At 63.8% G+C, this 55543-nt stretch carries 61 protein-coding genes (2 of these 61 only partly in view); 13 read left to right on the top strand and 48 right to left on the bottom strand.

Annotation, left to right across the window (positions count from 1 at the left end; translation table 11 throughout):
* Positions 1 to 984: the 3' portion of an amidase family protein gene (locus tag I6F31_RS14940; protein WP_225185650.1), read on the top strand. Its footprint begins 510 nt before the window's first position; 984 of the gene's 1494 nt are visible here — the last part of the coding sequence; the start codon falls outside the window, past its left edge; it ends in the stop codon at positions 982 to 984.
* Between the two features lie 26 nt (positions 985 to 1010).
* Positions 1011 to 1988, top strand: coding sequence for a tripartite tricarboxylate transporter substrate binding protein (locus tag I6F31_RS14935; RefSeq protein WP_225185619.1), 978 nt, complete (start codon positions 1011 to 1013; stop codon positions 1986 to 1988).
* A gap of 8 nt (positions 1989 to 1996) precedes the next feature.
* Here the strand turns inward: I6F31_RS14935 and I6F31_RS14930 are convergent, their stop codons facing one another.
* The 34 genes from I6F31_RS14930 to rpsL form a co-directional block, all read right to left on the bottom strand.
* Positions 1997 to 2293, bottom strand: coding sequence for a DUF1330 domain-containing protein (locus tag I6F31_RS14930; RefSeq protein WP_225185618.1), 297 nt, complete (start codon positions 2291 to 2293; stop codon positions 1997 to 1999).
* 10 nt (positions 2294 to 2303) lie between these two features.
* Positions 2304 to 3092 carry an SDR family oxidoreductase gene (locus tag I6F31_RS14925; protein ID WP_225185617.1) on the bottom strand — a complete coding sequence of 263 codons (789 nt, stop codon included), beginning with the start codon at positions 3090 to 3092 and terminating at the stop codon, positions 2304 to 2306.
* Between the two features lie 187 nt (positions 3093 to 3279).
* Positions 3280 to 3696 carry a 50S ribosomal protein L17 gene (rplQ, locus tag I6F31_RS14920; RefSeq protein WP_025036979.1) on the bottom strand — a complete coding sequence of 139 codons (417 nt, stop codon included), beginning with the start codon at positions 3694 to 3696 and terminating at the stop codon, positions 3280 to 3282.
* Positions 3697 to 3844: 148 nt separating this feature from the next.
* Positions 3845 to 4876: a DNA-directed RNA polymerase subunit alpha gene (locus I6F31_RS14915; RefSeq protein WP_036011050.1), complete on the bottom strand. Its 1032-nt coding sequence runs from the start codon at positions 4874 to 4876 to the stop codon at positions 3845 to 3847.
* A 114-nt stretch (positions 4877 to 4990) separates the two neighbouring features.
* Positions 4991 to 5380 carry a 30S ribosomal protein S11 gene (rpsK, locus tag I6F31_RS14910; RefSeq protein ID WP_007603045.1) on the bottom strand — a complete coding sequence of 130 codons (390 nt, stop codon included), beginning with the start codon at positions 5378 to 5380 and terminating at the stop codon, positions 4991 to 4993.
* 131 nt (positions 5381 to 5511) lie between these two features.
* The gene (rpsM, locus tag I6F31_RS14905) at positions 5512 to 5880 is read right to left on the bottom strand and encodes a 30S ribosomal protein S13 (RefSeq protein WP_008549231.1); all 369 of its coding nucleotides are present in this window, start codon (positions 5878 to 5880) and stop codon (positions 5512 to 5514) included.
* Positions 5881 to 6067: 187 nt separating this feature from the next.
* Positions 6068 to 6925 carry an adenylate kinase gene (locus I6F31_RS14900; protein ID WP_036011049.1) on the bottom strand — a complete coding sequence of 286 codons (858 nt, stop codon included), beginning with the start codon at positions 6923 to 6925 and terminating at the stop codon, positions 6068 to 6070.
* The gene (locus I6F31_RS14895) at positions 6922 to 8133 is read right to left on the bottom strand and encodes a preprotein translocase subunit SecY (RefSeq protein ID WP_225147669.1); all 1212 of its coding nucleotides are present in this window, start codon (positions 8131 to 8133) and stop codon (positions 6922 to 6924) included. The genes I6F31_RS14900 and I6F31_RS14895 overlap by 4 nt, the downstream gene beginning before the upstream one ends.
* Positions 8130 to 9461: a preprotein translocase subunit SecY gene (secY, locus tag I6F31_RS14890; protein WP_036011045.1), complete on the bottom strand. Its 1332-nt coding sequence runs from the start codon at positions 9459 to 9461 to the stop codon at positions 8130 to 8132. Before secY ends, I6F31_RS14895 begins: the two co-directional genes overlap by 4 nt.
* 149 nt (positions 9462 to 9610) lie before the next feature.
* The gene (gene rplO, locus I6F31_RS14885) at positions 9611 to 10096 is read right to left on the bottom strand and encodes a 50S ribosomal protein L15 (protein ID WP_225185616.1); all 486 of its coding nucleotides are present in this window, start codon (positions 10094 to 10096) and stop codon (positions 9611 to 9613) included.
* Between the two features lie 75 nt (positions 10097 to 10171).
* A complete protein-coding gene (gene rpmD / locus I6F31_RS14880) occupies positions 10172 to 10366 on the bottom strand; it encodes a 50S ribosomal protein L30 (protein WP_225147670.1) in 195 nt (64 codons plus the stop codon).
* A gap of 25 nt (positions 10367 to 10391) precedes the next feature.
* Complete coding sequence (gene rpsE, locus I6F31_RS14875) at positions 10392 to 10985, bottom strand: 30S ribosomal protein S5 (protein ID WP_025036985.1); 594 nt, start codon at positions 10983 to 10985, stop codon at positions 10392 to 10394.
* 44 nt (positions 10986 to 11029) lie between these two features.
* Positions 11030 to 11392, bottom strand: a complete 363-nt coding sequence (gene rplR / locus I6F31_RS14870; protein ID WP_024342458.1) for a 50S ribosomal protein L18 — start codon at positions 11390 to 11392, stop codon at positions 11030 to 11032.
* Positions 11393 to 11403: 11 nt separating this feature from the next.
* Positions 11404 to 11937: a 50S ribosomal protein L6 gene (rplF, locus tag I6F31_RS14865; protein WP_036011036.1), complete on the bottom strand. Its 534-nt coding sequence runs from the start codon at positions 11935 to 11937 to the stop codon at positions 11404 to 11406.
* Positions 11938 to 11953: 16 nt separating this feature from the next.
* Complete coding sequence (rpsH, locus tag I6F31_RS14860) at positions 11954 to 12352, bottom strand: 30S ribosomal protein S8 (RefSeq protein ID WP_024342456.1); 399 nt, start codon at positions 12350 to 12352, stop codon at positions 11954 to 11956.
* Between the two features lie 14 nt (positions 12353 to 12366).
* The gene (gene rpsN, locus I6F31_RS14855; protein WP_028137018.1) at positions 12367 to 12672 is read right to left on the bottom strand and encodes a 30S ribosomal protein S14; all 306 of its coding nucleotides are present in this window, start codon (positions 12670 to 12672) and stop codon (positions 12367 to 12369) included.
* 46 nt (positions 12673 to 12718) lie between these two features.
* The gene (gene rplE, locus I6F31_RS14850; RefSeq protein ID WP_025036988.1) at positions 12719 to 13276 is read right to left on the bottom strand and encodes a 50S ribosomal protein L5; all 558 of its coding nucleotides are present in this window, start codon (positions 13274 to 13276) and stop codon (positions 12719 to 12721) included.
* Positions 13269 to 13583 carry a 50S ribosomal protein L24 gene (gene rplX / locus I6F31_RS14845; protein ID WP_011088142.1) on the bottom strand — a complete coding sequence of 105 codons (315 nt, stop codon included), beginning with the start codon at positions 13581 to 13583 and terminating at the stop codon, positions 13269 to 13271. The genes rplE and rplX overlap by 8 nt, the downstream gene beginning before the upstream one ends.
* Entirely contained in the window at positions 13583 to 13951 is a 369-nt protein-coding gene (rplN, locus tag I6F31_RS14840) for a 50S ribosomal protein L14 (RefSeq protein ID WP_007603030.1), read from the bottom strand. Before rplN ends, rplX begins: the two co-directional genes overlap by 1 nt.
* An 84-nt stretch (positions 13952 to 14035) precedes the next feature.
* Positions 14036 to 14284 carry a 30S ribosomal protein S17 gene (rpsQ, locus tag I6F31_RS14835; protein ID WP_024342452.1) on the bottom strand — a complete coding sequence of 83 codons (249 nt, stop codon included), beginning with the start codon at positions 14282 to 14284 and terminating at the stop codon, positions 14036 to 14038.
* Positions 14285 to 14297: 13 nt separating this feature from the next.
* Entirely contained in the window at positions 14298 to 14504 is a 207-nt protein-coding gene (gene rpmC, locus I6F31_RS14830) for a 50S ribosomal protein L29 (RefSeq protein WP_025036989.1), read from the bottom strand.
* Between the two features lie 5 nt (positions 14505 to 14509).
* Positions 14510 to 14923, bottom strand: a complete 414-nt coding sequence (gene rplP / locus I6F31_RS14825) for a 50S ribosomal protein L16 (protein WP_008136349.1) — start codon at positions 14921 to 14923, stop codon at positions 14510 to 14512.
* A gap of 30 nt (positions 14924 to 14953) precedes the next feature.
* Positions 14954 to 15679, bottom strand: coding sequence for a 30S ribosomal protein S3 (gene rpsC / locus I6F31_RS14820; RefSeq protein ID WP_036011029.1), 726 nt, complete (start codon positions 15677 to 15679; stop codon positions 14954 to 14956).
* Positions 15680 to 15696: 17 nt separating this feature from the next.
* On the bottom strand, positions 15697 to 16083 hold the full coding sequence (gene rplV, locus I6F31_RS14815) for a 50S ribosomal protein L22 (RefSeq protein WP_008549264.1): 387 nt from the start codon (positions 16081 to 16083) through the stop codon (positions 15697 to 15699).
* A gap of 10 nt (positions 16084 to 16093) precedes the next feature.
* The gene (gene rpsS, locus I6F31_RS14810; RefSeq protein ID WP_008136357.1) at positions 16094 to 16372 is read right to left on the bottom strand and encodes a 30S ribosomal protein S19; all 279 of its coding nucleotides are present in this window, start codon (positions 16370 to 16372) and stop codon (positions 16094 to 16096) included.
* 12 nt (positions 16373 to 16384) lie between these two features.
* Positions 16385 to 17218 (bottom strand): 50S ribosomal protein L2, encoded by an 834-nt coding sequence (gene rplB, locus I6F31_RS14805; RefSeq protein ID WP_024342450.1) that lies wholly within the window; start codon positions 17216 to 17218, stop codon positions 16385 to 16387.
* Positions 17219 to 17230: 12 nt separating this feature from the next.
* Positions 17231 to 17533: a 50S ribosomal protein L23 gene (locus I6F31_RS14800; protein WP_025036992.1), complete on the bottom strand. Its 303-nt coding sequence runs from the start codon at positions 17531 to 17533 to the stop codon at positions 17231 to 17233.
* The gene (gene rplD, locus I6F31_RS14795; RefSeq protein WP_018647243.1) at positions 17530 to 18150 is read right to left on the bottom strand and encodes a 50S ribosomal protein L4; all 621 of its coding nucleotides are present in this window, start codon (positions 18148 to 18150) and stop codon (positions 17530 to 17532) included. The genes I6F31_RS14800 and rplD overlap by 4 nt, the downstream gene beginning before the upstream one ends.
* 1 nt (position 18151) lies before the next feature.
* Positions 18152 to 18865 (bottom strand): 50S ribosomal protein L3, encoded by a 714-nt coding sequence (rplC, locus tag I6F31_RS14790; protein WP_025036993.1) that lies wholly within the window; start codon positions 18863 to 18865, stop codon positions 18152 to 18154.
* A gap of 52 nt (positions 18866 to 18917) precedes the next feature.
* Complete coding sequence (gene rpsJ / locus I6F31_RS14785; protein WP_002712302.1) at positions 18918 to 19226, bottom strand: 30S ribosomal protein S10; 309 nt, start codon at positions 19224 to 19226, stop codon at positions 18918 to 18920.
* Between the two features lie 81 nt (positions 19227 to 19307).
* Complete coding sequence (tuf, locus tag I6F31_RS14780) at positions 19308 to 20498, bottom strand: elongation factor Tu (RefSeq protein ID WP_025036994.1); 1191 nt, start codon at positions 20496 to 20498, stop codon at positions 19308 to 19310.
* Positions 20499 to 20538: 40 nt separating this feature from the next.
* The gene (fusA, locus tag I6F31_RS14775; protein ID WP_036027596.1) at positions 20539 to 22611 is read right to left on the bottom strand and encodes an elongation factor G; all 2073 of its coding nucleotides are present in this window, start codon (positions 22609 to 22611) and stop codon (positions 20539 to 20541) included.
* Between the two features lie 33 nt (positions 22612 to 22644).
* Positions 22645 to 23115, bottom strand: coding sequence for a 30S ribosomal protein S7 (rpsG, locus tag I6F31_RS14770; protein ID WP_018647239.1), 471 nt, complete (start codon positions 23113 to 23115; stop codon positions 22645 to 22647).
* A 15-nt stretch (positions 23116 to 23130) separates the two neighbouring features.
* Positions 23131 to 23502, bottom strand: coding sequence for a 30S ribosomal protein S12 (gene rpsL / locus I6F31_RS14765; protein ID WP_007603006.1), 372 nt, complete (start codon positions 23500 to 23502; stop codon positions 23131 to 23133).
* A gap of 701 nt (positions 23503 to 24203) precedes the next feature.
* Between rpsL and I6F31_RS14760 the strand changes: the two genes are divergently transcribed.
* Complete coding sequence (locus I6F31_RS14760) at positions 24204 to 24353, top strand: hypothetical protein (RefSeq protein WP_225185615.1); 150 nt, start codon at positions 24204 to 24206, stop codon at positions 24351 to 24353.
* Between the two features lie 44 nt (positions 24354 to 24397).
* On the opposite strand, the gene I6F31_RS14755 is transcribed toward I6F31_RS14760, so the two are convergent.
* The 14 genes from I6F31_RS14755 to I6F31_RS14690 form a co-directional block, all read right to left on the bottom strand.
* Positions 24398 to 26443, bottom strand: a complete 2046-nt coding sequence (locus I6F31_RS14755) for an ABC transporter ATP-binding protein (protein ID WP_036027604.1) — start codon at positions 26441 to 26443, stop codon at positions 24398 to 24400.
* A gap of 134 nt (positions 26444 to 26577) precedes the next feature.
* Positions 26578 to 28632 (bottom strand): FAD-dependent oxidoreductase, encoded by a 2055-nt coding sequence (locus tag I6F31_RS14750; protein WP_225185614.1) that lies wholly within the window; start codon positions 28630 to 28632, stop codon positions 26578 to 26580.
* 185 nt (positions 28633 to 28817) lie between these two features.
* Positions 28818 to 33014 carry a DNA-directed RNA polymerase subunit beta' gene (gene rpoC / locus I6F31_RS14745; RefSeq protein WP_036011015.1) on the bottom strand — a complete coding sequence of 1399 codons (4197 nt, stop codon included), beginning with the start codon at positions 33012 to 33014 and terminating at the stop codon, positions 28818 to 28820.
* 129 nt (positions 33015 to 33143) lie between these two features.
* Positions 33144 to 37268, bottom strand: a complete 4125-nt coding sequence (gene rpoB / locus I6F31_RS14740; RefSeq protein WP_225185613.1) for a DNA-directed RNA polymerase subunit beta — start codon at positions 37266 to 37268, stop codon at positions 33144 to 33146.
* A gap of 483 nt (positions 37269 to 37751) precedes the next feature.
* Positions 37752 to 38132: a 50S ribosomal protein L7/L12 gene (gene rplL / locus I6F31_RS14735; protein WP_036027614.1), complete on the bottom strand. Its 381-nt coding sequence runs from the start codon at positions 38130 to 38132 to the stop codon at positions 37752 to 37754.
* Between the two features lie 54 nt (positions 38133 to 38186).
* Complete coding sequence (rplJ, locus tag I6F31_RS14730; RefSeq protein ID WP_036010998.1) at positions 38187 to 38705, bottom strand: 50S ribosomal protein L10; 519 nt, start codon at positions 38703 to 38705, stop codon at positions 38187 to 38189.
* A gap of 582 nt (positions 38706 to 39287) precedes the next feature.
* Complete coding sequence (locus tag I6F31_RS14725) at positions 39288 to 40241, bottom strand: 2-hydroxyacid dehydrogenase (protein ID WP_036027615.1); 954 nt, start codon at positions 40239 to 40241, stop codon at positions 39288 to 39290.
* A gap of 90 nt (positions 40242 to 40331) precedes the next feature.
* The gene (gene rplA / locus I6F31_RS14720; RefSeq protein ID WP_025037003.1) at positions 40332 to 41024 is read right to left on the bottom strand and encodes a 50S ribosomal protein L1; all 693 of its coding nucleotides are present in this window, start codon (positions 41022 to 41024) and stop codon (positions 40332 to 40334) included.
* A 6-nt stretch (positions 41025 to 41030) separates the two neighbouring features.
* On the bottom strand, positions 41031 to 41459 hold the full coding sequence (gene rplK / locus I6F31_RS14715; RefSeq protein WP_011088164.1) for a 50S ribosomal protein L11: 429 nt from the start codon (positions 41457 to 41459) through the stop codon (positions 41031 to 41033).
* Between the two features lie 129 nt (positions 41460 to 41588).
* Positions 41589 to 42143, bottom strand: coding sequence for a transcription termination/antitermination protein NusG (gene nusG, locus I6F31_RS14710; protein WP_018647229.1), 555 nt, complete (start codon positions 42141 to 42143; stop codon positions 41589 to 41591).
* The gene (gene secE, locus I6F31_RS14705) at positions 42143 to 42334 is read right to left on the bottom strand and encodes a preprotein translocase subunit SecE (RefSeq protein WP_036010992.1); all 192 of its coding nucleotides are present in this window, start codon (positions 42332 to 42334) and stop codon (positions 42143 to 42145) included. Before secE ends, nusG begins: the two co-directional genes overlap by 1 nt.
* Positions 42335 to 42661: 327 nt before the next feature.
* The gene (locus I6F31_RS14700) at positions 42662 to 43930 is read right to left on the bottom strand and encodes a class I SAM-dependent methyltransferase (RefSeq protein ID WP_225185612.1); all 1269 of its coding nucleotides are present in this window, start codon (positions 43928 to 43930) and stop codon (positions 42662 to 42664) included.
* A gap of 82 nt (positions 43931 to 44012) precedes the next feature.
* A complete protein-coding gene (locus tag I6F31_RS14695) occupies positions 44013 to 45029 on the bottom strand; it encodes a lysylphosphatidylglycerol synthase transmembrane domain-containing protein (protein ID WP_057029628.1) in 1017 nt (338 codons plus the stop codon).
* 12 nt (positions 45030 to 45041) lie between these two features.
* Positions 45042 to 45629 (bottom strand): SIS domain-containing protein, encoded by a 588-nt coding sequence (locus tag I6F31_RS14690; RefSeq protein ID WP_225113231.1) that lies wholly within the window; start codon positions 45627 to 45629, stop codon positions 45042 to 45044.
* A gap of 166 nt (positions 45630 to 45795) precedes the next feature.
* Here I6F31_RS14690 and I6F31_RS14685 point away from each other — a divergent pair, with 166 nt between their 5' ends.
* The 10 genes from I6F31_RS14685 to I6F31_RS14640 form a co-directional block, all read left to right on the top strand.
* On the top strand, positions 45796 to 46812 hold the full coding sequence (locus I6F31_RS14685; protein ID WP_225185611.1) for an SDR family oxidoreductase: 1017 nt from the start codon (positions 45796 to 45798) through the stop codon (positions 46810 to 46812).
* A gap of 87 nt (positions 46813 to 46899) precedes the next feature.
* Positions 46900 to 48465 (top strand): PfkB family carbohydrate kinase, encoded by a 1566-nt coding sequence (locus I6F31_RS14680; protein WP_050991860.1) that lies wholly within the window; start codon positions 46900 to 46902, stop codon positions 48463 to 48465.
* A 27-nt stretch (positions 48466 to 48492) separates the two neighbouring features.
* A complete protein-coding gene (locus tag I6F31_RS14675) occupies positions 48493 to 49494 on the top strand; it encodes an SDR family oxidoreductase (RefSeq protein ID WP_036010979.1) in 1002 nt (333 codons plus the stop codon).
* Between the two features lie 5 nt (positions 49495 to 49499).
* Entirely contained in the window at positions 49500 to 50111 is a 612-nt protein-coding gene (locus I6F31_RS14670; protein ID WP_225185610.1) for a hypothetical protein, read from the top strand.
* Complete coding sequence (locus I6F31_RS14665; RefSeq protein WP_225185609.1) at positions 50108 to 51145, top strand: aminoglycoside phosphotransferase family protein; 1038 nt, start codon at positions 50108 to 50110, stop codon at positions 51143 to 51145. The genes I6F31_RS14670 and I6F31_RS14665 overlap by 4 nt, the downstream gene beginning before the upstream one ends.
* The gene (locus I6F31_RS14660; RefSeq protein ID WP_225113235.1) at positions 51120 to 51968 is read left to right on the top strand and encodes a transketolase; all 849 of its coding nucleotides are present in this window, start codon (positions 51120 to 51122) and stop codon (positions 51966 to 51968) included. The genes I6F31_RS14665 and I6F31_RS14660 overlap by 26 nt, the downstream gene beginning before the upstream one ends.
* Positions 51969 to 51978: 10 nt before the next feature.
* Positions 51979 to 52938, top strand: coding sequence for a transketolase C-terminal domain-containing protein (locus tag I6F31_RS14655; protein WP_036010951.1), 960 nt, complete (start codon positions 51979 to 51981; stop codon positions 52936 to 52938).
* An 8-nt stretch (positions 52939 to 52946) separates the two neighbouring features.
* A complete protein-coding gene (locus tag I6F31_RS14650) occupies positions 52947 to 54053 on the top strand; it encodes a DegT/DnrJ/EryC1/StrS family aminotransferase (protein ID WP_036041517.1) in 1107 nt (368 codons plus the stop codon).
* On the top strand, positions 54043 to 55161 hold the full coding sequence (locus tag I6F31_RS14645) for a DegT/DnrJ/EryC1/StrS family aminotransferase (protein ID WP_225113237.1): 1119 nt from the start codon (positions 54043 to 54045) through the stop codon (positions 55159 to 55161). Before I6F31_RS14650 ends, I6F31_RS14645 begins: the two co-directional genes overlap by 11 nt.
* Positions 55158 to 55543, top strand: the start of a protein-coding gene (locus I6F31_RS14640) for a sporadic carbohydrate cluster 2OG-Fe(II) oxygenase (protein ID WP_025037016.1). 421 nt of this gene lie beyond the right edge of the window; the window shows 386 of its 807 coding nt (coding positions 1-386); it begins with the start codon at positions 55158 to 55160; its stop codon lies beyond the right edge, outside the window. The genes I6F31_RS14645 and I6F31_RS14640 overlap by 4 nt, the downstream gene beginning before the upstream one ends.

Raw genomic sequence — 55543 nt, 5'->3', positions numbered from 1 at the left:
GCGACCGGATCCGATACCGGCGGCTCGGTGCGGAATCCGGCATCCTTTTGCGGCGTGGTCGGCTTCCGGCCCTCGCCCGGACTGATCGCCAGCAACAGCCGCAACATGGCCTGGCTGCAGATCTCGCAGCTCGGGCCGATGGCGAGAACCGTGCCCGACGTTTGCCTGATGCTGTCCTGCATGTTGGATCGTGACGCCCGCGATCCATTGTCGGCGATCCTTCATGCGGGCGGCGCGCCTTCGCCGGCGCTTTATCGCAATCCGCCGCGCGTCGATCTCTCCGCGCTCCGCATTGCGGCAACCAGCGATTTCGGCTTTGCGCCGACCGAGGGGGCGGTCGCCCGCACCTTCAGACAGAAGCTCAATTCGTTCGAAACGGTGTTTCACAAAGTCGAATGGGCTCATCCTGATTGCACCGGCGCGGACGAGGTGTTCAGCATCCTGCGCGCCGTCGCATTCCTCGGCCGCCACCGCGAGCTCTTGGAAAAGTTTCCGGACAAGGTCGGGCCCAACATCCGCGACAATGTTGCGGAGGGGCTTGGCTATTCCGCTGCCGACGTGGCGCGCGCGCTCTCGATGCAGACCGACCTTTACCGGCGCTGGCAGACCTTCTTCGCGGATCACGATTTCATTCTCGCGCCTGCGGTCACCATCAGTCCACGGCCGTGGTCGGAGCTCTATCCAGCCGAGATCGACGGCCGGCCGACCAAGAGCTACTTCCACTGGCTGGCGCTCGCCTATGCCGTCACCAATGTCGGCCATCCCACCGTTGCAATCCCCGCCGGACGCGACGACGCCGGTCTGCCCTTCGGCATCCAGGTGATCGGCCCGCGCGGTGGCGATCTCTTAACGCTCGCGGTCGCGCGCGAAATCGAAGCGGTGCTCGCCGCTAATCCGGATACCGCTCGCCCCGTTCCCGACATTGGGTGGCTTAGCAAGCAGCCGCCGATTGCAGACAAGCCGGGATTTCTTGCCTTCGATTGAAACGTCAACCGCGGAAAAACGACACGATGAAAACAACATTCCTGACGCTAGCGCTCGCCGCCATCGGTTCGATCAGCGTCAACGCGCTCGCAACTGCGCAATCGACTTATCCCGAGAAATCCCTGCAATTGATCGTCCCGTTCCCGCCGGGCGGAGCCTCGGACGTGGTGGCCCGCATTATCGGCGGCGAGCTCGAGGGGCGGCTCGACAAGCCCGTCATCATCATGAACCGTCCCGGCGGCGGCACCACGATCGCGGCCAAGGAGGTCGCGCGCGCGGCCCCCGACGGGTACACCCTGTTCTTCAGCTCGAATTCGAGCTTCACCTTGCCGGCCGCCGTGAAGGAGAGCGTTCCGTACGATGCGGCCAAGGATTTCGAGCCGCTCGGCCGGGTCGGCAAGATCACCCTGGCGCTGGTCACCTATAAGGACAATCCGGTCAAGGATCTGCCTGCGCTCGTCGCGGAGGCAAAGGCTAACCCGGACAAGCTGTCGCTGGCCTCCTTCGGCGTCGCGACGGTGTCGCATTTCGCCGGCGAGTTGTTCAAGTCGAACGCCGTAATCAAGATGGTCCACCTGCCCTACAAGGGCAGCGCGCCGGCGATGAACGATCTCATCGGCAAGCACATCCAGTATCATGTCGACACCGTGATCGCCGCGAAGCCGCAGATCGAGGCCGGCGCCGTGAAGGTGATGGCCGTATTCTCCAGCCAGCGCACACCATTCCTGCCCGACGTACCGACGTTGGCAGAGCTCGGCTACCCCGCGATCGACTTCTCGTCGTGGGGCGCGGTGGTCGCGCCCAAGGGACTGCCGCCACCGGTTCGCGACAAGCTCACGGCGACGCTGGAGGAGATCATCAACAGCCCCTCCGTTGTGGAGCGCTTCGTCAAGGTCGGCTTCGAGCCCGGCTTCGCACGCGTCGACGACTGGGCCGGTGCGGTGACCAAAGAGACGGCCGAGATGAAGGACATCGCGCAGAAGGCCGGTATCAAGGACGAGTAGCCGACCGTCTACGGCGTCGATACGCCTTCGACAAGCAGCAGCCTGCGCTGCAGCGCGCTCGCGCGCAGCTTCAGGGCTTCGGCATACTCGGGAGAGGCGTACCAGTCCTTCAGCCGCGTCATCGTCGGGAACTCGACGATGACGATGGCCTTCGGTGATGGACCGCCCTCCAGCAGCTCGGCTTGGCCGCCGCGGACGAGATAACGCCCGCCGTACTGCGCGGTCGTCTTGGCAGCCAAGGCGCGATAGGCCTCGAATGCAGCTGGATCGCGCACCTCGACCTCCGAGATCACATAGGCCGCCATGCGCATCGCCTCAGGCGATCGTGTTGACGATGCCGCCCTCGGCGCGCAGCGCTGCGCCGTTTGTGGCGGATGCCTCCTTCGAGGCGACATAGACCACCATGTTGGCGATCTCGTCGACACTCGCAAAACGCTGCAGCAGCGAGCTCGGGCGATGCTGCTTGACGAAGTTGGCGGCGGCTTCATCCACGGACTGGCCGTTCTGCCTGGCGAGATCCTTGACGAACGTCTCAACGCCTTCCGACATGGTCGGGCCCGGCAGCACGGAATTGACGGTGACGCCGGTGCCAGCGGTGAGCTGCGCCAGGCCGCGCGCGACCGAAAGCTGGGCCGTCTTGGTCATGCCGTAGTGGATCATCTCGACGGGAATGTTGAGCCCGGACTCCGAGGAGATGAAGACGATGCGGCCCCATTTGCGCTTGAGCATGCCCTTCATGTAAGCCCGCGACAGCCGCACGCCGCTCATCACATTGACCTCGAAGAAACGGCTCCAGTCCTCGTCGGGGATGTCGAAGAAATCCTTAGGCTCGAAGATGCCGGCATTGTTGATGAGGATGTCGACCTCGGGCAGCGCCGCAACGAGGGCCTTGCAACCTGCGGCGGTCGAAACGTCGGCGGCGATGCCGCGGACCTTGGCGCCCGTCCCTTCCAGCCTGCGTACCGCCGCATCCACCTTATCCTGGCCGCGGCCGTTGATCACGACGCTGGCGCCCGAGGCGGCGAGGCCCCTGGCGATAGCGTGGCCGATGCCGGCGGTCGAGCCGGTCACGAGGGCGGTCTTTCCGGAAAGGTCGATGTTCATGCGATATCTCCATGGATGCGGATGGAATATCGGAAGCGGCTCCCTTAGCTGCAATCGGGGCTCACCGACGCGTGAGGAGCGTGAATGGTGGGCACGGCGCGCCGAGCGCGCCTTTGTCCACCCGCCCGTTCCAACAAAAAAGCGGCGCCGAAGGCGCCGCTTTTGAAACGTCATGCCGGTCGGGGCTTTACGCCGCCTCGGCTTCCTTCTCCTGCACCGGGCCGGAATCCTGGCCCTTGGCATCGACGTCGCGATCGACGAATTCGATCACGGCCATCGCGGCGTTGTCCCCGTAGCGGAAGCCGGCCTTGATGATGCGGGTGTAGCCGCCCTGGCGGTCCTTGTAGCGGGTCGCGAGCGTATCGAAGAGCTTCTTGACCATGTCGACGTCGCGCAGCTCGGAGATGGCCTGGCGGCGCAGGGACAGGCCGCCCTTCTTGCCGAGGGTGACGAGCTTCTCGACGATCGGGCGAAGCTCCTTGGCCTTGGGCAGCGTGGTGACGATCTGCTCGTGCTTGATCAGCGCGGCCGCCATGTTGGCGAACATCGCCTTGCGGTGCTCGGCCGTGCGGTTGAGCTTCCGATGAACCTTGCCGTGACGCATGTGTGTAGTCCTTCTTCGATTGTGTCGCGGTGGTTCAGCGACTGGTTTTCAGGTGGGCTTCCTGCGTTCGCCCTAGGCTGCGAGTGGCGAATGGTGAGTAGCGAATAGATCTTCTTCCCCTACTCGCCACTCCCTACTCGCCATTCGCTCAGTAATGATCCTCGAAGCGCTTGGCGAGCTCGTCGATGTTCTCCGGCGGCCAGCCCGGCACTTCCATGCCGAGGTGCAGACCCATCTGGGCCAGCACTTCCTTGATCTCGTTCAGCGACTTGCGGCCGAAGTTCGGGGTGCGGAGCATTTCCGCCTCGCTCTTCTGCACGAGGTCGCCGATGTAGACGATGTTGTCGTTCTTCAGGCAGTTGGCCGAACGCACCGACAGCTCGAGCTCGTCCACCTTCTTGAGGAAGGCTGGGTTGAAGGCGAGGTCCGGGATGATCTCCTGGGCGACTTCCTTGCGCGGCTCTTCGAAGTTGACGAACACGTTGAGCTGATCCTGCAGGATGCGGGCGGCGTAGGCCACCGAGTCATCCGGCGTGATCGCGCCGTTGGTCTCGATCGTCATGGTCAGCTTGTCGTAGTCGAGGATCTGGCCCTCGCGGGTGTTCTCGACCTTGTAGGAGACCTTGCGGACCGGCGAGTACAGGCTGTCGACCGGGATCAGGCCGATCGGCGCATCCTCGGGACGGTTGCGCTCGGCGGGCACGTAGCCCTTGCCGGTCGAGACCGTGAACTCCATGCGGATCTCGGCGCCCTCGTCGAGCGTGCAGATCTGCAGATCGGGGTTGAGCACGACCACATCGCCGACCGTCTGAATGTCGCCCGCGGTGACGACACCCGGGCCCTGCTTCTTCACGACCATGCGCTTGGGGCCCTCGCCCTGCATCTTGATCGAGATGTCCTTGATGTTGAGCACGATGTCGGTGACGTCCTCACGGACGCCCGCGATCGAGGAGAACTCGTGCAGCACGCCGTCGATGTGCACCGACTGCACCGCCGCGCCCTGGAGCGAGGAGAGCAGGATGCGGCGCAGCGCATTGCCGAGGGTCTGGCCGAAGCCACGCTCGAGCGGCTCGGCGACGATGGTCGCGAAACGCGAGGAATCGCTGCCGGGCGTGACCTGGAGCTTGTTCGGCCGAATCAGTTCTTGCCAATTTTTCTGGATCGTCACTGTTTCACCCATACAGGCCAGTCAATTTGACGGTGCAAATACTGGCGTTGGAGAAAGGCCGCAGATCATTCCCGCGGCTTCTTGCAAAGTCGCCGCGGGCGCCGACGCGCCCGCAGCTCGTCAAAATCAAACGCGCCGACGCTTGCGGGGACGGCAGCCGTTGTGCGGGATCGTGGTCACGTCGCGGATCGAGGTGACGGTGAAGCCGGCAGCCTGGAGCGCGCGGAGCGCCGATTCGCGGCCCGAACCGGGACCGGCGACCTCGACTTCCAGCGTGCGCATGCCGTGCTCCTGCGCCTTCTTGGACACGTCCTCGGCGGCAACCTGCGCGGCATACGGGGTCGACTTGCGCGAGCCCTTGAAGCCCATCGTGCCGGCCGAGGACCAGGCGATCGTATTGCCCTGCGCGTCGGTGATGGTGATGGTCGTGTTGTTGAACGACGAGTTCACATGCGCGACGCCGGAGGCGATGTTCTTGCGCTCACGACGACGAACGCGGGTGGCTTCCTTGCCCATTGAGTCCCTTTCCTGAAGATCTCAAACGCCGCCGTAATGCCAGCGGCTACACCTATGGAAGCGAATAGCGAGTAGCGAGTGGCGAATAGGGAAGCCCCCTACTCGCCACTCGCCACGTCCAATTCGCCAGTTTACTTCTTCTTGCCGGCGATGGCCTTGGCCGGGCCCTTGCGCGTGCGCGCATTGGTGTGGGTCCGCTGACCGCGCACCGGCAGACCGCGACGATGACGCAGGCCGCGATAGCAGCCGAGGTCCATCAGACGCTTGATGTTGATGCCGACCTCACGACGCAGGTCGCCCTCGACGAGATAGTCGCGGTCGATCACTTCGCGGATCTGGAGCACTTCGGCGTCGCTGAGCTGATTGACGCGACGATCCACGGGGATCTTCACCTTCTCGAGGATCTCACCAGCGATCTTCTGGCCGATGCCATGGATGTACTGGAGCGCGATCAGCACGCGCTTGTTGGTGGGAATGTTCACGCCGGCAATACGGGCCACGGCCTTCTCTCCTGTTGCCGATCCCTCGTCAGGGATCGGGCTTTAAGTGCTTGCTTTCTCGGGCAGGTGTTCACAAACGCGAACACGACGCCCACCCCCGGTCTTCCTGGGGCCCGGCATCGTCTGAAACTATCCGACTTGGATGCGGGGCTTATTAAGGGATTCCGGGGGCTTTCGTCAACCGCTGCTAGCGCTTGGCTCGCTTTTTCGTGACCTTTTTTGCGGCCTTTTTGGCACCCTTTTTGACCGACTTCTTGGCTGCTTTCTTGACGGCTTTCTTGGAGGCTTTCTTGGCCGCCTTCTTTGGGCCTTTCACCGCCGATTTGGCGGCCTTTTTAGCCGATTTGACGCCCTTTTTGACCGTTTTTGCCGGCCTTGCCGCCGCCTTCTTCCCCGCCTGGGCCTTTTTAGCCGGCGCCGCCTTGGCGGCGCTCCGGGCATGCGTCTTGGGCTCGACCGCCCCCAGAGCCAGCAGCTGGCGATGGATGGCGCGGGTGACCTCGTCGATGGTCATCATGCCGTCGATGGTCGAGAGTTTCCGCCGCTCGGAATAGTAGTGAATCAGCGGTTCCGTCTGGCTGCGATAGCTGGCCAGCCGCTTGGTCAGGACCTCCGGGGTATCGTCGAGCCGGACCTCCTCGCCGCGCTCCCGCATTTGGGCGACGCGGGTCTCGACGCGGCTCAGAAGCGCACTCTCATTGACCCGGAGCTCGATCACCGCGTCCAGCTTGAGGTGCTTGCGCTTGAGCAGCTCGTCCAGCGCCTCGGCCTGCGGCACGGTGCGGGGGAAACCGTCGAGGATGAAACCGCTCTTGGCGTCCGGCTGCTCGATGCGGTCGGAAATGATTCCCACCACGACGTCATCGGGCACGAGGCCGCCGCTCGCCATGATCTCCTTGGCCTTCAACCCGACCGGGGTGCCGGCCGCAACCGCGGCACGCAGCATCTCGCCAGTCGAGAGCTGGACGATGCCATAGCGCTGCACCAGGAGCTGGGCCTGGGTCCCCTTGCCCGACCCCGGCGGTCCCAGAAGTATAATTCTCATCGGCGTACGCCCCCCGGATTGGTGAGCGACACCTCGCGCACCTGCGTTTTGATATCAAGGACGGTGCAAACCACAACCAGCACTGCACCACCATTGACGACCATACTATAAGGCAGCCCGATCCCGTAAAGCTCGAACACCTCCGGAATCAACTGCAACGCCGTCAGGTAGACGGCTCCGACGACTGTCGTCAATGACACGACGCGATCGAGATAGTCCGCGGTGGCCTCGCCGGGACCGACACCGGGAATTGCGCCCTCATGGCGGGTCAGGGATTTGGCGGTGTATTCGGGATCGATCACATAAGCAGTGTAGACGAAGGCGAGCACGAACACGGCGATCGACACGAGAATGAGGTGCGCCGGCTGCCCCAGCTGGAGATGCCGGTAGGTTGCGGCAACCAGGGGATGATCGCCTCCCAGGATGAAGCCCGCAAAGGCAAGCGGCAGATAGAATATCCACGGCGCCACGGTGACGGGAATCACGAACCCGGCGCTGTTGAGCTTAATCGGCAGTATTGCATCGCGCACAGGCAGTTGCCGCGTACCGACGCTTTGTGCTGCGAACTGGACCCGGATATTTCGCCGCGCACCTTCGACAAGCACGATCACGACGACGATCGCGATCCAAAACACGACATGGCCGAGCACAAGATTGCCCGAGATCGTCCCGCTCCGCACGAGATCCGCGATACCGGCAATGTTTTGCGGAACGGCGACGATGAAGCCGGCACTCAAGATCAGCGCCAAGCCATTGCCGATGCCGTAGCGGGTCATCTGTTCGCTGAGCCACACCAGCACGACGACGCCGCCGACCATCGAGGCCGTAGCCGTCGTCACGAACCAGCCGTCGGGATTTTTGACGAGGCCCGGGATCGACGTCAGTGCCGAGGCGATGCCGTAGGCCTGAAAGGCCGCAATTCCGAGTGTGAGCCCGAGCGTGGCACGTGCGATCTTACGCCGTCCGCCCTCGCCGGATCGTTCGAGCGAACTCAGGCCGCGCCACACCATGGACAGCAGCCGGATCAAGATTGCCGCAGTCAGATAGGGAATGAGGCCGAGCGCAAAGATCGAAAGCCGGGAGACGAGATCCAGCGCCGGCGAGACGTCGGAGAGATTCAGCCCCGCAATCGGGATCTGCGTGCCGAGCCTGAAAAGGAGCAGCGCGCCGATCGTGAAAGCGATTCGGCGCGCGAGCTCCCTGCTCATCTACGGCGGCCCCGCAGCTTGGACTTGCGGATCAGACCTTCATACTGGTGCGCCAGCAGATAGCCCTGGACCTGCGCCACCGTGTCCATGGTGACGCTGACGACGATCAGCAGCGAGGTGCCGCCGAAATAGAACGGCACCGAAGCGTAGGAGATCAGGATTTCCGGGATCAAGCAGACGATGGCGAGATAAATCGCACCCAGCACGGTGATGCGCGACAGCACATAGTCGATGTATTCCGCGGTGCGTTCGCCCGGGCGAATGCCGGGAATGAAACCGCCGTGCTTCTTCAGATTGTCCGCGGTCTCGGTCGGGTTGAACACGATCGCGGTGTAAAAGAAGGCGAAGAACACGATCAGCGCCAGATACATGATCAGGAACAGCGGACGGCCATGGCCGAGCTGTGTGGTGATCCACTGGAACCATTCCGGCCCGCTGCCCGTGTTGAAGTTCGCAACCGTCGTCGGCAAGAGGAGCAGCGAGGATGCGAAGATCGGCGGGATCACGCCGGAGGTGTTGAGCTTGAGCGGCAGATGCGAGGACTGGCCCTCGAACATCTTGTTGCCGACCTGGCGCTTCGGATACTGGATCAAGAGGCGGCGCTGGGCGCGCTCCATGAAGACGATGAAGGCGATCACGACGACGGCCATGATGATGACGACCAGGATCAGGCCGGTCGACATCGCGCCCTGACGGCCGAGCTCGAGCATGCCGGCGAGTGCCGCGGGCAACTCGGCGACGATGCCGGCCAGAATGATCAGCGAAATGCCGTTGCCGATGCCGCGCGAGGTGATCTGCTCGCCGAGCCACATCAGGAACATGGTGCCGCCGGTCAGCGTGATAGAGGTCGAGAGCAGGAAAAACAGTCCAGGTTCGCTGACGACATTGCCGGCGCCCTGAAGTCCCACCGCGATGCCGTAGGACTGGAACGCGGCCAGGATCACCGTGAGATAGCGGGTATACTGATTCAGCGTCTTGCGGCCGGCTTCGCCTTCCTTTTTCAGCGCTTCGAGCTGCGGCGACACCGTAGTCAACAGCTGGATGATGATCGAGGCCGAGATATACGGCATGATGTTCAGCGCGAAGATCGCCATGCGGTTGATGCCGCCGCCAGCGAACATGTTGAACATGCCGAGGATGCCGCCGGCCTGCGAGCGGAACACCTGTTCCCAGGCGCTCGGGTCGATGCCGGGCAGCGGAATGTAGGTCCCGAGCCGATAAACGAGCAGCGCACCCAGGGTGAACCAGATGCGCTTCTTCAGTTCGTCGGCCTTGGCAAACGCGCCGAAATTGAGATTGGCTGCCAGTTGTTCCGCTGCAGAGACCATCTTGGACTTTCTCCCGCCGCCTATTGCGCCGTTGATGCCCGCGGCCGGGCTGAATTAGCGGACGCCGGACATTATCTGGGGCTCGGCTTCGATAAGTCCACGTCCCGCATGCGTAAAGGCCCGCGAGGCGCGGGCCAATGACGCAGTTGTTACGCCGCCTCGCCTTCTTCCTTGGACTGGGCGAGGATCTTCACCGAACCGCCGGCCTTCTCGACCGCGGCGATCGCGGTCTTGCTGGCGCCGTGCACTTCGATGTTGAGCTTGGACTTGAGCTCGCCTCGGCCGAGCAGCCGCAGGCCGCCCTTGGCGCGGCGCAGCACGCCGCCTTTCACCAGGGCCTCGACATTGACGACGCTGCCGGCGTCGATCTTCTTGGCGTCGACCGCTTCCTGGAGCCGGTCGAGATTGATCTCGGCGAACTCGACGCGGAAGATGTTGTTGAAGCCGCGCTTGGGCAGACGGCGATGCATCGGCATCTGGCCGCCTTCGAAACCCTTGATGCGCACGCCCGAACGCGCGGTCTGGCCCTTGCCGCCGCGGCCGGACTGCTTGCCCTTGCCGGAACCGATGCCGCGGCCGACGCGCATACGCTTCTTGCGCGAGCCGGCGTTGTCGGCGATATCGCTGAGCTTCATCGCCCTTCTCCTTGTGTCTTGCGCACGATCTTCACCGAAAACCGCTTCCCGCTCTCCGGGACCGTGCGCCTTTGCTTACTTCTCGTCGATGATGCGGACGAGATGGTGAACCTTCTCGATCATGCCGCGGACCGCCGGGGTATCCGGCAGTTCGCTGGTGCGGCCGATCTTGTTGAGCTTGAGCCCGATCAGGGTCGAACGCTGCGAGTGATGGCGGCGGATCGCGCTGCCGGTCTGCTCGACCTTGATCGTCTTTGCGGTCTTGGCCATGGGAGTCTACTCCGAAAAGCTTCCGTTAGTCGGCGGCCGCCTCGGCATCGCCGCCGATACGACGGGACTGGAGGGTGGACACCTTGATGTTGCGGCGGGCTGCGACCGAACGCGGCGAATCCTGGTGCTTGAGCGCGTCGAAGGTCGCGCGCACCATGTTGTACGGGTTCGACGAGCCGATCGACTTCGCCACCACGTCCTGGACGCCGAGCGTCTCGAACACGGCGCGCATCGGGCCACCGGCGATGATGCCGGTACCGGCCGGAGCTGCACGCAGATAGACACGGCCCGCGCCATGACGGCCGGCGATGTCGTGATGGAGCGTGCGGCCCTCGCGCAGCGACACCCGCGTCAGGTTGCGCTTGGCGGACTCGGTCGCCTTGCGGATCGCCTCAGGCACTTCGCGCGCCTTGCCGTGACCGAAGCCGGCGCGGCCCTTCTGGTCGCCGATCACGACCAGCGCTGCGAAACCGAAGCGCTTGCCGCCCTTGACGACCTTGGCCACGCGGTTGATGTGGACGAGCTTGTCGACGAACTCGCTGTCGCGCTCCTCGCGCTCCCTGCGTTCACGTCCGCCGCCGCGTTGATCGCGTCCACCACGTTGTTCGCGTTCTGCCATTTTTCTAATCCTTCAGAGACTTACGCCTCAATCCTCAAATTCTGTTAGAAGCTCAGCCCACTCTCACGCGCTGCATCGGCAAGAGCCTTGACGCGCCCGTGATAGAGATAGCTGCCGCGATCGAACACGACTTCCTTGACACCCTTCTCTGCAGCGCGCTCAGCCAGCAGCTTGCCGACCGCCTTCGCCGCATCGATGTCGGCGCCGGTCTTGCCGCCGTCGCGCATCGACTTCTCGAGCGACGAAGCAGAGGCCAGCGTCTCGCCCTTCAGGTCATCGATGACCTGGGCGTAGATGTGCTTGGAAGAGCGGAACACCGACAGGCGCGGACGGCCGCCGGCGGAACGGCGCAGCTTCAGCCGCACACTCCGCTTGCGCCGGGCATTCGTAACCTTGGCTTTCGACATGACCGGCTCCGTTACTTCTTCTTGCCTTCCTTGCGGAAGATGAATTCGCCCACATACTTCACGCCCTTGCCCTTGTAGGGCTCCGGCGGACGATAGGAGCGGATCTCGGCGGCGACCTGGCCGACGCGCTGGACGTCGCTGCCCGCCACCGTGATCTCGGTCGGCTTCGGCACGGTGATCGTGATCCCCTCGGGGATCGGGTAGATCACGTCATGGCTGTAGCCGAGCGCGAGCTGCAGGTTCTTGCCCTGCATCGCGGCGCGATAGCCGACGCCGGTGATCTCGAGCTTCTTCTCGAAACCCTTGGTGACGCCTTCGACCAGATTCGCGACTTGGGCGCGAGCGGTGCCGTAGAGGGCCCGCGCGCGGTTGGTCTCGGTCCGCGGCTTGACCTTGACCTGGCCGTTCTCGAGCTTCACCTCGACGTCGTCGTGGACGACGAACTGAAGCTGGCCCTTCGGCCCCTTCATCTTGACGGTCTGCCCATCGACGGTCGCGGTCACACCCGACGGAACCGCCACAGGCCTTTTGCCAACTCGTGACATGGATGAAAAATCCTTCTCAGAACACCGTGAAGAGGACTTCACCGCCCACATTCGCGTCGCGCGCGCTGTGGTCGGCCATGATCCCCTTCGGCGTCGACAACACCGAAATGCCGAGACCGTTGTTCACCCGCGGCAGGTTCTTCACCGAGGCGTAGACTCTGCGCCCGGGCTTGGAAACCCGCTCAATCTCGCGAATGACGGGCTCGCCGTCGAAATACTTCAGCTCGATCTCGATCTCGCTGCGGCCCGAGGAGTGCTCGAGCGTGGCGTAACCGCGGATGTAGCCCTCAGCCTTCAGAACCTCGAGCACGTTCTCGCGCATCTTCGAGCCGGGCGTGGAGACCTTGGTCTTCGAACGCATCTGCGCGTTGCGGATACGGGTGATCAGATCGCTGATTGGATCGTGCGTAGACATCTAAACGACCCTCCTTACCAGCTGGACTTCACGAGGCCCGGGACCATGCCCTTGGAGCCAAGTTCGCGCAGCGCGATACGGGACAGCTTGTTCTTGCGATAGTTCGAGCGCGGACGGCCCGACAGCTCGCAACGCAGGCGGATGCGGGTCGCCGACGAGTTGCGCGGCATTTCCGCCAGCTTCAGTGTCGCGGCGAACCGCTCCTCCATCGGCAGCGTCTTGTCGGCGATGATCGCCTTCAACCGCTCGCGCTTGGCGGCGGCGTTCTTCACCATCCGCTTGCGCCGGTTGTTCTTCTCGACTGAACTCTTCTTTGCCATGCTTGGCTCCTGGGTATCCGCGTTTGAGAGGCTCTAAGTCAGCGTCTCACTGCCGGAACGGGAAATTGAAAGCGGTCAACAAGGCCCTCGCCTCTTCGTCGGTCTTGGCCGTGGTGCAGACGGTGATGTCCATACCGCGGGCTTCCGTGACCTTGTCGAAGTCGATCTCGGGGAAAATGATGTGCTCCTTGATGCCGAGCGAGTAGTTGCCGCGGCCGTCGAAGCTCTTCGGGTTCAGGCCGCGGAAGTCGCGCACGCGCGGCAGCGCGACGTTCACCAGGCGATCGATGAACTCGTACATGCGGGCCTTGCGCAGCGTGACCTTGCAGCCGATCGGCTGGTTCTCACGCAGTTTGAAGGTCGCGATCGCAATGCGCGAATAGGTGACGATCGCCTTCTGGCCGGCGATCTGGGTCAATTCGGCAGCGGCGGTCTCGGCCTTCTTGCGGTCGTTGACGGAATCGCCAACGCCCATGTTCAGCACGACCTTGTCCAGGCGCGGAACCTGCATGACATTCTCGTAACCGAACTTCTCGGTCAGAGCCGTGCGGATCTTCGCGTCATATTCCGCGCGCAGGCGCGGCGTGTAAGCGGCCTCAGCCATCGATCTCAGCTCCCGAGCTCTTGGCGATGCGGACCTTCTTGCCGTCCGCCAGAATCTTGAATCCGACGCGGGTCGGCTTTCCGTCCTTGCCGACATACGCGATGTTGGACAGTTGGATCGGCGCCTCTTTCGAGATGATGCCGCCCTCCTGGGCCTGCGTCTGCTTCTGGTGACGCTTGACCATGTTGATGCCGCGCACCAGCGCGGTGCCGGCGTCGGGGCGAACCTCGAACACTTCGCCGGTGCGGCCCTTGTCGCGGCCGGTCAGCACGACGACCTTGTCGCCCTTGCGGATCTTCGCAGCCATCACAGCACCTCCGGCGCGAGCGAGATGATCTTCATGTGGTTCTTGGCGCGCAGCTCGCGCGGCACGGGCCCGAAGATACGGGTGCCGACCGGCTCGGACTGGTTGTTGATCAGCACGGCGGCGTTGCGGTCGAAACGGATGACCGAGCCGTCGGCGCGGCGGATGTCCTTGCGGACGCGCACCACGACGGCCTTCATCACGTCGCCCTTCTTCACCTTGCCACGCGGAATGGCTTCCTTGATCGACACGACGATGATGTCGCCGATCGTGGCGTAGCGGCGCTTGGAGCCTCCGAGCACCTTGATACACATGACACGGCGTGCGCCAGAATTGTCGGCCACGTCGAGGTTGGTCTGCATCTGAATCATTGATGCACCTCGTCCTCTTTCTCTTTGCGCCAGCCCAGCCGGCGCTCAACATTTCCCTGAAGTCAGTCGGCTAAAGCCAACAGATCAGGCGCTTTTCTTGTGTTCGCCCCGGATCACGACCCAGCGCTTCAACTTCGAAATCGGCTTCGTTTCCTCGATCCACACCATGTCGCCCGGCTTGAACTGGTTGCTCTCGTCGTGCGCGTGGTAGTTCTTCGAACGGCGGATCGTCTTCTTGTAGATCGGGTGCGTGAAGCGGCGGTCGACGCGCACCACGATGGTCTTGGCTTGCTTGTCGCTGACGACCACGCCCTGCAAAGTACGTTTCGGCATCTTCGTAAGCCTCTTACTTCTTCTTCGCGCGCGTCTGCGCGGCGATGGTCTTGATCCGGGCGATGTCGCGGCGGGCCTCGCGCAGGCGCGAGGTGTTCTCGAGCTGCCCGGTGGCGCGCTGGAAGCGCAGGTTGAAGCGCTCCTTCTTCAGGTTCAGGATGGCCTCATCCTGCTGGTCGGGGCTCATCGCGCGGATGTCTTCGATCTTCATCTGTGCCATGGCCATTACTCCGCAATGCGCTCGACGAAGCGCGTCTTGATCGGCAGCTTGGCGGCCGCCAGGGTCAGCGCCTCACGCGCCGTCTGGGTGTTGACGCCATCGATCTCGAACAGCACCCGGCCCGGCTTGACGCGCGCGACCCACAATTCCGGCGAACCCTTGCCGGAGCCCATGCGGACTTCGGCCGGCTTCTTCGACACCGGAACGTCGGGGAACACGCGGATCCAGACGCGGCCGGCGCGCTTCATGTGGCGGGTCAGCGCGCGGCGGGCGGCTTCGATCTGGCGCGCGGTGACGCGCTCAGGCTCGGTCGCCTTCAGGCCGAACTGGCCGAACGCCAACGTCGCGCCCGAAGACGCAACGCCGTGGATGCGGCCCTTATGCGCCTTCCGGAACTTCGTTTTCTTAGGTTGCATCATGGCTTTAAGCCCTCAAATTCCTGTCTGGCCTTAGGCAGCGGCCGTCTCGCGGCGCTGACGGCCACCGCGGTCGCCACTGCCGCCGGTCTCGCCTTCGGCCATTCTCTTGTCCTGGGCCATCGGATCGTGCTCGAGGATCTCGCCCTTGAAGATCCAGACCTTGACGCCGCAGGTGCCGAAGGTCGTGAACGCGGTCGCAACGCCGTAGTCGATGTCGGCACGCAGCGTGTGCAGCGGCACGCGGCCTTCGCGGTACCACTCCATGCGCGCGATTTCCGCACCGCCCAGACGTCCCGAGCAGTTGATGCGGATGCCCTCCGCGCCGAGACGCATTGCCGACTGCACGGCGCGCTTCATGGCACGGCGGAACGCCACGCGGCGCTCGAGCTGCTGCGCGATCGATTCGGCCACCAGCGTCGCATCGAGCTCCGGCTTGCGGATCTCGACGATGTTGATGACGACGTCGGACGAGGTGATGTCCGCGACCCTCTTGCGCAGCTTGTCGATGTCGGCGCCCTTCTTGCCGATCACCACGCCCGGACGGGCCGAGTGGATGGTGACGCGGCACTTCTTGTGCGGACGCTCGATCACGATGCGGGCGACGGCCGCCTGCTTGAGCTCCTTGTGCAGGATCTCGCGGATCTTGACGTCCTCGTGCAGCAGCTTGCCATATTCCTGCTTGCCGGCGAACCAGCGGGAATCCCAGGTCCGGTTGATGCCGAGACGCAGACCGATCGGATTGATCTTTTGACCCATCGTGTTCTCCTGCGCCCTTAAGCGGCGGCTTCAGCTTCGACCTGACGAACGATGATCGTCAGCTGCGAAAACGGTTTGTAGACACGGCCCGAGCGGCCGCGGCCGCGGGCGGCGAAGCGCTTCATCACGAGGCCATTGCCGACGAAGGCCTGCGCCACGACGAGATCGTCGACGTCGAGGTCGTGGTTGTTCTCGGCGTTGGCGATCGCCGATTCCAGGCACTTCTTCACGTCGACCGCGATCCGCTTGCGCGAAAACTGCAGGTCGGCGAGCGCGGCAGACGCCTTCCGGCCGCGAATGAGCTGGGCGACCAGGTTGAGCTTCTGCGGGCTCACCCGCAGCATCCGGGCGACCGCCTTGGCCTCGTTGTCGGCGAGGCTCCGTTCGCGCTTAGGTTTGCTCATCGTTTAATCCTCAAGCCTTCTTGGCTTTCTTGTCGCCGGAGTGGCCATGGAAGGTCCGGGTCGGCGAGAACTCGCCGAACTTGTGACCGACCATTTCCTCGTTCACGGCCACCGGCACGTGCTTCTGACCGTTGTAGACGCCGAAGGTCAGGCCGACGAATTGCGGCAGGATCGTCGAGCGACGGCTCCAGATCTTGATGACGTCGTGACGGCCGGACGCGCGCGCGGCATCTGCCTTCTTGAGCAGAGAACCCTCGACGAACGGGCCCTTCCAGACTGAACGAACCATGTCCGGCGTTCCTTACTTCTTCCGCTTGTGGCGGCTTAGGAGAATGAATTTGTTGGTCGACTTGTTGGTGCGGGTCTTCTTGCCCTTGGTCGGCTTGCCCCACGGGGTGACCGGGTGGCGGCCGCCCGAGGTACGACCTTCACCACCGCCGTGCGGATGGTCGATCGGGTTCATCGCGACACCGCGGTTGTGCGGCCTGCGGCCCATCCAACGCTTGCGACCGGCCTTGCCGATCGAGGTGTTCATGTGATCCGGGTTCGACACCGCGCCGATCGTGCCGCGGCAACGACCGTGCACCAGGCGCTGCTCGCCCGAATTCAGGCGGATGATGACGTAGTCCTGGTCGCGGCCGACGAGCTGGGCGTAGGTGCCGGCGGAACGCGCCAGCTGGCCGCCCTTGCCGATCTTGACCTCGATGTTGTGGATGATCGTGCCGACCGGCATGTTGCCGAGCGGCATGACGTTGCCCGGCTTCACGTCGACGTAATTGCCGGCGATGATCGTGTCACCCACCGCCAGGCGCTGCGGCGCCAGGATGTAGGCCTGCTCGCCGTCCTGATACTTGATCAGGGCGATGAAACCGGTGCGATTGGGATCATACTCGAGACGCTCGACGGTCGCGGGCACGTCGATCTTCTCACGCTTGAAGTCGACCGTACGCAGCGTCTGCTTGTGACCACCGCCGCGGAAGCGCACGGTGATGCGGCCGGTGTTGTTGCGGCCGCCCGAGGACTTCTTGCCTTCGGTGAGCGCCTTGACCGGCTTGCCCTTGTAGAGGGCCGAACGATCGACCATGACCAGCTGGCGCTGGCCCGGCGTCGTGGGATTGAATGTCTTCAGTGCCATCGTCGTACGACCTTACAGACCGGTGGTGACGTCGATCCGGTGACCCTCTTCGAGGGTCACGATCGCGCGTTTGCTGTTCGACTGCGAGCCGATGGTGCCGCGGAAGGCCTTGACCTTGCCCTTGCGGACCAGCGTGTTGACGCTCTTGACCTTGACGTCGAACAGCTTCTCGATCGCTTCCTTGATCTGCGGCTTGGTCGCCTTGGCGGCCACCTTGAACAGCACCTTGTTGTGCTCCGAGGCGATCGTCGCCTTTTCGGTCACGACCGGCGACAGGATCACGTCGTAGTGGCGAGGCTCGATGTTCTTGCTCATTTGAAGCGCGCCTCCAGCGCATCGATGGCGGCCTTGGTCAGAACGAGCTTCTGACGGCGCAGGATGTCATAGACGTTGATGCCCTGGATCGGCAGCACGTCCATGTTCGGGATGTTGCGAGCCGCAGCGGCGAAGCCGTTGTTGAGCTCGGCACCGTCGATGATCAGCGCGTTGGTGAGGCCGAGGCCCGAGAAGTGGCCGAGCAGCGCCTTGGTCTTGGCGGCTTCCAGCGCGGCCTTCTCGATCACGACGAGATCGCCGTCCTTGGCCTTGGCCGAGAGCGCATGCTTCAGAGCGAGCGCACGGACCTTCTTCGGCAGGTCGGTGGCGTGCGAACGCACCACCGGACCGAAGGCACGACCGCCGCCGCGGAACTGCGGCACGCGGGCCGAGCCGTGACGAGCACCGCCGGTGCCCTTCTGCTTGTACATCTTCTTGCCGGTGCGCCAAATCTCGGCGCGGCCCTTGGCCTTGTGCGTGCCGGCCTGGCGCTTGTTGAGCTGCCACTGCACGCAGCGCGCGATGATGTCCTCGCGCGGCTCGAGGCCGAAAATGGCGTCGGACAGCTGGACGGAGCCGGCTTCCTTACCTTCGAGGGTGGTGACCTTCAATTCCATCTCACGCCTCCTGCGCAGCCGGAGCGGCTTCCGCGTCGCCAGCAACCTTGAACTTGCCGGGCTTCGGGGCTTCCTTCGGCAGCGGCTTCTTGACGGCGTCGCGCACGCGGATCCAGCCGCCCTTGGAGCCGGGAACGGCGCCTTCGACGAGGATCAGGCCGCGCTCGACATCGGTCTGGACGACGCGAAGGTTGAGCGTGGTGATGCGGTCGACGCCCATGTGGCCGGGCATCTTCTTGTTCTTCCAGGTCTTGCCGGGGTCCTGACGGCCACCGGTCGAACCGATCGAGCGGTGCGAGATCGACACACCGTGCGTGGCGCGCAGACCGCCGAAGTTCCAGCGCTTCATGCCGCCGGCGAAGCCCTTACCGACCGAGGTGCCGGTGACGTCGACGAACTGGCCGACGACGAAGTGGTCGGCCTGGATCTCGGCGCCGACCGGGATCATGGCGTCCGCGGTGACGCGGAATTCCTCGACCCGGCGCTTCGGCTCGACCTTGGCGACCGCGAACTGGCCGCGCTCGGCCTTCGGCATGTAGACGGTCTTGCGGCTGCCCGAACCGAGCTGGAGCGCGACGTAACCGTTCTTCTCTTCGGTGCGGTGGCCTACGACCTGGCAATTGCCGAGCTTCAGCACGGTCACGGGGATATGTTCGCCGGCCTCCGTGAAGACCCGCGTCATCCCGACCTTTTGTGCGATCACTCCGGAGCGCATCGGCTTGCTTCCTGTTCTCTTTGTCCGCTTTTGGCGAACGGGATCCAAAATCTTAGAGCTTGATCTCGACGTCGACACCGGCGGCCAGGTCGAGCTTCATCAAAGCATCGACGGTTTGCGGGGTCGGATCGACGATGTCGAGCAGGCGCTTGTGAGTGCGCATCTCGAACTGTTCGCGGCTCTTCTTGTCGACGTGGGGCGAACGGTTGACGGTGAACTTCTCGATGCGGGTGGGCAGCGGAATGGGTCCGCGGACCTGCGCGCCGGTGCGCTTCGCCGTGTTCACGATCTCACGGGTCGACGTATCGAGGATACGATGGTCGAACGCCTTGAGACGGATACGAATGTTTTGGCCGTTCATTGCCGAATCTTTCTTAGTGAGTGGCGAGTAGCGAATAGCGAATAGAAACTATTCGCCACTCGCCATTCCCTATTCGCGTTGTTACTCGATGATCGAGGCGACGACGCCGGCGCCGACAGTGCGGCCGCCTTCGCGGATCGCGAAGCGGAGCTTCTCTTCCATCGCGATCGGCACGATCAGGTGCACTTCCATCGCGATGTTGTCGCCCGGCATCACCATCTCGGTGCCTTCCGGCAGGTGCACGACACCGGTCACGTCGGTGGTGCGGAAGTAGAACTGCGGACGGTAGTTGGTGAAGAACGGGGTGTGGCGACCGCCCTCTTCCTTGGTGAGGATGTAGGCCTCGGCCTTGAACTTGGTGTGCGGCTTGACCGAACCCGGCTTGGCCAGAACCTGGCCGCGCTCGACGTCTTCGCGCTTGGTGCCGCGGAGCAGCGCGCCGATGTTGTCGCCGGCCTGGCCCTGATCGAGCAGCTTGCGGAACATTTCGACGCCGGTGACGGTGGTCTTCTGGGTGGCGCGGAGACCGACGATCTCGATTTCCTCGCCGACCTTGACGACGCCGCGCTCGACACGGCCGGTCACGACGGTGCCGCGGCCCGAGATCGAGAACACGTCTTCAACCGGCATCAGGAACGGCTGGTCGATCGGACGCTCCGGCTGCGGGATGTACTCGTCGACGTTCTTCATCAGCTCGAGGATGGCGTCGTGGCCGAGCTTCTTGTCGGAGTCTTCGAGAGCGGCGAGCGCCGAACCCTTGATAATCGGGATCTTGTCGCCGGGGAATTCGTACTTGGAGAGCAGCTCGCGGACTTCGAGCTCGACGAGTTCGAGCAGCTCCGGATCGTCGACCATGTCGCACTTGTTGAGGAACACGACGAGCGCGGGCACGCCGACCTGGCGGGCGAGCAGGATGTGCTCGCGGGTCTGCGGCATCGGGCCGTCAGCGGCCGACACGACCAGGATCGCGCCGTCCATCTGGGCAGCGCCGGTGATCATGTTCTTGACGTAGTCGGCGTGGCCGGGGCAGTCGACGTGGGCGTAGTGGCGGTTCGGCGTCTCGTACTCGACGTGCGCGGTCGAGATGGTGATGCCGCGGGCCTTCTCTTCCGGCGCCTTGTCGATCTGGTCGTACGCGGTGAACGTCGCACCGCCGGCTTCGGCGAGAACCTTGGTGATCGCCGCGGTCAGCGACGTCTTGCCATGGTCGACGTGACCGATGGTGCCGATGTTGCAGTGCGGCTTGGTACGTTCAAACTTTGCTTTGGCCATTTGACTCTCCGTTCAATCGTCAGCTTTCAACCGACGACAATCAGGCAAACTTCTTCTGGACTTCTGCCGACACGTTGGCCGGCGCTTCTGCGTAGTGATCGAACTGCATGGTGAAGGTCGCGCGACCCTGGCTCATCGAGCGCAGATTGTTCACGTAACCGAACATGTTCATGAGCGGCACCATCGCGTTGATGACGTTGGCGTTGCCGCGCATGTCCTGCCCCTGGATCTGACCGCGCCGGGAATTCAGGTCGCCGATGACCGAGCCGGTGTAGTCTTCCGGGGTCACCACCTCGACCTTCATGATCGGCTCGAGCAGGACCGACTTGCCCATCTGCAGCGCTTCGCGGAAGCAGGCGCGCGAGGCGATTTCGAAGGCGAGCGCCGACGAGTCGACGTCGTGATACTTGCCGTCGACGAGCTGCACCTTGACGTCGACCACGGGGAAGCCCGCGACCACGCCGGACGACAGCACGCTCTCCAGGCCCTTCTCGACGCCCGGGATGTATTCCTTCGGCACCGCGCCACCGACGATCTTCGATTCGAACTCGAAGCCCTTGCCGGCTTCGTTCGGCTCGACGATGAACGACACGGCCGCGAACTGGCCGGTACCGCCGGTCTGCTTCTTGTGGGTATAGCTGTGCTCCACCCGCTTGGTGATGCGCTCACGGAACGCCACCTGCGGCGCGCCGATGTTGGCGTCGACCTTGTAGGTGCGCTTGAGGATGTCGACCTTGATGTCGAGGTGGAGTTCGCCCATGCCCTTGAGGATGGTCTGGCCGGACTCGTGGTCGGTCGACACGCGGAAGGACGGATCCTCCGCGGCGAGCTTGGCCAGCGCCACGCCCAGCTTCTCCTGGTCGGCCTTGGACTTCGGCTCGATCGCGATCTCGATGACCGGCTCGGGGAACTCCATCTTCTCCAGGATCACCTGCTTGTCGGGATCGCACAGCGTGTCACCGGTGCGCGCTTCCTTCAGACCGGCCAGCGCGACGATGTCGCCGGCATAGGCTTCCTTGATGTCCTCGCGGTTGTTCGCATGCATCAACAGCATGCGCCCGATCCGCTCCTTCTTCTCGCGGGTCGAGTTCACGACGCCGGTGCCGCTCTGCAGGATGCCGGAATAGATGCGGCAGAAGGTGATGGTGCCGACGAACGGGTCGTCCATGATCTTGAACGCGAGCAGCGCCAGCGGCTCCTTGTCGTCCGCCTTGCGCACGACCTCGTTGCCCTTGTCGTCGGTGCCCTTGATCGCGGGCACGTCGAGCGGCGACGGCAGATAGTCGACCACGGCGTCGAGCAGCGGCTGCACGCCCTTGTTCTTGAAGGCCGAGCCGCACAGCACGGGATAAAACGCGCCGGTCAGCACCGCCTTGCGGATCAGGCGCTTCAGGGTCGCCTCGTCCGGCTCCTTGCCATCGAGATAGGCGGCCATGGCATCGTCGTCGAGCTCGACGGCGGCTTCCACCATCTTCTCGCGGTATTCCTTGGCCTGGTCGGCAAGGTCTTCCGGAATATCGACATAATCGAACTTGGCGCCGAGCGATTCATCGTTCCAGACGACGCCCTTCATCTTCACGAGGTCGACGAGACCCTTGAAGTTGTTCTCGGCACCGATCGGAAGCTGGATCGCGACGGGCTTGGCGCCCAGACGGTCGACAATGTCCGCCAGACACTTGAAGAAGTCGGCACCGATCTTGTCCATCTTGTTGGCGAAGACGATGCGCGGAACCTTGTACTTGTCGCCCTGGCGCCAGACGGTCTCAGTCTGGGGCTCGACGCCCTGGTTGGAGTCGAGCACGCAGACGGCGCCGTCGAGCACGCGGAGCGAACGCTCGACTTCGATGGTGAAGTCGACGTGACCGGGCGTGTCGATGATGTTCAGGCGCTTGCCGTTCCAGAACGCGGTGGTCGCAGCCGAGGTGATCGTGATGCCACGCTCCTGCTCCTGCTCCATCCAGTCCATCGTCGCGGCACCTTCGTGCACTTCGCCGATCTTGTGGCTCTTGCCGGTGTAATAGAGGATGCGCTCGGTCGTCGTGGTCTTGCCGGCGTCGATATGCGCCATGATACCGAAGTTACGGTAGTCCTCGATGGCATGTTGGCGGGGCATGGGTCGTTCCTTGCGAGTCCGAGTGTGTCGCCGTTACCAGCGGTAGTGCGAGAAGGCGCGGTTGGCTTCCGCCATGCGGTGCACGTCTTCGCGCTTCTTGACGGCGTTCCCCCGGTTGTTCGATGCGTCCAAGAGCTCCGCCGAGAGCCGCTCGGTCATGGTCTTCTCGTTGCGCTCGCGCGCAGCCGCGATCAGCCAGCGAATGCCGAGCGCCTGCCGGCGGGTCGAGCGGACCTCGACCGGAACCTGGTAGGTCGCGCCGCCGACGCGGCGGGAGCGGACCTCGATGGTCGGCATGACGTTCTCGAGCGCCTGCTCGAACACGCCGAGCGGGTTCTGCTTGGTCTTGGATTCGATGATGCCGAACGCACCATAGACGATGCCTTCCGCAACCGACTTCTTGCCGGCGTACATCACCGAGTTCATGAACTTCGTGACGATGATGTTCCCGAACTTCGGATCCGGAAGAACTTCGCGCTTTTCCGCAGAGTGGCGACGAGACATAGGCTTGGTTCCCGCTTACTTCGGACGCTTGGCGCCGTACTTCGAACGACGCTGCTTACGGTTCTTGACGCCCTGGGTGTCCAGAACGCCGCGGAGGATGTGATAGCGCACGCCCGGCAAGTCCTTAACGCGGCCGCCGCGGATCATGACCACCGAGTGCTCCTGGAGGTTATGGCCCTCGCCGGGGATGTAGCCGATCACCTCGAAGCCGTTGGTCAGGCGCACCTTGGCAACCTTACGAAGCGCCGAGTTCGGCTTCTTCGGGGTCGTGGTGTAGACGCGCGTGCAAACACCACGCTTCTGCGGCGACTGCTGCAGCGCCGGCACCTTCTTGCGCGACTTCTGCACTTCCCGCGGTTGAGCGATCAGCTGGTTGATCGTCGGCATACTGGCCTTCACCCTTTTTCTGCCGCGGCCCCTCTCGGGTCCGCTGTCTTGCCGCGGCCCGTCACCGGGTCCGCAAATTCTGCTCGAGCTACCCGCCCGAACGGGCCGCCTGGCGCGAAAGACCCGCGCAAAGCGAAATTGCGCCAACCGCTCCATCAACGAGCGGAAAGCGCTTCGACGCCACAGAGGACCGCAGTCTCGAAGCCGTTCAGCGTAACGCCGCGGCCCGCGCACTGAGGTCATGCATCCGAATTCGATCTCAAGAGAACGTGCTCGAGAGAACTAAAGTCGCACTGGCATTGCCTAGCTATGATCGACAGCGTTTGAGCGGCATTCGTCGAGGTTGGTGCCCGTCTTTGCGACCCCTGGCAGATCTAGTCTTTGGGGATCAACGGGTGGCCCGTTCCGACGCTGGCGATGCTCACCGCCTGTCGTTAAGTGAGGCGCTTTCTATAAGTGGGAATCGGTCAAGTCAAGGTGAAACGACAGTCACAAAGCGCTTCATGCGCCTGCAAAAAATCGCCTCTTCGCCGCCTCCCCGCGCCTGCCTGATATAGGAGCGAGGCGACTGACCTGCCAGATCTGAAACAATTATACCCGGGTCTAATGTAGTTTTATTACCAAGCTGAGGGGCTTTTCACCTGCCTGCGCTCGGTTTGCTGGCTGGTGGCCGGTCTACCAGCTTTTCCCGGCCCGCCGCGATGCCCGGTGTGACGGGGCTTCAGCCGGACTGGTCGATCCGCGAATGGCTCTTGCCCCAAACCATGCGTGCGAAAAAACGCGGCGCGCGGCGGCCGAACGCCTTGCATCAGAGAATCGACGAGTCGACGCTGAACCGCGCGTTGCCGTGAGACGAGACGATCAGACGCGGCCGCTCGAAGCTCACCGCCCGCGGTTACTCCTCCTCGTCGTCCTCATCGTCATCGAGGTCTTCGTCCTCGTCGTCATCGTCGCGGTCGGCGTCGGCATGAGCTGCCGCGCCATGGGGCTGGTGGATCTGGTCGTTCCACAGCTTGCGATAGGTGCCATTCTTGGCGAGCAACTCGGCATGGGAACCGCGCTCGATCGCCCTGCCCCCTGAAATCACGATGATCTCGTCCATCTCGACCACCGAGGTCAGGCGGTGGGTCGACCAGATCATGGTGCGACCCTTGGCGACCCTGAGCAGCGTGCGGTTGATTGCGGCCTCGGTGGTCTGGTCCAGCGCCGAAGTTGCTTCGTCCAGCAGCAGCACGGAAGGGTTGCGTATGATCGCGCGCGCGATCGCAATGCGCTGGCGTTGGCCGCCCGACAGCGTGTCGCCGCGCTCGCCGACCGGCGTGTCGTAGCGCTGCGGCAGGCTCATGATGTAGCGGTGGATCTCGGCCTTCTTGGCCGCCTCCTCCACCTCCTCGTCGGTTGCGCCCTCCTTGCCGAGCCGGATGTTCTCGCGGATCGACATGTTGAACAGCATGTTCTCCTGGAACACCACCGCCATGCTCCGGCGCAGCGAGTCCAGCGTCACCTTGCGGACGTCGACGCCGTCGATGGTGACGCGGCCTTCGTCGGGCACGTAGAGCCGCAGGATCAGATTGAGCAGCGTGCTCTTGCCGGAGCCGCTCGGACCGACGATCGCGATGCGCTTGCCGGCGTCGAGCTTGAGGCTGAGATTGTCCAGCACCGGCGTCTGACCACCCTCGTACTGGAAGGTGACGTGATCGAATGTAATGTCGTGGGTGATGCGCGGCAGATCGGGTGCGCCCGGGCGATCGGCGCTGCGGGTCGGCTCGTCGAGCAATTCCTGAATGTGGCGGATCGCGGCGGCCGAGGAGATCGACACCGGGATGAAATGCATCACATGGGCGATGTTGTAGGAGACCTCCCAGAACGCGCTCTCGAAAGTGACGAAGGTGCCGATGGTGATATGGCCCTTGGTCGCCAGATACGCGCCGATCGCGAGCACCACAAGGTGCAGGAGGAGCACCGAGATGGTGACTGTCCGCTCCACCATGGTCGAGAGGAATGTGGCCGAGGCCATCTTGTTGCGGGTCTCGTCGTTGCGCAACCGGAAGAAGCCGAACATCTTGCGTTGCAGGCTGAACGCCTTGATGACCGCCTGGGCGGCCACGTTCTCCTGGACTTGGCCCAGCAACGCCGATTCATTGAGCTTCTGTTCGTAATTGGCCTGCACCGCCTTCGGCGTCAGGATCCGCGGGCCGATCAGCGTGATCGGGAACACCAGCAGCGCGACGACGGCGAGCTGCCAGTTGAGGAACAGCATCAGGATGATGCCGGCGATCAGCTCCAGGAACGGCAGCGCGGCACTGTTGGCGAACGTCTTGACCGAGCCTTCGAAGGCCGAGAGATCGACCGAGAAGCGCGACAGGATCTCGCCGCGCCTGGTGCGGCCGAAATAGGCGGCGGGCAGGTCCTGGACGTGCTCGAACAGGCGTGTGCGGACATCGGAGATGATGCAAGCGGCAAGTCGCGCGTCCCAGCGTTCGTACCAGACTGCAACGATCGAGGTGAAGATGCCGGCGACGGCGAGCACGCCGAGGATCTTGTAGAGCGCCTGAAAATCCTCCTCGCCGAGGGCATCGTCGATCAGGAACTTGAGGCTGAGCGGCATGATGACGTTGAACAACGTCTCGACCACGACGCCGAATGCCACGAATGACAGCATCCGCTTGTAGTTGGAGAGATAGGGCTTGACGAACCCGACAATGGTCGCAAGGGCCCCGGCGGCTTCGCGCGCGGTAAAGACGACGAGGTCCTCGTCCTCATCGTCCTCGTCGAGCTCCAGCTCGTCATCCCCCTCGTCTTCGGCGTCCTCGTCGTCCTTGAGATCCGGCTTGGCAGCGTCGGCGAGCTTGCCATCGAGCCCGGCCGCCTCCTCCGCGGCGAGCTTCTGTTGATCGGGAGATAGAGGCTTGTCGCCAGGCAAGAAAGGCTTGGATGCCATGAAACCAACCGATGCTGACGGCCGGCATGACCGCAGAGAACGCAGGAAATAGCGGCAACCGCTATTGCACCGATTCTATGCGATCAAGATGAATTCGGCAAAACAATTGGCGAATTCGGTTGGCGTCCCCCGGGCTAGTCCTCGTCCTCGACCTTGTCGAAGAAGGAATAGCGCAAGCTGTCCGCGTCGGCGTACCACTGCCCCGGCCCCTTGTTGGCGGCGAGCGTCGCCTCCCACAGCGCATCGGTGCAATCCTTGCGGTGCATCGACAGGTCGAAGCCGTTGCCGAAGAACAGTTCGGACCATTCCCACCAGGTGCCGAGCTTCTTGACTCCGCGCAAGAGGTCGTAGCGGTCGATCAATGCCGGCGCCATGTCCGAGGTGATGGAGCCGAACACGAGGCCGGTCTTGACCACGCGGTTGAGCTCGCGGATCGCGCGGACCACTTGCTTCGGGGAAACGTGGCAGAGGCTGGTCTCGAACACGAAGTCGAACGTGCCGTCCTTGAACGGCATGTCGGTGATCGTGCCGAGCTTGTTGTACTTCTTCAGCGATTTCGGCGTCCTGGCGTGGATCGCGCGGTTGTTCTCGATTCCCCATGCATCGATGCCGCGATCGCGCAGGGCGCCGACCAGTTCGCCGCTGGCGGAGCCCGCGACCAGCAGCTTGGCGCCCGCCGCCCTGCCCCAGACGATGCCGATCAGCTTCGTCAGGTAGTCGGGATCGGTGAAGTGCCGCCACGCCTGATGATAGGGGCCGAGACCGCGATAATTCTCGAAATATTTGCGATCGATCTTGTCCGAGAGCGGCTTGTCGTCCTGCGCGCGCTGGCGGCGCAGGCGCATCATCTCGGTCAGGATGATGTCGGTCGCCGCGTCCGAGGAATCGAGCAGGCCGTTGAGCGTCGAATCGAACAGATAGTCGCCAACCACCACGATGCCGGGGTGCTCCTCCGGCTCGGGCCGGTGATTGGTCATGACGTCGCGCGCGGGCAAACCACCAGGCAGCGCGTTCACCGAGGACAGCCAGCGGTGGATCTTGCCTTCCATGAAGTGCAGACGCGCATCGCCGAGAGAAGCTGGGAGCGATTTCAGGGCGGCCTCGATCAGCTCCTGGTCCGACAGATTGGCAAAAGCCAGCGCATCGGAGCCGGGAATGAGCCAGTTCAGAACACCATGCTTGCCGACGTCGTGACGTGCGCCCTCGTTGTAGACGCAGCAGCCGCCGAAGGCTTCCGACATGAACCAGGCGCCCGGAATCTTGTCGCCCCAGAACGGCTCGTCGAACAGGATCGAGACGCGCAGATAGTGCGCGGGCCGGTCGAAATAGGCGACGTGCTTGACCATCGACCTGCGCAGCTGCTCGCCCTCCCAGCCGAGAGTGGCGAGCCAGGAATGCGGCAGGCAGACTAGCACGAGATCGAAGTCACGGGTCTCCGGCCCCTTGCCGTTCATCATCTTGAGCTGATACCGGCCGGTCGGCGCCTTGCCGACGGTGAGCACGCGGTGATTGAGCTGGATGTCGGCATTGACCTCCGACTGCAGGCATTCGATCAGCTGCTCGTTGCCGTTCTGGATGGAATAGAGGCCGATATAGCCGTCGACGTCCATCAGATAGTTCTTGAGCGCGTTGAGCCCGTTGGTGTTGTGGCTCTCGGTCGCGATGTCGGAACGCGCCATCACCTTGAAGAAGCGCTTTGCGGTGACGTCCTCGACCTCCTCGTCGAGCACCTGCTCGGCGGTCTTGTAGGCCCAGGGATGTTCGTTGTCGTGCGCGCCGACGCCCTCGTAATATTCCACCGGCGACATCACCTCGGCGCAGCGCTTGCGGAAGGCTTCGATCGCGGCGGCAGTCTTGGCGCCGTATTTGCGGCGCATGCCGGGAACGTCGTTGAGCAGCTCACCGCCGAACTGCACCTGCTCGGCATCCATCGGAATGGTCTGAAGGCCGAAATGCTGGATCAGCTCGCGCAGAGGATCCGGGCCCGTCATGGAGTAGTCGTAGATCTCGGCAACGCCGGCCTCGTACATCGCGGGCGCCGAATCGAACTTGCGGGTGACGATCTTGCCGCCGAGCCTGTCGGAGGCCTCGTAGATGGTGACGCGGCAGAGGTCGCCGAGCTTGCGCTTCAGGTACCAGGCGCTCATCAGCCCGCCGGGGCCGCCGCCTACGATTGCGAGATCAAGCATGAGAGTTCCGTGGTCTTCCGGCCCTGCCCCCTTGGCGGGACCACCGGTCTAAGGCGCCATAGCACAAGCGCTTTTGCGGCTGAAGGAAAGATGAACAAAGGTTGATCCCGCATCGCAACAAAGCAGCAAAAAGGCCGGCAAAAGCCGGCCTTTTCATTGTCCTCGGTATTCCTACGGATGAACGATCATTCCGCGGGCGGCAGCGCAGGAAGCTCGGCTTCCGGCGCCGGCGACACGACGGCGGCCTGCTTCTCCCGCTCGTCCAGGATCAGCTTGTCGCGCTTCATGGCGACTTCGCGGATCTTGGCCATGGAGGCGCCGGTGCCCGCCGGGATCAGCCGGCCGACGATGACGTTCTCCTTGAGGCCTTCGAGCGGATCGATCTTGCCGTTGACCGCCGCCTCGGTGAGGACGCGAGTGGTCTCCTGGAACGATGCCGCCGAGAAGAAGGAGCGGGTCTGGAGGCTCGCCTTGGTGATGCCGAGCAGAACCGGCGTTCCCGTGGCGGGCTTCTTGCCCTCTTCCTTGGCCTTCACGTTCAGCGCGTCGAACTCGATCTTGTCGACCTGCTCGCCGGAGATCATGTCCGTGTCGCCCTGGTCGGTGATTTCCACCTTCTGGAGCATCTGACGGACAATCACCTCGATGTGCTTGTCGTTGATGAGCACGCCCTGCAGCCGGTAGACCTCCTGGATCTCGTTGACCAGATAGGCAGCGAGCTCCTCGATGCCCTTGACCGCGAGGATGTCGTGCGGCGCCGGGTTGCCTTCCACGATGAAGTCGCCCTTTTCGACGACGTCGCCGTCCTGAAGGTGGATGTGCTTGCCCTTCGGGATCAGGTACTCGCGCGGCTCGTCGGTCTTGTCCATCGGCTCGATCGAGATGCGACGCTTGTTCTTGTAGTCGCGCCCGAACCGGATGGTGCCCGCGATTTCGGCGATGATCGCCGCATCCTTCGGGCGCCGAGCCTCGAACAGTTCCGCCACCCGCGGCAGACCGCCGGTGATGTCACGCGTCTTGGCGCTTTCGGTCGAGACACGGGCGAGGATATCGCCCGGCTGGACCTTGGCTCCGATGTCGACCGAGAGAATGGCGTCGACCGACAGCATGTAGCGGGCATCGCCGCCACGGGCGAGCTTGAGCACCTTGCCGTCCTTGCCCTTGACCACGATGGCCGGACGCAGGTCCGAGCCGCCGCGCGTCGAACGCCAGTCGATGACCACGCGCTTGGCGATACCGGTGGCCTCGTCGAGCGTTTCCGAGATCGACTGCCCCTCGACCAGATCCTCGAAGCCGATGGTTCCTTCGACCTCGGTGAGCAGCGGACGGGTGTAGGGATCCCATTCGACGATGCGCTGGCCGCGCTTGACCATGTCGCCCTCGTCGACGTGCAGACGCGAACCGTACTGGATACGGTGCGTCGCACGCTCGGTGCCGTCGGCATCGACGATCGCGACAACCATGTTGCGCACCATCGCGATAAGGTGACCTTCGCTGTTGCGGGCGATGGCCTTGTTCCTGATCACGATCTTGCCGTCGAAGTTGGCTTCGACGAAGGACTGCTCGTTGAGCTGCGCCGCACCGCCGATGTGGAAGGTGCGCATGGTGAGCTGGGTGCCCGGCTCGCCGATCGACTGCGCCGCGATGACGCCAACCGCTTCGCCGTGGTTGACCGGCGTGCCGCGGGCGAGGTCGCGGCCGTAGCACTTGCCGCAGATGCCGTTGACGAGCTCGCAGGTCAGCGCCGAGCGGATCTTCACCTCCTGGATGCCGGCCTGGTGGATGGCATCCACGTGGCTCTCTTCCATCAGCGTATCGCGCTTGACGATCACCTGGCCCGAGCTGTCACGCACGTCTTCGCAGGCCGTGCGTCCGAGGATGCGCGAGCCGAGCGAGGCGACCACGGTACCGGCGTCGACGATGGCGCGCATCTTGATGCCGAGCTTGGTGCCGCAGTCGCTCTGCGTGATGATGCAGTCCTGCGCCACGTCGACGAGACGACGGGTCAGGTAGCCGGAGTTCGCGGTCTTCAACGCGGTGTCCGCGAGGCCCTTGCGGGCGCCGTGGGTCGAGTTGAAGTACTCGAGCACCGAGAGGCCTTCCTTGAAGTTCGAGATGATCGGCGTCTCGATGATCTCGCCCGACGGCTTGGCCATCAGGCCGCGCATGCCGGCGAGCTGGCGCATCTGGGCCGGCGAACCGCGGGCACCGGAGTGAGCCATCATGTAGATCGAGTTGATGTCGGCGTCGGCTCCGCTCGCCGTCTTCTTGGTGGCGGAGATCTCCTTCATCATCGCCTTGGCGATTTCTTCCGTGGCCTTCGACCAGGCGTCGACGACCTTGTTGTACTTCTCGCCATGGGTGATCAGGCCGTCGTTGTACTGCTGCTCGAAATCCTTCGCCAGCGTACGGGTGGTGTCGACGATCTTCCACTTGCCGTGCGGCACGACCATGTCGTCCTTGCCGAACGAGATGCCGGCCTTGAACGCGTTGTAGAAGCCGAGCGCCATGATGCGGTCGCAGAAGATCACCGTCTCCTTCTGGCCGCAGTGGCGGTAGACCTGGTCGATGACGCCGGAGATCTCGCGCTTGGTCATCAGCTTGTTGATGATCTCGTAGGAGATGCGCGGGTTCTTCGGCAGCAGATTGCCGAGCATGACGCGGCCGGCGGTGGTCTCGATCCAGCGCTTGGAGACCTTGCCGGTCTCGTCCATGCCTTCCCACCGGTACTTGATCTTGGTGTGGAGGTGGATGACCTTCGCGTGCAGCGCATGCTCGAGCTCGGCCATGTCGCCGAACACCTTGCCCTCGCCGGGCAGGCCTTCGCGCATGATCGAGACGTAGTACAGACCGAGCACGATGTCCTGCGACGGCACGATGATCGGCTGGCCGTTCGCGGGATGCAGGATGTTGTTGGTCGACATCATCAGGACGCGCGCTTCCAGCTGCGCTTCGAGCGACAGCGGAACGTGCACGGCCATCTGGTCGCCGTCGAAGTCGGCGTTGAACGCGGAGCAGACCAGCGGGTGAAGCTGGATCGCCTTGCCCTCGATCAGCACGGGCTCGAATGCCTGAATGCCGAGGCGGTGCAGCGTCGGGGCGCGGTTGAGCAGCACCGGATGCTCGCGGATCACCTCGTCCAGGATGTCCCAGACCTCGGGCCGTTCCTTCTCGACCAGCTTCTTGGCCTGCTTCACGGTGGTGGACAGGCCCTTGGCGTCGAGCCGCGAATAGATGAACGGCTTGAACAGCTCGAGCGCCATCTTCTTCGGCAGGCCGCACTGATGCAGGCGCAGCTCGGGACCGACCACGATCACCGAACGGCCCGAATAGTCGACGCGCTTGCCGAGCAGGTTCTGGCGGAAGCGGCCCTGCTTGCCCTTGAGCATGTCGGCGAGCGACTTCAGCGGACGCTTGTTGGCGCCGGTGATGACGCGGCCGCGGCGGCCGTTGTCGAACAGCGCATCGACCGCTTCCTGAAGCATGCGCTTCTCGTTGCGGATGATGATGTCGGGCGCGCGCAGCTCCATCAGCCGCTTCAAGCGGTTGTTGCGGTTGATGACGCGGCGATAGAGGTCGTTGAGATCAGAGGTCGCGAAACGGCCGCCGTCCAGCGGCACCAGCGGACGCAGGTCCGGCGGAATCACCGGGATCACGGTCATGATCATCCATTCCGGCTTGTTGCCGGAATGGCGGAACGCTTCCACGATCTTCAGACGCTTGGCGAGCTTCTTGTGCTTGATGTCGGAGTCGGTCTCCTGCATCTCGGCACGCAGCGAGGCCTCGAGCTTCTCGAGGTCCATGCCCTTGAGCAGCTCGCGGATCGCCTCGGCGCCGATCATGGCGGTGAAGCTGTCCTGGCCGTACTCGTCCTGCGCCTTCAGATACTCGTCTTCCGACAGCAGCTGACGGTCCTTCAGCGCGGTGAGGCCCGGCTCGAGCACGACGTAATATTCGAAGTAGAGGATCCGCTCGAGATCCTTCAGCGTCATGTCGAGCAGGAGGCCGATGCGCGAGGGCAGCGACTTCAGGAACCAGATGTGCGCGACGGGGGCTGCGAGCTCGATATGACCCATGCGCTCGCGCCGGACGCGCGACAGCGTGACCTCGACCGAGCACTTCTCGCAGATGATGCCCTTGTACTTCATGCGCTTGTACTTGCCGCACAAGCACTCGTAGTCCTTGATCGGCCCGAAGATGCGGGCGCAGAACAGGCCGTCGCGCTCGGGCTTGAAGGTACGATAGTTGATGGTCTCCGGCTTCTTGATCTCGCCGTAGGACCAGGACAGAATCTTCTCTGGAGACGCGATCGAGATCCGGATCTGGTCGAAGACCTGAGCCGGCGTCGTCGGGTTGAAGAGATTCATAATTTCTTGGTTCATCGTCTTCTCCTCGCGTGCCGGTCGCCTCCGGCCGCAAATTCGAAAATCACTTCTGCATGGCGCCCTGCCCTCAAGGCCTCGGGCGGGGCGCCGATGCCCGGCCGCGAAGGCCGGGCATGACAGGTCGAATTACTCGGCCGCTTCCGACGTCGGCGCCGGTCCCATCTTGGAGTTGTGCAGGTCGACGTTGAGGCCGAGCGAGCGCATTTCCTTGACCAGCACGTTGAACGATTCCGGAATACCGGCCTCGAACGTGTCGTCGCCGCGCACGATCGCCTCGTACACCTTGGTACGGCCGGCGACGTCGTCCGACTTCACCGTCAGCATCTCCTGGAGCGTGTACGCCGCGCCGTAAGCCTCGAGCGCCCACACCTCCATTTCGCCGAAGCGCTGGCCGCCGAACTGCGCCTTGCCGCCCAGCGGCTGCTGGGTGACGAGCGAGTACGGACCGATCGAACGCGCATGGATCTTGTCGTCGACCAGATGGTGCAGCTTGAGCATGTAGATGTAGCCCACCGTCACCTTGCGATCGAACGGATCGCCGGTGCGGCCGTCATAGACGGTCGACTGACCCGAGGCGTCGAGACCGGCGAGCTTCAGCATCTCCTCGATGTCGGCTTCCTTGGCGCCGTCGAACACCGGGGTTGCGATCGGCACGCCGCGGCTGAGGTTATGACCGAGCTCGATCAGCTCGTTGTCGTTGAGCGACTTGATCGTCTCGTCCTCGCCGTAGACCTTCTTCAAGGTCTCCTTCAGCGGCTTGATGTCCTGCTTCGACAGGTACGCATCGACGGTCTGGCCGATACGCTTGCCGAGGCCGGCGCAGGCCCAGCCGAGATGGGTCTCGAGGATCTGTCCGACGTTCATGCGCGAGGGCACGCCGAGCGGATTGAGCACGATGTCGGCATGCGTGCCGTCTTCGAGGAACGGCATGTCCTCGATCGGCACGATCTTCGAAACCACGCCCTTGTTGCCGTGGCGGCCGGCCATCTTGTCGCCGGGCTGGATCTTGCGCTTCACCGCGACGAAGACCTTGACCATCTTCATCACGCCGGGCGGCAATTCGTCACCGCGCTGAAGCTTCTCGACCTTGTCGAGGAAGCGCTGTTCCAGCCCCTTCTTCGACTCGTCGTACTGCTTCCGCATGGCCTCGATCTCGGCCATCAGCTTGTCGTTCGGCGAAGCGAACAGCCACCATTGCGACTTCGGGTACTCCTCGAGCACCGCACGGGTGATCTTGGTGTCCTTCTTGAAGCCCTTGGGACCTGCAATGCCCTGCCGCCCCTCGAGCAGCTCGGCAAGACGGTTGTAGACGTTGCGGTCCAGGATCGCCTGCTCGTCGTCGCGGTCCTTGGCGAGGCGCTCGATCTCCTCCCGCTCGATCGCCAGCGCACGCTCGTCCTTGTCGACGCCGTGGCGGTTGAACACGCGCACTTCGACGATGGTGCCCTGCACGCCCGGGGGAACGCGCAGCGAGGTGTCCCGGACGTCGGAGGCCTTCTCGCCGAAGATGGCGCGCAGCAGCTTCTCTTCCGGCGTCATCGGGCTTTCGCCCTTCGGCGTGATCTTGCCGACCAGGATGTCGCCGGCGCGCACTTCCGCGCCGATGTAGACGATACCGGCTTCGTCGAGGTTCTTCAGCGCTTCTTCCGAGACGTTCGGAATGTCGCGGGTGATTTCCTCAGGTCCGAGCTTGGTGTCGCGGGCCATCACCTCGAACTCCTCGATGTGGATCGAGGTGAAGACGTCCTCCTTCACGATCCGCTCGGAGAGCAGGATCGAGTCTTCGAAGTTGTAGCCGTTCCACGGCATGAACGCGACCAGCACGTTGCGGCCGAGCGCGAGCTCGCCGAGATCGGTCGAAGGACCGTCGGCGATGATGTCGCCCTTCCTGACGACGTCGCCGACCTTCACCAGCGGACGCTGGTTGATGCAGGTCGACTGGTTCGAGCGCTGGTACTTCATGAGGCGGTAGATATCGACGCCCGACTTGGTCGGATCGAGATCTTCCGTGGCGCGGATGACGACGCGGGTCGCATCGATCTGGTCGATCACGCCCGAACGGCGCGCCGCGATCGCAGCGCCCGAGTCACGGGCAACCACGCCCTCCATGCCGGTGCCGACGAACGGCGCCTCGGCGCGAACCAGCGGCACCGCCTGGCGCTGCATGTTCGAGCCCATCAGCGCGCGGTTGGCGTCGTCGTTCTCGAGGAACGGGATCAGCGCCGCGGCGACCGAAACGAGCTGCTTCGGCGACACGTCCATGTAGTCGACCTTGTCGGGCGTCATCGGCACGACGTCGCGGGTGCCGCTCGAACGGCAGACCACGAGGTCTTCGGTGAAGCGGCCCTTGGCGTCGACCGGCACGTTGGCCTGGGCCACGGAATAGCGCCCTTCCTCCATCGCCGACAGGTACACGACCTCGTCGGTGACACGGCCATCCTTGACCTTGCGATACGGCGTCTCGACGAAGCCGTACTTGTTCACGCGCGCGAAGGTCGCGAGCGAGTTGATCAGGCCGATGTTCGGACCTTCCGGCGTCTCGATCGGGCAGATGCGGCCGTAATGCGTCGGGTGCACGTCGCGCACCTCGAAGCCGGCGCGCTCGCGGGTGAGACCGCCCGGTCCGAGCGCCGAGAGGCGGCGCTTGTGGGTGATCTCGCTGAGCGGGTTGGTCTGGTCCATGAACTGCGAGAGCTGCGAGGAGCCGAAGAACTCGCGCACCGCGGCGGCGGCCGGCTTGGCGTTGATCAGGTCCTGCGGCATGACCGTGTCGATGTCGACCGAGGACATGCGCTCCTTGATCGCGCGCTCCATGCGCAACAGGCCGATGCGGTACTGGTTCTCCATGAGCTCGCCGACCGAACGCACGCGGCGGTTGCCGAGATGGTCGATGTCGTCGATCTCGCCCTTGCCGTCGCGCAGATCCACCAGCGTCTTGATGACGGAAAGGATGTCCTCCTTGCGCAGCGTGCGCTGGGTGTCGGGCGCATCGAGGTCGAGGCGCATGTTCATCTTGACGCGGCCGACCGCGGAGAGGTCGTAGCGCTCGGCGTCGAAGAACAGCGACTGGAACATGGCCTGCGCCGATTCCAGCGTTGGCGGCTCGCCCGGACGCATCACGCGGTAGATGTCGAACAGCGCGTCCTCGCGCGTCATGTTCTTGTCGGCCGAGAGCGTGTTGCGGATGTAGGGGCCGACATTGACGTGGTCGATGTCGAGCAGCGGCAGCTCTTTGTAGCCCTGCTCGTTGAGCGCCTTCATCAGCTTGTCGGTGATCTCCTCACCGGCCTCGGCGTGGATCTCACCGGTCTTGGGGTTGACGAGATCCTCGGCGACGTAGTTGCCGACCAGCTCCTCGTCGGCCATGCGCAGCGCCTTCAGCCCCTTCTCCTGGAGCTGGCGGGCGGCGCGGACGGTGAGCTTCTTGCCGGCCTCGAGCACGACCTTGCCGGTGTCGGCATCGATCAGGTCGTTGACCGTGGAGTAGCCGCGGAAGCGGTTGGCGTCGAACGGAACGCGCCAGCCTTCCTTGGTCCGCTTGTAGAGAATCTTCTTGTAGAACGTGGACAGGATCGCCTCGCCGTCGAGGCCGAGGGCGAACATCAGCGACGTCACCGGAATCTTGCGGCGACGGTCGATACGCGCATAGACGATGTCCTTGGCGTCGAACTCGATGTCGAGCCAGGAACCGCGATAGGGGATGACGCGGGCGGCGAACAGCAGCTTGCCCGAGGAATGGGTCTTGCCCTTGTCGTGGTCGAAGAACACGCCGGGCGAACGGTGCATCTGCGAGACGATGACGCGCTCGGTGCCGTTGACGATGAAGGTGCCGTTCATCGTCATGAGCGGGATGTCGCCCATGTAGACGTCCTGCTCCTTGATGTCCTTCACCGACTTCGCGCCGGTTTCCTCGTCGATATCGAACACGATGAGGCGCAGCGTCACCTTGAGGGGCGCAGCGAAGGTCATGCCGCGCTGGCGGCACTCGTCGACGTCGTATTTCGGCTGCTCGAACTCGTAGCGGACGAATTCCAGCATCGAGGTGCCGGAGAAGTCGGAGATCGGAAACACCGAGCGGAACACCGCCTGCAGACCCTCGTCGAGACGTCCGCCCTGGGGTTCGTCCACCATCAGGAACTGGTCATAAGACGCCTTCTGAACCTCGATGAGGTTCGGCATCTCGGCGACTTCCTTGATGTGTCCGAAGAACTTGCGAACGCGTTTGCGACCGGTGAATGTCTGCTGCGCCATCGTGGCCTCTCATTTTCGTCGCCCGCCCTGGGCGCACCGTCCGGACCGCGGCTGCCACCGCTTTCCGGGTTGAATTTTCGAACCCGTCTTGGGGGGCCGGAGACGCAGTTTCAGGCGCCGATGTCCTGAATCTGTTCTTCAGACCTTCAAAACGCAAAACGACGCGCGGGGCGCAGATGCGCGCCCGCCCGTCACAACGATCATCTTCACGGACTGCAAAAGCCCGAAATAGCCTGCTCTCCCAACGGCTTACAGGGAAATCCGGCATCCCTGCCCACCGCGCTTTCGTGCTGCCGACCCGATATGGGGCGACAATAGTGCAGATTCGAGGGTCAAACCCTCAAATCCCCACACTTTTTCGTGTTTGGCCTGCGTCGGATCGTTCCGTCGCACGCCTTTTGCATTCCGGTCCACCCTCTCGAAGGGGGACCAGGATCCCGGGCAGAGCCGTTGCCCGCCCGGGATCCCGCCAGTAAGCAGTGCTTACTTGAGCTCGACCTTGGCGCCAGCCTTCTCGAGCTGGGCCTTGATCTTGTCGGCTTCGTCCTTGTTCACGCCTTCCTTCAGCGGCTTCGGAGCACCCTCGACGAGGTCCTTTGCTTCCTTCAGGCCGAGACCGGTGATGGCGCGGACTTCCTTGATGACCTCGATCTTCTTGTCGCCGGCGCTGGCGAGAACGACCGTGAACTCGGTCTTCTCTTCCGCCGGAGCGGCAGCACCGCCGCCGCCAGCGGCCGGGCCGGCCACGGCGACAGCCGCGGCAGCCGAAACGCCCCACTTCTCTTCGAGGAGCTTCGCGAGTTCGGCAGCTTCGAGCACGGTCAGGCTCGAGAGGTCGTCAACGATCTTCTGCAGGTCAGCCATTGTTCAGTTTCCTTAACTGTAAGTCTGGTTCGGGTTTGAGTTTTGCGAAGGGCGTCAGGCCGCTTCGCCCTTTGAGGCATGAGCCTGGATGACGCGCGCGAGCTTGCCCGCGGGCGCGTTGGCGAGCTGGGCCAGCTTGGTCGCCGGGGCCACGATGAGGCCGACGATCTTGCCGCGCAGTTCGTCAAGCGACGGCAGCGAGGCAAGCGCCTTCACACCGTCGACATTCAGGACGGTCTTCCCCATCGATCCGCCGACGATGACGAACTTTTCGTTCGCCTTGGCGAATTCGATGGCGACCTTTGGCGCCGCTACCGGATCGTTCGAAGTCGCGATCACGGTCGGCCCCTTCAGCATGGGGCCGATGGCAACGACGTCAGTGCCTTCAAGAGCAATTTTGGCGAGACGGTTCTTCGAGACCTTCACCGCGGCACCCGCCTGCTTCATCTGCTGGCGCAGCTTCTGCATCTGGGCGACGGTGAGGCCGGAATATTGAGCAACGATCGCGACGCTCGTGGTCTTGAAGACCTCGTTGAGCTGTTCGACCGCTTCTTTTTTTGCCGCTCGTTCCACAGCAAGCTCTCTCCGGTTGGCGGTCATCGCGAGAAGCGGGACCGCCGGGTTGCACCCATCGTCCCGCCCAAACCTGAACCTCCGGGTCAAAAACCCATCGGACACGCCGGGCAAGACGACATTCAAAGCCTGCCCTCCGGGAGCCCAAGGGCCCACGGCGTGTCGAGGTCCGAACCAGACCCGTTTCGCAAAACCAGCCCTTAAAGCTGGATGCGAAGTGAAATCCGGTCTTCACCCGTCTATGCAGGCAATGCGATTAAGCCGTTGAGGAATCGAGATTCCCCGCGGGCGCCTGCAGTCTTGGACAGGACGAGGTCAGCCGGCGAACCGCCCGACCTCTGCCCGCATCCCTGCCAAAAGACGGATCTTCCTTCCTTTTCGGGCAAATCCTCACGGACGTCCTGAAAAGGAATGATCTCCTGTCGTGTCGGGTTTTCGGAATGCGTGCACGAACGCGCCAGCCGAGGCCGGCACGTCCGGAGGCGGTTCTTTAACCGCTCGGAGCCTGCTTGCCAAGAGCAAAATTCACACCAGTTCCAATCGATTGGCGGTTGGCCTTGAGATGGCCCAACAAGGGCCGATTCAGGCCGATTTGATCCGGTACGGCAGCGTTTTGCCCTCGAAGAATGCGGTCAGGTTGGCCAGCACGCAGTTCTGCATGGCGACGTGCGAATCCAGGGTGTGGCCGCCGATATGCGGGGCGAACACCACGTTGGGGAGTTCGGTCAGGGCGTCAGGCGCGTGCGGTTCCTTCTCGAAGACGTCGAGGCCCGCCCCCGCGATGGTCTTGTCGGTGAGCGCCGCGACCAGGGCCTTCTCGTCGATGACGGAGCCGCGGGAGATGTTGACGACGTAGCCCTCCGCCCCGAGGCGCCTGAGGATATCGGCGTTGACGGCATGTTGGGTCTCGGCCCCTGCCCGCACCGCGATCATCAGGACGCTGCACCAATCGGCGAGCGCCTCCAGGGTCTGAAAGTACTGATAGGGCAGATCATACCGGGTGCGGCTGAAATAGCCGACCTCGCTCTCGAAAGCAGCACAGCGCGCGGCGATCTTGCGGCCGATCTCACCCATGCCGTAGATGCCGATGCGGCGGCCGGGCATGCCGGCCTGGGGACGCATCATTGGCGACTGTTTCGAGGCCGCCCAATCGCCGCTGCGGACATATTGGTCGGCCACCAAAATCCGCCGCGTCGTCGCCAGCATCAAGGTCATCGCGATGTCGGCGACAGAAGCCGCATTGGCACCTGGGCTGTGACCGACCGCGATGTTCCGGCTGGCCGCCGCCTTCAAGTCGACGCCATCATAGCCAGTCCCATAGCAGACGATGGCGCCGAGCTTCGGAAACAGGTCCATCGCCTCCGCACCGAGTGGCGAGCCGCCAGCAGTCAGCAGTGCGCGGATGCCGCCCAGCTCCTCCGCCGGAAACACCTCCCGCACGGGCTTGCCGCCGGTGTCGAGCAGCTCGAACCGCTCGGCGAAGCGCGCCATCATCGACTTGGGAAAGCGCGAGTAGATCAGGACCTTGTCAGCCATTGTTGTTGTTTCCGAAGAGCGCCGCCACAAACGACGAGGGGCGGAATCGGTCGCCCGATCCCGCCCCTCGCCTCATGCAATTTCCAAACCTCAGCCGAGAATGGTGCCCGGCTCGACCTTCACGCCCGGGCCCATCGTCGAGGACACTGCAACGCGCTGGATGTAAGTGCCCTTGGAACCGGCCGGCTTCGCCTTGGAGACCGCGTCAGCCAGAGCCTTGATGTTCTCGACCAGCTTCTCCTCGGAGAACGAGGCCTTGCCGACGCCGGCCTGCAGGATGCCGGCCTTCTCGACGCGGAACTCGACCGAGCCGCCCTTGGCGCCCTTCACCGCACCGGTGACGTCCATGGTCACGGTACCGATCTTCGGGTTCGGCATCAGGCCGCGCGGGCCGAGCACCTTACCGAGGCGGCCGACCAGCGGCATCATGTCGGGGGTGGCGATACAGCGGTCGAAATCGATCGTGCCGTTCTGCACCTTCTCGACCAGGTCCTCGGCGCCGACCACGTCGGCACCGGCGGCCTTGGCTTCATCGGCCTTGGCGCCGCGGGCGAACACGCCGACGCGGAGCGTACGGCCGGTGCCGTTTGGCAGGGTCACGACACCGCGGACCATCTGGTCGGCGTGGCGCGGATCGACGCCGAGATTGATCGCGACCTCGATGGTCTCGTCGAACTTCGCTTTCGCGCGTTCCTTGACCATCTTGATGGCGTCCGCGAGCGGGTAAAGCTTTTCGCGGTCAATGCCTTCGCGGGCTTTGTTCAAACGCTTTCCGATTGCCATGGCCGCTTACCCCGCAACTTCCAGACCCATCGAACGGGCCGAGCCCTCGACCATCTTCATGGCCGATTCGATGGTGTCGCAATTCAAGTCCTTCATCTTCTTCTCGGCGATCTCGCGCACCTGCGCCTTGGTCACCTTGCCGGCCTTGTCGCGGCCCGGCGCCTTCGAGCCGGACTGGATTTTTGCAGCCTGCTTGAGGAAGTAGGACATCGGCGGCGTCTTCATCTCGAAGGTGAAGGAACGGTCCGCATAGATGGTGATGATCACCGGGATCGGGGTGTTCTTCTCTTCCTTCTGGGTCTGGGCGTTGAACGCCTTGCAGAACTCCATGATGTTGAGACCGCGCTGACCGAGCGCGGGACCGATCGGGGGCGAGGGATTCGCCGCGCCGGCCGGGACCTGAAGCTTCAGGTATCCGGTCACTTTCTTTGCCATGTATCACTCCTGTTGTGCCGGCAGGACCGGCGGTTTCAGGTTCGTGGTCTGGGTCGGATGCGGCTGGCAACCGCCCCTCCCTCCCACGGCCTCTTGTTGCGCGAGACCGAAGCCTCCCGCGTTACCCGATCAGACCTTCTCGACCTGACCGAATTCCAGCTCGACCGGCGTCGCGCGGCCGAAGATCGACACGGCGACCTTCACGCGCGAGCGCGCCTCATCGATCTCCTCGACCACACCCGAGAACGAGGCGAACGGGCCGTCGGCCACGCGCACGTTCTCGCCGATCTCGAACGACACCGACGCCTTCGGCCGTTCCACGCCCTCCTGCACCTGGTGCAGGATGCGCATGGCCTCGGCTTCCGAGATCGGCATCGGCTTGTTCTCGGCGCCGAGGAAGCCCGTGACCTTCGGCGTGTTCTTGATCAGATGGAACGCCTCGTCGGTCAGCTTCATCTTCACCAGCACGTAGCCGGGGAAGAACTTGCGCTCGGCGTCGATCTTGCGGCCGCGGCGCACTTCCGTGACCTTCTCGGTCGGAACCAGCACCAGCTCGAACAGCTCCTCGAGCCCGCGCTGCTTGGCCTGCTCGCGGATCGATTCGGCGACCTTCTTCTCGAAGTTCGAATAGGCGTGGACGATGTACCAGCGCTTGTCGGACACTTGAGCGGTTGCTGTTGCCATCATTGAATGCCCAGGAGGAAGGTGACGAGGTAGCGAATGATCAGGTCGGCGGCGAAGAAGAAGATCGAAGCCACCGCGACCATGACGAACACCATGATGGTGGTGATCGTGGTCTCACGGCGGGTCGGCCAGGTGACCTTGGCAGTCTCCGAGCGCACTTCCTGCAAGAACTTGAACGGGCTGACTGCCATCACTTGAGGTCCAGCGTCCGTCGACAGACGCAAATGAATTTCAGGGATCCGAACAGCCGCCGTTGGCCCAGCCCTCTGTCTCGAAGGATGAGCCGGAAACCGGGCTCGATTGTTCGGGGATTTCAAGGCCGCGCCGGAAATCCGCGTCTAACGGGCCGGCTGCGAGTGCCGGGTATCTACTGCGGATGCGGCCAAAGGTCAAGGTAGAGAGAGTTCGCCCGGGCAGGCCGCCCTCCCCCCGAGGGTCGTGCAGAGGCCATGTGGATCAAGGACTTGTCGACCGCCCGGAACGCGCCATCCCATCCCCGGCAAGGCTATCGGGAGCCGTCAGTCGGCCCGGTCGACCATGGAAATCCCCGGCAGCGGCACCACGAACTTCCCGCCTTCGGCGAAATAGCGGGCGTGCTTGGCCCGGATCGGGTCGACATAGCGCCAGGCGAAGACCACGACGAACGCGGGTTTGCGCTCGTAGAGAGCGGCAGGCGGCAGGATCGGGATGTCATAGCCGGGGCCCGCCATCACTTTCCCCTTGTTGGGATCGTCGTCCACGAGGAAGTCGATCTTGTTCTCCAGGCCGAACTGCGGCAGCAGCGTCGTGGTGCCCACCGAGACGCCATAGCCGGCGACCAGCTCACCGCGCGCATGGGCGGCATCGGCCATCGCGACCAATTCGTCACGGATGGCGGCGATCCTCTTCACGTACGGTACATAATAGGCCGGCTGATCGACGCCGAGCCGGTCTTCCTCGGCAACGAAACGCGCGACCTCGGCCGACGGTTTCTTGGCGCCGCCGGCGCGCTGCACGGTCACACGGATCGAACCGCCCTTGGTCCAGATGTGCTGGACGTCGATCAGCTCCATGCCCAGCCGGGCGAAGAAACGGATCAGCGGCTTGATGTTAAAATACGACAGATGCTCGTGATAGACGGTATCGAGCAGGTTCTTCTCGGTGACGTCGACGCCGTATTGCGTTTCGAAGACGAACAATCCGTCCGGCGCGAGCACGTCGCGAACCCCGATCACCAGCGGATCCAGATTGTCGACATTGGCGATCATGTTGTTGGCGATCACGACGCTCGCCGCGCCATGGCTCTGCAGGATGCGGCGACCGACGGCATCGGTGAAGAAATCGCCGATGGTCTCGATGCCCGCCTCCGTGGCGCGCCGCGCGATGTCGACGGCGGGATCAACACCCAGCACCCGCATCCCCCGCTCCTTGAAGAAGCCGAGCAGCGATCCGTCATTGCTGCCGAGCTCGACCACCAGCGAACCCGGCGCAATGCCGAAACGGCTGACGACGTCGTCGGCATAGGTAGCGAAATGCTCGCGCAGGCCGAGCGAGAGCGAGGTGGTATAGACATAGTTTCGGTACTGGATCTCCGGATTGCCGACATGGAGGATCTGGAGGTGGCCGCAGTCCCGGCACAGATGCAGCGCCATCGGCACCGCAGCGCGGAACACGGGATCGTCGACGCTGGCGTTCGGCACCTGGAAGTTCGGCGTGCCGATCGGCATGCCTGCCATCGGGACGACCAGCTCTTGCTTGTCGCAATGACAGAGGCGGCAAGTATTGCGGACGTAGAACAGGTTTTTCATCGTGCAACCGAAGAATGAGATACGCGCGCGAGTGGGATAATCCCACCCTGTGAAGACCAGATCGGCAACGGGCTCAAGCGGGTCATGGGTGGCTCGAGGCCTCGTTGCCCAGCCCGTAGCCGGGCGCGTCCTCCGCTGCCTTGGCCACCTTGTCGGCCGAATACGAGCCGCGCTCCGGACTTGCCAGCCAGATTACGCCACCGACGAGCCCGATGATCACGCTAATGGCGCCCAGCAGGAGCGATACCGACAGCGCCTGCTCGGACGACACACCCGCCAGACCCAGGCAGGCGACCATCGCTCCCTCGCGAACGCCCCAGCCGCTGATCGAGATGGGGACCGCCGTCAACAGCACCACCGGCGGAATCAGAATGCCGGCGTCGAGGACAGAGAGCTGCGCTCCGACGCCGCGCGCCAAGGTGTAGCAGGCCGCGGCGGTGACGAGATGGATGAGGAGCGCCGATCCGAACAGCAGCGCACGGCGCTCGGACTGCAGGAGCAAAAACCTGACCAGCGTTCCGAACCGCACGAAGCTCGCGATCGCGGGAAGCGCAATGAAGCGTTTCGGCAGACGGTCGAGCGTCAACAGGACCAGCGTGCCGGCGACGCCGGCCACCGTCAGTCCGCCGATCGCCAGGATCGCAGCGTGATTCGACACGCGCGACAACAGAAACGGCAATCCGGCCACCATCAGCACGACCAGTCCGATCAATGCCGTGAAGCGGTCGGCTGCAACGCCCTTGACCGCCTCCGGCCACTGCACGCTGCGTTGACGCAGCAGCCAGATCCGCACCGCGTCACCGCCGACCGATGACGGCAAAACCTGATTGAACCAGAGGCTGGTCATCAGTATCCGCCAGCCGGCGAGCCAATCCAGCGACACGCCGAGCGCGCGCATGATCAGCTCCCACCGGCCGTTGAGCACGAAGGTCTGGACGAAGATCAGCGCAAGCGCGACGACGAACAGGACAGGATCGACCGAGACGAGATGGTCGCGCAGCTGGCGCAGGTCGAGACCGCGCGCGATGTAGACCAGCACGGCGATCGACAGCAGCAGCTTCACCGAAAACAGGGCCGCATGCTTGAATCGCGACTGCATCGGATGCCCGCCTCAGGACGCCGGATATTCCGCACGACCGATGACGAGGTCGATTGCGGCCATCATCCAGAACTGGTGCGTGGTCTCGACAATGTTGTAGCTGCGGCTGTCGACCCAGAAATTGACGTCGCCGAGATTGCGCAGCGGATTGTCCGCGTTCATGCCCGACAACGTGATCACGTCGAGCTTCATCTTGCGCGCCTGCGTGACCGCGTTGAGGATGTTCTTCGAACGCCCCGACGAACTGATTGCGACGAGGCAATCGCCGGCGCGCGCATTCAGCCGCACGGCGTGCGCGATCCAGTCCTCGAACCCGTAATCGTTGGCAAGGCACGACATCATGCTCGCATCGCTGAAGCAGAGAGCGGGCACCGACGCATTCTTCGCCAGATCGATCGCCAAATGGGAAGCGATGCCGGCCGACCCGCCGTTGCCGATGAAGATGACGCGACCGCCCTGCTCGCGCGTGCGTAACCAGGACGCGCGCGTCGCGGAGATCCTCGCAAAAATACCGTCGTCGACCGCCGTCGCGCGATGCAGGCGCCCCACGTAATCGTCGAGGAAAGCCTTGTGGTCGGGATCGACGGATTCGGCAGGCATGGGCTGACGGCTCGATTGCAACATTACCGGGTGATACCGGCTATTACCAAGGATTGCAAAGGTATAATACTTGCAAAGTTTGCGGGCGGCTGATAGTCGGCTTTTCGGGTTTCACTCAACATTGGCGAGCCTATTTCGCTGGGCATTCGCGTCACGGATGTTCCCTATGAAATGCATTGTTACTGGCGGCGCCGGGTTCATTGGAAGTCACCTCGTCGATCGCCTGCTCGATGACGGCCATGAGGTCATTGCGCTCGATAATTTCGTGATCGGACGCGCTGAAAACCTCGCCGCACGCGCCGGTTCGAGCCAGTTGAAGGTCGTGCGGGCGGACGTCACCGATCTGGACGCGATCAAACCGTATTTCCACGGGGTGGATTGGGTCTTCCATCTCGCCGCGCTGGCGGACATCGTACCCTCGATCGAATCGCCGATCCCCTATCATCGCGCCAATGTCGACGGCACGGTCAACGTTCTCGAAGCGGCGCGGCACGCGGGCGCCAGCCGCTTCATCTATGCGGCTTCCTCCTCCTGCTACGGCATTCCGGATGTCTATCCCACGCCGGAGAGTTCCGAGATCCGGCCGATGTATCCCTACGCGCTCACCAAGAATCTCGGTGAGCAATGCGTCATGCACTGGTGCCAGGTCTACAAGCTGCCCGCCGTGGCGCTGCGCCTGTTCAACGTGTTCGGACCGCGCCATCGCACCACCGGCACCTACGGCGCCGTGTTCGGCGTGTTCATGGCACAGAAGCTGGCGGGCAAGCCCTTCACGGTGGTGGGCGACGGCGAGCAGACGCGCGACTTCACTTTCGTCAGCGACGTCGCCGATGCCTTCGTGACCGCCGCGCGCTCCGACGTCTCGCACGAGATCTTCAATGTCGGCTCGGACAACACCTACAGCGTGAACCGCCTGGTCGAGCTCCTCGGCGGCGACAAGGTCCACATTCCCAAGCGCCCGGGCGAGCCCGATTGCACCTACGCCGACATCAGCAAGATCAAGCGGGTCCTGAAATGGGCGCCGAAGGTGAAGTTCGAGGACGGCGTTGCGACGATGTTGAGGTCGATGGACCAGTACAAGGACGCTCCGCTCTGGACGGTGGACAAGATCGCCGACGCCACCAAGGACTGGTTCAAATATCTCAGTGACGACAAGGTCACCCCGCAGAAGGCAAGCCGTTGAGCAGATTCGTTCACCCCCCAATTTTGCCGCCAGCCGATCACGTCCGGGCCGGCCAACTGAGACCGACCGGCGCCTTGGGTCATTCACATGGGTAATGCTGCGACAGACAGGCCGGCCGGCCATCCGGCACCGCACGAGAAGATCAAGACGATCGAGGAGCTCGGCGAGATTGCGCGCGCCGCGCAGGCTGAGGGCCTGACCGTTGCGCTCTGCCACGGCGTGTTCGATCTGGTGCATCTCGGTCACGTCCGGCACATCCTGGCAGCCCGCAACGAGGCCGACGTCGTCGTGGTGACCATCACCGCGGACCGTTACGTCAACAAGGGCCCGGGACGGCCGATCTTTCCGGAGAACATGCGCGCCGAGATGCTGGCCGCGCTCGGCACGGTCGACTGGGTCGGCATCAATCAGACCTCCAGCGCCGAGCCGGTCCTCGATACCGTGCGCCCCGACATCTACGTGAAGGGCTCGGACTACGAGAATCCCGAGGATGACGTGACCGGCAAGATCGCAGTGGAGCGCGAGGCGGTCGAGCGTCACGGCGGGCGCATCGTCTTCACGCGGGACGTGACGTTCAGCTCGTCGTCGCTGCTGAACCGTTATTTCGACATCTACGATCCGCCGCTGCGCGACTACCTCCAGAAGGTGCGCGATGGCGGCGGCGCCGAACGCCTGCTGAAGCTGATCGACAAGATCCAGGACATGCACGTCGTGCTGGTCGGCGACACCATCATCGACGAATACCAATACGTCACGGCGCTCGGGAAGGCCTCCAAGGAGAACATCGTCGCGACCCTGCTCAAGAACGGCGAGCAGTTTGCCGGCGGCGTCATTGCCGCGGCAAATCACGTCGCGAGCTTCTGCAAGTCGGTCGAGATCGTCACGACGCTGGGTGGCAACGACTACCCCGAAGAGTTCATTCGGGCGCATGTCCGCCCGAACGTAAAGCTCACGCCGATCCGCGTTCAGGGCCGTCCGACCACCCGCAAGCTGCGGTACGTCGAGATGGGCTATCTGCACAAGCTGTTCGAAGTCTATACGATGGACGACACGCCGCTCGATGAGGCCGCGCGCACGGAGATCGACCGCGTCACCGCCGAGCGCGTCCGCGGGGCCGACGTCGTCATCGTCACCGATTTCGGTCACGGCATGATCGCATCCAGCACGATCGACGCCTTGATCGCGAATTCCAAGTTCCTGGCCGTCAACGCCCAGAGTAACAGCGGCAACCACGGCTACAACCTGATCACGAAGTATCCGCGGGCCGATTACATCTGCATCGACGCACCGGAAGCGCGCCTGGCCGCCACCGACAAGTTCAACGACATCGCATCGGTGATCGAGGGCGGCCTGCATCGCAAGATCGATTGCGACAACATGATCATCACGCACGGCTCCTTCGGCTGCTACCCCTTCTCGTCGAAGACCGGCGTTGCGCGCGTCCCTGCTTTCACCAAGACCGTCGTCGACACCGTCGGTGCGGGCGATGCCTTCCTGACAATCACGGCGCCGCTGGTGGCGGCCGGCGGCAACATCGAGGACGTCGCCTTCATCGGCAATGCGGCGGGCGCGATCAAGGTCGGCATCGTCGGCCACCGCAACTCGGTCGAGAAAGCGCCGTTGGTCAAGTTCGTCACCGCGTTGTTGAAGTAGCGCGATCGAAGAATCCGGAGAACGACAGTGATTGATCGGAAATGGAATGTGATGGTCACCGGTGGCGCCGGCTACGTCGGCAGCGTGCTGGTTCCGCAATTGCTTGCCGCGGGCCACAAGGTCACCGTGCTCGACTTGTTCATGTATGGCGAGGACGTCTTTGACGCCGTTCGTGACAATCCGAACCTCCGCCTGATCAAGGGCGACATCCGCGATGAGGCCGCGGTCAACGAGGCCCTGCGCGGCAACAACGCGGTGATCCACCTCGCCTGCATCTCCAACGATCCCTCGTTCGAGCTAGACCCGGCACTCGGCAAGTCCATCAACTACGACTGCTTCCGTCCGATGGTGCGCGCCGCGAAGAAGGCGGGTATCAAGCGCTTCATCTACGCCTCCTCCTCGAGCGTCTACGGCATCAAGGACGAGGCCGAGGTGACCGAGGAGCTGTCCTGCGAGCCGCTCACCGACTACTCCAAGTTCAAGGCGATGTGCGAGACCGATCTTGCCGACGAGGCCGCGTCCGGCTTCGTCACCTGCACGGTTCGCCCTGCCACCGTCTGCGGCTACGCTCCGCGGCAGCGGCTCGACGTCGTCGTCAACATCCTGACCAATCTGGCCGTCAACACCGGCCGCATCCGCGTGTTCGGCGGAACGCAGAAGCGGCCCAATCTGCACATCCAGGACATGACGGCGGCCTATCTGTTCCTGCTGCAGCAGGACGATGCGAAGATCGACGGCAAGACCTACAACATCGGCTACGAAAACCACTCGCTGATGAAGATCGCCGACATCGTCAAATCGGTGGTCGGCAACAATGTCGACGTGGCCGTCGAGCCGACCGACGATCTCCGTTCCTACCACGTCTCGTCGGAGAAGATCCGCCGCGAGCTCGGCTTTGCGCCGACGCACACGATCGAGCAGGCCGTGTCAGGGCTTGTGGACGCCTTCAGGGCGGGCCGCCTGCCGAACTCACTCAACGATCCCAGGTATTTCAACATCAAGATGATGCAGAACATCAGCCTGAAGTGAGCGGCGTGCGGATCGGCATCGATTTCGACAACACGATCATCTGCTACGACAAGGTCTTTGCCGCGGCCGCGCGCCAGCGCGGGCTGGTGCCGGAGGGCTGGGACGGGCTGAAGACCGACGTGCGGGATTTCTTGCGATCCCGCGCCGGCGGCGAGCTTGCCTGGCAGGGGCTGCAGGGCTTCGTCTACGGCAAGGGAATCGGCGGCGCCGAGATCAACCCTGGCGTCCGCGAGTTCCTTGCCGCGTGCCGCAAGGCCGGCGCGAGTGTCCATATCGTCAGCCACAAGACGCAGTTCGGCCATCAGGATCCCGATCGGGTCGACTTGCGCGAGGCTGCGCGTGGCTGGCTGAAGAGCGTGGGCCTCATCGACACCGCCGACGCGGCGATCTCGGCGGGCAATGTCTATTTCGAGGACACGCTGGCGGCCAAGGTCGAGCGGTTGGCAAGCCTGCAGCTCGACGTCTTCATTGACGATCTCGTCGACGTCTTCGAGCAGCCGCATTTTCCGAAGGCGACGCGATCGATCCTGTTCACGCAGTCGCGGCCGCCGCATCCCGCGCATTGCGAGCCGCTCGCGACCTGGGCCGATATCCACCGCGGAGTATTCGGGGCATGAGCCAGCCGGACCTCAGCGTACAGGATGCGGTCTCGATCGGCAGCCGCCTCTCCGGGGCGCGGGTCGCGGCGGCGCAACCGGCGCGGGCCGGCGGCAACAACCGGGTGTTTCGGCTGGAGATGGCGGAAGGCCCGCCCCTCGCCCTCAAGCACTATCCGTCCGACGGGCGCGATCGGCTGGGACAGGAATATGACGCGCTCTCGTTTCTCTCGCGCCACGGCATCAATGCGACGCCGCGGCCGATCGCGAAGGATCCGGCCGCGTTCTGTGCGCTGTATCAATGGTTAGACGGTGAACCCGCGGTCCTGCATCCGCAGCCCGACGACGCCGACCAGTTGGCCGATTTCCTGATCGAGCTGCAAAAGCTGCACGACGCTGAAGGCGCGCAGACTCTGCGGAATGCGTCGGCCAGCATCTTCTCGGCCGAGGCGGCCATCGCCCAGTACGAGCAACGCCTCGACGACCTGAGGCGGACTTCGGATGATCATCCGGATCTGCGCGCGTTCATGGACGGCAGCCTGGTTCCCACCGCTGCCGTCGCGATCCGGCAACTCCGTCGGCGCTATGCGGAACAGGGCCTGGATCCCGCCGCGGACCTTGCGCCCGCCCAACGTGCATTGAGCCCGTCGGATTGCGGACTACACAACGCACTGCGCACCGACGACGGCAAATTGCGCTTCATCGACTTCGAGTATTTCGGCTGGGACGACCCGGTCAAGCTCGTGTCCGACACCGCGATTCACCCCGGCAGCGGTCTGCCCGTGGCCGATGCGAACCGATTGATCGAGCGGCTCTCGCGCGCTTTCGCGGCTGGGGATGACGCGTTTGCGGTCCGCCTTGACGTACTGTATCCTGTGTTCGGGGCGATTTGGTGCCTGATTGTCCTGAATGCCTATTTGCCGGAAAGCCGCTCCCGGCGTGCCCTGGCTGCGCAAGGTGGCGATCTGACGGTCCGCCTTGCCGGCCAGCTCGACAAAGCCCGTCGGCTCCACCAAACGATTTGCCAACGTGATCCAGATCTCACCCCACGCTGAAGCTGCTCTCACCTGCACGCTGGACGAGCGGAGCCTCTATTTGCGCCGCCTGGTCCTCGGTTCTGTCCGCTCCGCGGGACGCGGCCATGTCGGGCCTGCCCTGTCGCTGATCGAGATGGTCCGCGTGCTTTACGACGACGTGCTGCGGATCGACCCGAAGAACCCGGGCGATCCCGATCGCGACCGCGCCATCCTCAGCAAGGGACACGGATGTCTGGCGCTCTATGCGCTTTTGGCCGATCGCGGCTTCTTCCCGCTGTCGGAGCTGGACGGCTTTTGCGGTCCCGACAGCATTCTGGGCGGACATCCCGAATACGGCATGGTGCCCGGCGTCGAGGCCTCGACCGGCGCGCTCGGACATGGCCTCTCGATCGGCGTCGGCCTTGCGCTCGCCGCCCGCATGCGCGAGCGCAGCTACCGCACCTTCGTGCTGCTCGGCGACGGCGAGATCAACGAGGGATCGGTGTGGGAAGCGGCGATGGGCGCGACCAAGCACGGCCTCGACAACCTCGTCGCGCTGATCGACTACAACAAGCTGCAGAGCTACGGCCCCACCGACTACGTGCTGCCGCTGGAGCCGCTCGCGGACAAGTGGCGCAGCTTCGGCTTCGCGGTGCAGGAGGTCAACGGCCACGACGTCGGCGCACTGCGCATGGTCCTGAAGCAGCTCCCGGCCGTTGCCGGCAAGCCCACCGCCATCGTCTGCCATACCGTCAAGGGCAAGGGTCTTCCGGCTGCGGAATCCAATGCCGATTGGCATCACAAGAACAAGCTGACCGACAGCGAGCTCGACGCCATTCGCGTCGCCGTCGGCGATTTTTGATCGGCTCCCCATGCGCAACACCGCGATGAACATGGTCCACAAGCTCGCCGCGCGCGACGAGCGTGTGCTTTACATCGGCTCCGATCCGGGTGCCGGCACGCTGCGCGCGATGAGCAAGGAGTTTCCCAAGCGCCACCTGATCGAGGGCATCTCGGAAGCGCATATCATCGGCATGTCGGCCGGTCTCGCGATGGAGGGCTTCGTGCCTTACGTCAACACCATCGCGACCTTCCTCACCCGCCGCTGCTACGAGCAGGTCGCGGTCGATCTCTGCCTGCACAATCTGCCGGTACGGCTGATCGCCAATGGCGGCGGCCTCGTCTATGCGCCGCTCGGTCCCACGCACCAGGCGATCGAGGACATCGCCATCATGCGGGCGCTGCCCAACATGACGGTGATCTGCCCGTGCGACGCCGACGAGGCTGCGCGCATGATGGAGCAGACGCTGGATTGGAAGGGCCCGATCTACATCCGGCTCGGCAAGGGCGGCGATGCCATCGTGTCCAAGGCCGAGCACGGCTTCGAGATCGGCAAAGCCATCCTGATGCGGCCGCCCGGCGACGTCCTCATGGTGACCACCGGCATCATGCTCCAGCGCGCCCTCGCCGCAGCCGACCTGCTGGCCGCGCAAGGCATTCGCGCCGGCATCCTGCACATGCATACCGTGAAGCCGCTCGATACCGCAGCGCTGCTGCAGGCGATCCGCGGCACCCGGCTCGTGGCAACGCTGGAGGAGCACGTGCCCTCCGGCGGCCTCGGCAGCGCGGTCGCGGAGGCGCTGATCGACAAGCTCGGCTCCGGTTTCCCTGCGATGCTGCGGCTGTCGCTGCCCGACCGCTTCATGCACAATTACGGCTCTCAGGACTCGCTGCTGAAGAAGCACGGGCTCTCCGCCGGCGCCATTGCGACCTCGATCGAGCATGCGCTCGCGGCGTCGCACACCCCCTCACCTCAACTTCATTCCACCTGACGGGTCACATGTACGACGTTCGATATTCCTATCTGCTCGAGCAATTCGCGGATCCCGCACCGATCCTCGCCGAGATCGGCCGGCTGGTTGCGACCGGTGACTTCACCCTTGGCAAGCCCGTCGCCGAGTTCGAGAAGCGCTTCGCCGAATTGATCGGCGTCCGGCACGCCATCGGCGTCGGATCCGGCACCGACGCGCTCAAGCTGCCGCTCAAGGCGCTCGGCATCGGTCATGGCGACGAGGTCATCACCGCCGCGAACACCTTCATCGCCACGGTCGGCGCGATCGCGGAAACCGGCGCGACGCCGGTTCTTGTCGATTGCGACGATTCCTTTTGCATGAACGTGGACCAGGTCGAGGCTGCCATCACCGGGAAGACCAAGGCGATCATGCCGGTCCAGTTGACCGGCGAGGTCACCGACATGGGCAAGCTGATGCCGATCGCGCAGCGCCACAACCTGCCTGTGGTCGAGGACGCCTGCCAGGGCATCCTGTCGGAGTTCGCGGGAAAACGCTCCGGCACCCACGGCATCGCGGCCGGCTTCTCGCTGCATCCGCTCAAGAACCTCAACGTCTGGGGCGATGCCGGCGTCGTCGTCACCAATGACGACGGCATGAACGAAAAGCTCCGCCTGATCCGCAACCACGGCATGAAGAACCGCGACGAGATCGCGATCCTCGGCTGCAACTCGCGGCTCGATTCCCTGCAGGCCGTGGTCGGCAACTGGCTGATCGGCCAGACCAGCGAGATCACGCGCCGCAGAATCGAAAATGCGGCCTATTACGATGCGGGTCTCGCCGGCCTGCCCGGCCTGCGCGTCCCGCCGCGCCGTCCCAACGTGAAGCACGTCTACCATCTCTACATGGTGTTCGCCGAACGTCGCGACGAGCTCTACAAATATTGCCTGGATAACGGCATCGAGGCCAAGATCCACTATCCCATCCCGCTGTATCAGCAGGAAGGCCTGAAGCATCTCGGCTACGCGCCGGGCACGTTCCCGGTCACCGACCGCCATGCCAAGGAAGTCATCAGCTTCCCGGTCGACCAGCACCTGACGCGCGCCCAGCAGGACCGCGTCATTGAGACCGTCAGGAAGTTCTGCCATGGACGCTGACACCGGCCGCCGGCGCATCGGCTACGTCAATCTTCCCGCGCAGTTCGAGGAAGAGCGCGCCGAGATCATGCAGGCGGTCGAGGGCGTGTTCCAGCGCGGCGACTTCATCGGCGGGGCGGCGGTCGGAAGGCTCGAGGAGGAATTATCCGCCTATCTCGGCTCGCCGCATGTGGTGACGCTGAATTCGGGCACCGACGCGCTGATCCTCGCCATGCGGGCGCTCGACATCGGTCCCGGCGACGAGGTGATCACGCCGCCGAATTCGTTCGTGGCATCGACCGCCGCGATCATCGCGGTCGGCGCCACGCCGGTGTTTGCGGACGTGCTGCCGGACCAGAACATCGATCCGGCCGCGGTCGAGGCCGCCGTCACGCCGCGGACCAAGGCGATCATGCCGGTGCATCTGACCGGACGCATGGCCGACATGGCTCCGCTGATGGCGATCGCTGCGAAGCACGCGCTCGCCGTGATCGAGGACAGCGCCCAGGCGGTCGGCTCGACCTATGACGGCCGGATGAGCGGCACGATCGGCACCTTCGGCTGCTTCTCCGCCCACCCCTTGAAGAATCTCAATGCCGCCGGAGATGCCGGCTTCCTCGTCACTGCCAACGCCGAGCTTGCCGCAAGAATCCGACGGCTGCGCAATCACGGCCTGATCAACCGCAGCGACGTCCAGGAATGGGGGATCGTGTCGCGGCTCGACACGCTCCAGGCCGAGGTGCTGCGCATCCGCCTGCGCCACCTTCCTTCCGTGATCGAACGCCGGCGGCGCAACGCCGCGCAATACCGCGCCGAGCTCGCCGGCCTGCCCCTGTTCATTCCGCCCTGCCGGAACATCGAGTTCAACACCTTCCACACTTTCGTGGTGCAGACCGAGCGTCGCAACGACTTCCAGAAATATCTTGCCGACAAAGGCATCGAGACCGCGATCCATTATCCGGTCCCGATCCACCTGCAGCCGGCAGCAGCGCATCTCGGCCATGGCCGCGGCGCGTTCCCGGTGACGGAACGGCAGGCGGACCAGATCCTCACGCTTCCCATCAACCAGTTCCTGTCGGCCGCCGACATCAGCTATATTTGCGCGACCGCCCGGGAGTATTTTGCATGACGGACACGGACTTCCTGCACGCCGACGAGCAGGCGCTGGCGCAGCGTTTCATCGACGATGGCTTCGTCACCACCCCGGCCGACGATCGCGCCGGGCTCGACCGGATCCAGCGCCGTGCTGCCGAGCTCGCGGCGGACTATCTGAAGCTGCCGCACAGCAACGATCCCTACGCGATGCTCGACACCATCCACACGCGGGTGAGCGTGGATGATCTCAACGGCCTGCGGCTGCACGTCTTCAACGGCCTCAACGCCGAGCCCTGGTTCCGGCCGACCTATTTCCGCCTGGCGCGCTCGACGATCGAGACCATCGTCGGCAACGAGCTCTGCATGCAGCGCCGCGTCAATCTCAGCATCCAGCTTCCCGGCGACAGCTCCTCGCT

Origin of the sequence: Bradyrhizobium sp. NBAIM01 (genome assembly GCF_020194115.1) — a bacterium.
Taxonomy (GTDB): domain Bacteria; phylum Pseudomonadota; class Alphaproteobacteria; order Rhizobiales; family Xanthobacteraceae; genus Bradyrhizobium; species Bradyrhizobium yuanmingense.
Note: the sequence above shows the minus strand (reverse complement) of the source record. Positions and strands in the feature narration are given on the sequence as shown.

Excerpts from the sequence above, each read along its gene's own strand:
- I6F31_RS14935 (WP_225185619.1), top strand. The coding sequence starts at position 1,011 with ATGAAAACAACATTCCTGACGCTAGCGCTCGCCGCCATCGGTTCGATC.
- I6F31_RS14930 (WP_225185618.1), bottom strand. The coding sequence starts at position 2,293 with ATGGCGGCCTATGTGATCTCGGAGGTCGAGGTGCGCGATCCAGCTGCA.
- I6F31_RS14925 (WP_225185617.1), bottom strand. The coding sequence starts at position 3,092 with ATGAACATCGACCTTTCCGGAAAGACCGCCCTCGTGACCGGCTCGACC.
- rplQ (WP_025036979.1), bottom strand. The coding sequence starts at position 3,696 with ATGCGTCACGGCAAGGTTCATCGGAAGCTCAACCGCACGGCCGAGCAC.
- I6F31_RS14915 (WP_036011050.1), bottom strand. The coding sequence starts at position 4,876 with ATGGGTGAAACAGTGACGATCCAGAAAAATTGGCAAGAACTGATTCGG.
- rpsK (WP_007603045.1), bottom strand. The coding sequence starts at position 5,380 with ATGGGCAAGGAAGCCACCCGCGTTCGTCGTCGTGAGCGCAAGAACATC.
- I6F31_RS14900 (WP_036011049.1), bottom strand. The coding sequence starts at position 6,925 with ATGAGAATTATACTTCTGGGACCGCCGGGGTCGGGCAAGGGGACCCAG.
- I6F31_RS14895 (WP_225147669.1), bottom strand. The coding sequence starts at position 8,133 with ATGAGCAGGGAGCTCGCGCGCCGAATCGCTTTCACGATCGGCGCGCTG.
- secY (WP_036011045.1), bottom strand. The coding sequence starts at position 9,461 with ATGGTCTCTGCAGCGGAACAACTGGCAGCCAATCTCAATTTCGGCGCG.
- rplO (WP_225185616.1), bottom strand. The coding sequence starts at position 10,096 with ATGAAGCTCAGCGATATCGCCGACAACGCCGGCTCGCGCAAGAAGCGT.
- rpmD (WP_225147670.1), bottom strand. The coding sequence starts at position 10,366 with ATGGCCAAGACCGCAAAGACGATCAAGGTCGAGCAGACCGGCAGCGCG.
- rpsE (WP_025036985.1), bottom strand. The coding sequence starts at position 10,985 with ATGGCAGAACGCGAACAACGTGGTGGACGCGATCAACGCGGCGGCGGA.
- rplR (WP_024342458.1), bottom strand. The coding sequence starts at position 11,392 with ATGTCGAAAGCCAAGGTTACGAATGCCCGGCGCAAGCGGAGTGTGCGG.
- rplF (WP_036011036.1), bottom strand. The coding sequence starts at position 11,937 with ATGTCACGAGTTGGCAAAAGGCCTGTGGCGGTTCCGTCGGGTGTGACC.
- rpsH (WP_024342456.1), bottom strand. The coding sequence starts at position 12,352 with ATGTCTACGCACGATCCAATCAGCGATCTGATCACCCGTATCCGCAAC.
- rpsN (WP_028137018.1), bottom strand. The coding sequence starts at position 12,672 with ATGGCAAAGAAGAGTTCAGTCGAGAAGAACAACCGGCGCAAGCGGATG.
- rplE (WP_025036988.1), bottom strand. The coding sequence starts at position 13,276 with ATGGCTGAGGCCGCTTACACGCCGCGCCTGCGCGCGGAATATGACGCG.
- rplX (WP_011088142.1), bottom strand. The coding sequence starts at position 13,583 with ATGGCTGCGAAGATCCGCAAGGGCGACAAGGTCGTCGTGCTGACCGGC.
- rplN (WP_007603030.1), bottom strand. The coding sequence starts at position 13,951 with ATGATTCAGATGCAGACCAACCTCGACGTGGCCGACAATTCTGGCGCA.
- rpsQ (WP_024342452.1), bottom strand. The coding sequence starts at position 14,284 with ATGCCGAAACGTACTTTGCAGGGCGTGGTCGTCAGCGACAAGCAAGCC.
- rpmC (WP_025036989.1), bottom strand. The coding sequence starts at position 14,504 with ATGGCACAGATGAAGATCGAAGACATCCGCGCGATGAGCCCCGACCAG.
- rplP (WP_008136349.1), bottom strand. The coding sequence starts at position 14,923 with ATGATGCAACCTAAGAAAACGAAGTTCCGGAAGGCGCATAAGGGCCGC.
- rpsC (WP_036011029.1), bottom strand. The coding sequence starts at position 15,679 with ATGGGTCAAAAGATCAATCCGATCGGTCTGCGTCTCGGCATCAACCGG.
- rplV (WP_008549264.1), bottom strand. The coding sequence starts at position 16,083 with ATGAGCAAACCTAAGCGCGAACGGAGCCTCGCCGACAACGAGGCCAAG.
- rpsS (WP_008136357.1), bottom strand. The coding sequence starts at position 16,372 with ATGGTTCGTTCAGTCTGGAAGGGCCCGTTCGTCGAGGGTTCTCTGCTC.
- rplB (WP_024342450.1), bottom strand. The coding sequence starts at position 17,218 with ATGGCACTGAAGACATTCAATCCCACGACGCCGGGCCAGCGCCAGCTG.
- I6F31_RS14800 (WP_025036992.1), bottom strand. The coding sequence starts at position 17,533 with ATGAGCAAGAACATCGAGCCTCGCCACTACGACGTGATCCTGTCGCCG.
- rplD (WP_018647243.1), bottom strand. The coding sequence starts at position 18,150 with ATGGAATTGAAGGTCACCACCCTCGAAGGTAAGGAAGCCGGCTCCGTC.
- rplC (WP_025036993.1), bottom strand. The coding sequence starts at position 18,865 with ATGCGCTCCGGAGTGATCGCACAAAAGGTCGGGATGACGCGGGTCTTC.
- rpsJ (WP_002712302.1), bottom strand. The coding sequence starts at position 19,226 with ATGAACGGCCAAAACATTCGTATCCGTCTCAAGGCGTTCGACCATCGT.
- tuf (WP_025036994.1), bottom strand. The coding sequence starts at position 20,498 with ATGGCCAAAGCAAAGTTTGAACGTACCAAGCCGCACTGCAACATCGGC.
- fusA (WP_036027596.1), bottom strand. The coding sequence starts at position 22,611 with ATGCCCCGCCAACATGCCATCGAGGACTACCGTAACTTCGGTATCATG.
- rpsG (WP_018647239.1), bottom strand. The coding sequence starts at position 23,115 with ATGTCTCGTCGCCACTCTGCGGAAAAGCGCGAAGTTCTTCCGGATCCG.
- rpsL (WP_007603006.1), bottom strand. The coding sequence starts at position 23,502 with ATGCCGACGATCAACCAGCTGATCGCTCAACCGCGGGAAGTGCAGAAG.
- I6F31_RS14760 (WP_225185615.1), top strand. The coding sequence starts at position 24,204 with ATGCCCGGTGTGACGGGGCTTCAGCCGGACTGGTCGATCCGCGAATGG.
- I6F31_RS14755 (WP_036027604.1), bottom strand. The coding sequence starts at position 26,443 with ATGGCATCCAAGCCTTTCTTGCCTGGCGACAAGCCTCTATCTCCCGAT.
- I6F31_RS14750 (WP_225185614.1), bottom strand. The coding sequence starts at position 28,632 with ATGCTTGATCTCGCAATCGTAGGCGGCGGCCCCGGCGGGCTGATGAGC.
- rpoC (WP_036011015.1), bottom strand. The coding sequence starts at position 33,014 with ATGAACCAAGAAATTATGAATCTCTTCAACCCGACGACGCCGGCTCAG.
- rpoB (WP_225185613.1), bottom strand. The coding sequence starts at position 37,268 with ATGGCGCAGCAGACATTCACCGGTCGCAAACGCGTTCGCAAGTTCTTC.
- rplL (WP_036027614.1), bottom strand. The coding sequence starts at position 38,132 with ATGGCTGACCTGCAGAAGATCGTTGACGACCTCTCGAGCCTGACCGTG.
- I6F31_RS14725 (WP_036027615.1), bottom strand. The coding sequence starts at position 40,241 with ATGGCTGACAAGGTCCTGATCTACTCGCGCTTTCCCAAGTCGATGATG.
- rplA (WP_025037003.1), bottom strand. The coding sequence starts at position 41,024 with ATGGCAATCGGAAAGCGTTTGAACAAAGCCCGCGAAGGCATTGACCGC.
- rplK (WP_011088164.1), bottom strand. The coding sequence starts at position 41,459 with ATGGCAAAGAAAGTGACCGGATACCTGAAGCTTCAGGTCCCGGCCGGC.
- nusG (WP_018647229.1), bottom strand. The coding sequence starts at position 42,143 with ATGGCAACAGCAACCGCTCAAGTGTCCGACAAGCGCTGGTACATCGTC.
- secE (WP_036010992.1), bottom strand. The coding sequence starts at position 42,334 with ATGGCAGTCAGCCCGTTCAAGTTCTTGCAGGAAGTGCGCTCGGAGACT.
- I6F31_RS14700 (WP_225185612.1), bottom strand. The coding sequence starts at position 43,930 with ATGAAAAACCTGTTCTACGTCCGCAATACTTGCCGCCTCTGTCATTGC.
- I6F31_RS14695 (WP_057029628.1), bottom strand. The coding sequence starts at position 45,029 with ATGCAGTCGCGATTCAAGCATGCGGCCCTGTTTTCGGTGAAGCTGCTG.
- I6F31_RS14690 (WP_225113231.1), bottom strand. The coding sequence starts at position 45,629 with ATGCCTGCCGAATCCGTCGATCCCGACCACAAGGCTTTCCTCGACGAT.
- I6F31_RS14685 (WP_225185611.1), top strand. The coding sequence starts at position 45,796 with ATGAAATGCATTGTTACTGGCGGCGCCGGGTTCATTGGAAGTCACCTC.
- I6F31_RS14680 (WP_050991860.1), top strand. The coding sequence starts at position 46,900 with ATGGGTAATGCTGCGACAGACAGGCCGGCCGGCCATCCGGCACCGCAC.
- I6F31_RS14665 (WP_225185609.1), top strand. The coding sequence starts at position 50,108 with ATGAGCCAGCCGGACCTCAGCGTACAGGATGCGGTCTCGATCGGCAGC.
- I6F31_RS14655 (WP_036010951.1), top strand. The coding sequence starts at position 51,979 with ATGCGCAACACCGCGATGAACATGGTCCACAAGCTCGCCGCGCGCGAC.
- I6F31_RS14650 (WP_036041517.1), top strand. The coding sequence starts at position 52,947 with ATGTACGACGTTCGATATTCCTATCTGCTCGAGCAATTCGCGGATCCC.
- I6F31_RS14645 (WP_225113237.1), top strand. The coding sequence starts at position 54,043 with ATGGACGCTGACACCGGCCGCCGGCGCATCGGCTACGTCAATCTTCCC.